Origin of the sequence: Anaerozeibacter quisquiliarum (assembly GCF_051162045.1) — a bacterium.
GTDB classification, from domain to species: domain Bacteria; phylum Bacillota; class Clostridia; order Christensenellales; family Aristaeellaceae; genus Anaerozeibacter; species Anaerozeibacter quisquiliarum.
The window spans coordinates 55,842-109,814 of the sequence record NZ_JBISDI010000011.1 but is presented as its reverse complement, the minus strand read 5'-3'; the positions used below and the strand labels follow the sequence as shown (position 1 = coordinate 109,814).

Annotated in this window: 57 protein-coding genes, 1 riboswitch and 1 other annotated feature (1 of these 59 cut by a window edge); of the genes, 22 read left to right on the top strand and 35 right to left on the bottom strand. The window is 63.4% G+C overall.

The genetic code is table 11. The features are described 5' to 3' along the window. Positions 1-118 precede the first annotated feature (118 nt). From ACH6CV_RS06885 to ACH6CV_RS06870, 4 genes are all read right to left on the bottom strand, one after another. On the bottom strand, positions 119-1,873 hold the full coding sequence (locus ACH6CV_RS06885) for an Ig-like domain-containing protein (RefSeq protein WP_456357439.1): 1,755 nt from the start codon (positions 1,871-1,873) through the stop codon (positions 119-121). Positions 1,874-2,064: 191 nt separating this feature from the next. Beyond that, on the bottom strand, positions 2,065-2,517 hold the full coding sequence (gene secG, locus ACH6CV_RS06880) for a preprotein translocase subunit SecG (RefSeq protein ID WP_456357438.1): 453 nt from the start codon (positions 2,515-2,517) through the stop codon (positions 2,065-2,067). Between the two features lie 103 nt (positions 2,518-2,620). Further along, positions 2,621-3,616: a GGGtGRT protein gene (locus tag ACH6CV_RS06875; protein ID WP_456357437.1), complete on the bottom strand. Its 996-nt coding sequence runs from the start codon at positions 3,614-3,616 to the stop codon at positions 2,621-2,623. An 18-nt stretch (positions 3,617-3,634) separates the two neighbouring features. Continuing rightward, complete coding sequence (locus ACH6CV_RS06870) at positions 3,635-4,327, bottom strand: iron-sulfur cluster assembly scaffold protein (RefSeq protein ID WP_456357436.1); 693 nt, start codon at positions 4,325-4,327, stop codon at positions 3,635-3,637. A gap of 264 nt (positions 4,328-4,591) precedes the next feature. Here ACH6CV_RS06870 and ACH6CV_RS06865 point away from each other — a divergent pair, with 264 nt between their 5' ends. The 3 genes from ACH6CV_RS06865 (at position 4,592) to ACH6CV_RS06855 (ending at position 6,341) form a co-directional block, all read left to right on the top strand. Further along, positions 4,592-5,263: a SatD family protein gene (locus ACH6CV_RS06865; RefSeq protein ID WP_456357435.1), complete on the top strand. Its 672-nt coding sequence runs from the start codon at positions 4,592-4,594 to the stop codon at positions 5,261-5,263. Next, positions 5,241-5,993: a DUF3307 domain-containing protein gene (locus ACH6CV_RS06860; protein ID WP_456357434.1), complete on the top strand. Its 753-nt coding sequence runs from the start codon at positions 5,241-5,243 to the stop codon at positions 5,991-5,993. Before ACH6CV_RS06865 ends, ACH6CV_RS06860 begins: the two co-directional genes overlap by 23 nt. A 120-nt stretch (positions 5,994-6,113) precedes the next feature. Next, positions 6,114-6,341 (top strand): hypothetical protein, encoded by a 228-nt coding sequence (locus ACH6CV_RS06855; RefSeq protein WP_456357433.1) that lies wholly within the window; start codon positions 6,114-6,116, stop codon positions 6,339-6,341. Between the two features lie 201 nt (positions 6,342-6,542). On the opposite strand, the gene ACH6CV_RS06850 is transcribed toward ACH6CV_RS06855, so the two are convergent. Beyond that, positions 6,543-7,157 (bottom strand): superoxide dismutase, encoded by a 615-nt coding sequence (locus ACH6CV_RS06850; protein ID WP_456357432.1) that lies wholly within the window; start codon positions 7,155-7,157, stop codon positions 6,543-6,545. 175 nt (positions 7,158-7,332) lie between these two features. Between ACH6CV_RS06850 and ACH6CV_RS06845 the strand changes: the two genes are divergently transcribed. Together ACH6CV_RS06845 and ACH6CV_RS06840 are read left to right on the top strand one after the other, a co-directional pair. After that, entirely contained in the window at positions 7,333-7,584 is a 252-nt protein-coding gene (locus tag ACH6CV_RS06845; RefSeq protein WP_456357431.1) for a hypothetical protein, read from the top strand. Between the two features lie 54 nt (positions 7,585-7,638). After that, positions 7,639-7,857 (top strand) — a binding site (T-box leader). Positions 7,858-7,900: 43 nt separating this feature from the next. Continuing rightward, positions 7,901-10,537 carry a valine--tRNA ligase gene (locus tag ACH6CV_RS06840; protein WP_456357444.1) on the top strand — a complete coding sequence of 879 codons (2,637 nt, stop codon included), beginning with the start codon at positions 7,901-7,903 and terminating at the stop codon, positions 10,535-10,537. A gap of 105 nt (positions 10,538-10,642) precedes the next feature. Here ACH6CV_RS06840 and ACH6CV_RS06835 read toward each other — a convergent pair whose 3' ends face one another. From ACH6CV_RS06835 to ACH6CV_RS06815, 5 genes are all read right to left on the bottom strand, one after another. Then, complete coding sequence (locus tag ACH6CV_RS06835; protein WP_456357430.1) at positions 10,643-11,497, bottom strand: ABC transporter permease; 855 nt, start codon at positions 11,495-11,497, stop codon at positions 10,643-10,645. A 44-nt stretch (positions 11,498-11,541) separates the two neighbouring features. Beyond that, positions 11,542-12,678 (bottom strand): extracellular solute-binding protein, encoded by a 1,137-nt coding sequence (locus ACH6CV_RS06830; protein WP_456357429.1) that lies wholly within the window; start codon positions 12,676-12,678, stop codon positions 11,542-11,544. Positions 12,679-12,742: 64 nt separating this feature from the next. Next, on the bottom strand, positions 12,743-13,675 hold the full coding sequence (locus ACH6CV_RS06825; protein ID WP_456357443.1) for an ABC transporter ATP-binding protein: 933 nt from the start codon (positions 13,673-13,675) through the stop codon (positions 12,743-12,745). A gap of 70 nt (positions 13,676-13,745) precedes the next feature. Next, entirely contained in the window at positions 13,746-14,582 is an 837-nt protein-coding gene (locus tag ACH6CV_RS06820) for an ABC transporter permease (protein ID WP_456357428.1), read from the bottom strand. After that, positions 14,573-15,325 carry a hypothetical protein gene (locus tag ACH6CV_RS06815; RefSeq protein WP_456357427.1) on the bottom strand — a complete coding sequence of 251 codons (753 nt, stop codon included), beginning with the start codon at positions 15,323-15,325 and terminating at the stop codon, positions 14,573-14,575. The genes ACH6CV_RS06820 and ACH6CV_RS06815 overlap by 10 nt, the downstream gene beginning before the upstream one ends. 138 nt (positions 15,326-15,463) lie before the next feature. Here ACH6CV_RS06815 and ACH6CV_RS06810 point away from each other — a divergent pair, with 138 nt between their 5' ends. The 3 genes from ACH6CV_RS06810 to ACH6CV_RS06800 all read left to right on the top strand — a co-directional run bounded on the left by ACH6CV_RS06810 (position 15,464) and on the right by ACH6CV_RS06800 (position 18,497). Beyond that, complete coding sequence (locus ACH6CV_RS06810) at positions 15,464-16,570, top strand: LacI family DNA-binding transcriptional regulator (protein WP_456357426.1); 1,107 nt, start codon at positions 15,464-15,466, stop codon at positions 16,568-16,570. A gap of 21 nt (positions 16,571-16,591) precedes the next feature. Beyond that, positions 16,592-17,479, top strand: coding sequence for a PfkB family carbohydrate kinase (locus ACH6CV_RS06805; RefSeq protein WP_456357425.1), 888 nt, complete (start codon positions 16,592-16,594; stop codon positions 17,477-17,479). 142 nt (positions 17,480-17,621) lie between these two features. Continuing rightward, positions 17,622-18,497, top strand: a complete 876-nt coding sequence (locus ACH6CV_RS06800) for a helix-turn-helix domain-containing protein (RefSeq protein WP_456357424.1) — start codon at positions 17,622-17,624, stop codon at positions 18,495-18,497. A 766-nt stretch (positions 18,498-19,263) separates the two neighbouring features. On the opposite strand, the gene ACH6CV_RS06795 is transcribed toward ACH6CV_RS06800, so the two are convergent. Further along, a complete protein-coding gene (locus ACH6CV_RS06795; protein ID WP_456357423.1) occupies positions 19,264-19,506 on the bottom strand; it encodes a hypothetical protein in 243 nt (80 codons plus the stop codon). Between the two features lie 187 nt (positions 19,507-19,693). Continuing rightward, complete coding sequence (locus tag ACH6CV_RS06790; protein ID WP_456357422.1) at positions 19,694-19,945, bottom strand: hypothetical protein; 252 nt, start codon at positions 19,943-19,945, stop codon at positions 19,694-19,696. A gap of 332 nt (positions 19,946-20,277) precedes the next feature. On the opposite strand from ACH6CV_RS06790, the gene ACH6CV_RS06785 reads away from it, so the two are divergent. The 5 genes from ACH6CV_RS06785 (at position 20,278) to ACH6CV_RS06765 (ending at position 26,144) form a co-directional block, all read left to right on the top strand. Then, positions 20,278-21,879, top strand: a complete 1,602-nt coding sequence (locus tag ACH6CV_RS06785) for a L,D-transpeptidase family protein (protein ID WP_456357421.1) — start codon at positions 20,278-20,280, stop codon at positions 21,877-21,879. A gap of 72 nt (positions 21,880-21,951) precedes the next feature. Next, positions 21,952-23,145: a patatin-like phospholipase family protein gene (locus tag ACH6CV_RS06780; RefSeq protein WP_456357420.1), complete on the top strand. Its 1,194-nt coding sequence runs from the start codon at positions 21,952-21,954 to the stop codon at positions 23,143-23,145. A gap of 343 nt (positions 23,146-23,488) precedes the next feature. After that, a complete protein-coding gene (locus ACH6CV_RS06775; RefSeq protein WP_456357419.1) occupies positions 23,489-23,893 on the top strand; it encodes a hypothetical protein in 405 nt (134 codons plus the stop codon). A 221-nt stretch (positions 23,894-24,114) separates the two neighbouring features. Continuing rightward, the gene (gene rsmH / locus ACH6CV_RS06770) at positions 24,115-25,059 is read left to right on the top strand and encodes a 16S rRNA (cytosine(1402)-N(4))-methyltransferase RsmH (protein ID WP_456357418.1); all 945 of its coding nucleotides are present in this window, start codon (positions 24,115-24,117) and stop codon (positions 25,057-25,059) included. After that, the gene (locus tag ACH6CV_RS06765) at positions 25,056-26,144 is read left to right on the top strand and encodes a tRNA-guanine transglycosylase (RefSeq protein WP_456357417.1); all 1,089 of its coding nucleotides are present in this window, start codon (positions 25,056-25,058) and stop codon (positions 26,142-26,144) included. The genes rsmH and ACH6CV_RS06765 overlap by 4 nt, the downstream gene beginning before the upstream one ends. A gap of 205 nt (positions 26,145-26,349) precedes the next feature. On the opposite strand, the gene ACH6CV_RS06760 is transcribed toward ACH6CV_RS06765, so the two are convergent. Continuing rightward, entirely contained in the window at positions 26,350-26,682 is a 333-nt protein-coding gene (locus ACH6CV_RS06760; protein WP_456357416.1) for a helix-turn-helix domain-containing protein, read from the bottom strand. 106 nt (positions 26,683-26,788) lie between these two features. Between ACH6CV_RS06760 and ACH6CV_RS06755 the strand changes: the two genes are divergently transcribed. Further along, positions 26,789-27,106: a helix-turn-helix domain-containing protein gene (locus tag ACH6CV_RS06755; protein ID WP_456357415.1), complete on the top strand. Its 318-nt coding sequence runs from the start codon at positions 26,789-26,791 to the stop codon at positions 27,104-27,106. 290 nt (positions 27,107-27,396) lie between these two features. Here ACH6CV_RS06755 and ACH6CV_RS06750 read toward each other — a convergent pair whose 3' ends face one another. Genes ACH6CV_RS06750 through ACH6CV_RS06740 form a run of 3 tightly spaced genes read right to left on the bottom strand, consistent with a single transcriptional unit; the run spans position 27,397 to position 29,616 of the window. Continuing rightward, the gene (locus ACH6CV_RS06750) at positions 27,397-28,026 is read right to left on the bottom strand and encodes an ATP-binding cassette domain-containing protein (RefSeq protein WP_456357414.1); all 630 of its coding nucleotides are present in this window, start codon (positions 28,024-28,026) and stop codon (positions 27,397-27,399) included. Then, complete coding sequence (locus ACH6CV_RS06745; protein ID WP_456357413.1) at positions 28,023-28,859, bottom strand: hypothetical protein; 837 nt, start codon at positions 28,857-28,859, stop codon at positions 28,023-28,025. Before ACH6CV_RS06745 ends, ACH6CV_RS06750 begins: the two co-directional genes overlap by 4 nt. Then, positions 28,852-29,616 carry a hypothetical protein gene (locus ACH6CV_RS06740; protein ID WP_456357412.1) on the bottom strand — a complete coding sequence of 255 codons (765 nt, stop codon included), beginning with the start codon at positions 29,614-29,616 and terminating at the stop codon, positions 28,852-28,854. Before ACH6CV_RS06740 ends, ACH6CV_RS06745 begins: the two co-directional genes overlap by 8 nt. A gap of 128 nt (positions 29,617-29,744) precedes the next feature. On the opposite strand from ACH6CV_RS06740, the gene aroQ reads away from it, so the two are divergent. Both aroQ and ACH6CV_RS06730 read left to right on the top strand, forming a co-directional pair. Beyond that, positions 29,745-30,179: a type II 3-dehydroquinate dehydratase gene (gene aroQ, locus ACH6CV_RS06735; protein WP_456357411.1), complete on the top strand. Its 435-nt coding sequence runs from the start codon at positions 29,745-29,747 to the stop codon at positions 30,177-30,179. Between the two features lie 90 nt (positions 30,180-30,269). After that, positions 30,270-31,073, top strand: coding sequence for a hypothetical protein (locus tag ACH6CV_RS06730; RefSeq protein ID WP_456357410.1), 804 nt, complete (start codon positions 30,270-30,272; stop codon positions 31,071-31,073). Here the strand turns inward: ACH6CV_RS06730 and ACH6CV_RS06725 are convergent. From ACH6CV_RS06725 to ACH6CV_RS06710, 4 genes are all read right to left on the bottom strand, one after another. Continuing rightward, a complete protein-coding gene (locus tag ACH6CV_RS06725; protein ID WP_456357409.1) occupies positions 30,992-31,885 on the bottom strand; it encodes a sensor histidine kinase in 894 nt (297 codons plus the stop codon). The genes ACH6CV_RS06730 and ACH6CV_RS06725 overlap by 82 nt on opposite strands. After that, entirely contained in the window at positions 31,882-32,697 is an 816-nt protein-coding gene (locus ACH6CV_RS06720) for an ABC transporter permease subunit (protein ID WP_456357408.1), read from the bottom strand. Before ACH6CV_RS06720 ends, ACH6CV_RS06725 begins: the two co-directional genes overlap by 4 nt. After that, on the bottom strand, positions 32,690-33,604 hold the full coding sequence (locus ACH6CV_RS06715) for an ATP-binding cassette domain-containing protein (RefSeq protein ID WP_456357407.1): 915 nt from the start codon (positions 33,602-33,604) through the stop codon (positions 32,690-32,692). The genes ACH6CV_RS06720 and ACH6CV_RS06715 overlap by 8 nt, the downstream gene beginning before the upstream one ends. A gap of 130 nt (positions 33,605-33,734) precedes the next feature. Further along, positions 33,735-34,403, bottom strand: coding sequence for a response regulator transcription factor (locus tag ACH6CV_RS06710; protein WP_456357406.1), 669 nt, complete (start codon positions 34,401-34,403; stop codon positions 33,735-33,737). Between the two features lie 326 nt (positions 34,404-34,729). On the opposite strand from ACH6CV_RS06710, the gene ACH6CV_RS06705 reads away from it, so the two are divergent. The 4 genes from ACH6CV_RS06705 (at position 34,730) to ACH6CV_RS06690 (ending at position 38,948) form a co-directional block, all read left to right on the top strand. Continuing rightward, a complete protein-coding gene (locus ACH6CV_RS06705; RefSeq protein WP_456357405.1) occupies positions 34,730-34,969 on the top strand; it encodes an amidase domain-containing protein in 240 nt (79 codons plus the stop codon). 98 nt (positions 34,970-35,067) lie between these two features. Then, on the top strand, positions 35,068-35,943 hold the full coding sequence (locus tag ACH6CV_RS06700; RefSeq protein ID WP_456357404.1) for a hypothetical protein: 876 nt from the start codon (positions 35,068-35,070) through the stop codon (positions 35,941-35,943). 376 nt (positions 35,944-36,319) lie between these two features. After that, on the top strand, positions 36,320-37,075 hold the full coding sequence (locus tag ACH6CV_RS06695; RefSeq protein WP_456357403.1) for a hypothetical protein: 756 nt from the start codon (positions 36,320-36,322) through the stop codon (positions 37,073-37,075). A 991-nt stretch (positions 37,076-38,066) separates the two neighbouring features. After that, complete coding sequence (locus tag ACH6CV_RS06690; RefSeq protein WP_456357402.1) at positions 38,067-38,948, top strand: hypothetical protein; 882 nt, start codon at positions 38,067-38,069, stop codon at positions 38,946-38,948. Between the two features lie 105 nt (positions 38,949-39,053). Here the strand turns inward: ACH6CV_RS06690 and ACH6CV_RS06685 are convergent, their stop codons facing one another. From ACH6CV_RS06685 to ACH6CV_RS06670, 4 genes are read right to left on the bottom strand one after another with little or no spacing between them, the layout of a single operon-like run. Beyond that, positions 39,054-39,773 (bottom strand): TatD family hydrolase, encoded by a 720-nt coding sequence (locus ACH6CV_RS06685; RefSeq protein WP_456357401.1) that lies wholly within the window; start codon positions 39,771-39,773, stop codon positions 39,054-39,056. Further along, a complete protein-coding gene (locus ACH6CV_RS06680; protein ID WP_456357400.1) occupies positions 39,770-40,522 on the bottom strand; it encodes an ABC transporter ATP-binding protein in 753 nt (250 codons plus the stop codon). Before ACH6CV_RS06680 ends, ACH6CV_RS06685 begins: the two co-directional genes overlap by 4 nt. Next, positions 40,512-41,474 carry an ABC transporter substrate-binding protein gene (locus tag ACH6CV_RS06675; RefSeq protein WP_456357442.1) on the bottom strand — a complete coding sequence of 321 codons (963 nt, stop codon included), beginning with the start codon at positions 41,472-41,474 and terminating at the stop codon, positions 40,512-40,514. The genes ACH6CV_RS06680 and ACH6CV_RS06675 overlap by 11 nt, the downstream gene beginning before the upstream one ends. A 5-nt stretch (positions 41,475-41,479) precedes the next feature. Next, on the bottom strand, positions 41,480-42,232 hold the full coding sequence (locus tag ACH6CV_RS06670) for an ABC transporter permease (RefSeq protein WP_456357399.1): 753 nt from the start codon (positions 42,230-42,232) through the stop codon (positions 41,480-41,482). Between the two features lie 56 nt (positions 42,233-42,288). Next, a riboswitch (TPP riboswitch) is annotated at positions 42,289-42,419 on the bottom strand. 282 nt (positions 42,420-42,701) lie between these two features. Between ACH6CV_RS06670 and ACH6CV_RS06665 the strand changes: the two genes are divergently transcribed. Both ACH6CV_RS06665 and ACH6CV_RS06660 read left to right on the top strand, forming a co-directional pair. Continuing rightward, positions 42,702-43,673: a DUF2156 domain-containing protein gene (locus ACH6CV_RS06665; RefSeq protein WP_456357398.1), complete on the top strand. Its 972-nt coding sequence runs from the start codon at positions 42,702-42,704 to the stop codon at positions 43,671-43,673. Then, positions 43,670-44,521 (top strand): GNAT family N-acetyltransferase, encoded by an 852-nt coding sequence (locus ACH6CV_RS06660; protein ID WP_456357397.1) that lies wholly within the window; start codon positions 43,670-43,672, stop codon positions 44,519-44,521. The genes ACH6CV_RS06665 and ACH6CV_RS06660 overlap by 4 nt, the downstream gene beginning before the upstream one ends. 2 nt (positions 44,522-44,523) lie before the next feature. Here the strand turns inward: ACH6CV_RS06660 and ACH6CV_RS06655 are convergent, their stop codons facing one another. From ACH6CV_RS06655 to ACH6CV_RS06605, 11 genes are all read right to left on the bottom strand, one after another. Beyond that, entirely contained in the window at positions 44,524-45,078 is a 555-nt protein-coding gene (locus ACH6CV_RS06655) for a helix-turn-helix domain-containing protein (protein ID WP_456357396.1), read from the bottom strand. 18 nt (positions 45,079-45,096) lie between these two features. Further along, positions 45,097-46,365 (bottom strand): L-cysteine desulfidase family protein, encoded by a 1,269-nt coding sequence (locus ACH6CV_RS06650; RefSeq protein ID WP_456357395.1) that lies wholly within the window; start codon positions 46,363-46,365, stop codon positions 45,097-45,099. A gap of 26 nt (positions 46,366-46,391) precedes the next feature. Beyond that, positions 46,392-47,009 (bottom strand): dihydroxyacetone kinase subunit L, encoded by a 618-nt coding sequence (locus ACH6CV_RS06645; protein ID WP_456357394.1) that lies wholly within the window; start codon positions 47,007-47,009, stop codon positions 46,392-46,394. Between the two features lie 9 nt (positions 47,010-47,018). Continuing rightward, complete coding sequence (locus tag ACH6CV_RS06640; RefSeq protein ID WP_456357393.1) at positions 47,019-48,026, bottom strand: dihydroxyacetone kinase subunit DhaK; 1,008 nt, start codon at positions 48,024-48,026, stop codon at positions 47,019-47,021. Between the two features lie 26 nt (positions 48,027-48,052). Continuing rightward, positions 48,053-48,763: an ABC transporter ATP-binding protein gene (locus tag ACH6CV_RS06635; protein ID WP_456357392.1), complete on the bottom strand. Its 711-nt coding sequence runs from the start codon at positions 48,761-48,763 to the stop codon at positions 48,053-48,055. After that, the gene (locus ACH6CV_RS06630; RefSeq protein WP_456357391.1) at positions 48,756-49,550 is read right to left on the bottom strand and encodes an ABC transporter ATP-binding protein; all 795 of its coding nucleotides are present in this window, start codon (positions 49,548-49,550) and stop codon (positions 48,756-48,758) included. Before ACH6CV_RS06630 ends, ACH6CV_RS06635 begins: the two co-directional genes overlap by 8 nt. Beyond that, on the bottom strand, positions 49,547-50,557 hold the full coding sequence (locus ACH6CV_RS06625; protein WP_456357390.1) for a branched-chain amino acid ABC transporter permease: 1,011 nt from the start codon (positions 50,555-50,557) through the stop codon (positions 49,547-49,549). The genes ACH6CV_RS06630 and ACH6CV_RS06625 overlap by 4 nt, the downstream gene beginning before the upstream one ends. Continuing rightward, the gene (locus ACH6CV_RS06620) at positions 50,554-51,441 is read right to left on the bottom strand and encodes a branched-chain amino acid ABC transporter permease (RefSeq protein ID WP_456357389.1); all 888 of its coding nucleotides are present in this window, start codon (positions 51,439-51,441) and stop codon (positions 50,554-50,556) included. The genes ACH6CV_RS06625 and ACH6CV_RS06620 overlap by 4 nt, the downstream gene beginning before the upstream one ends. 121 nt (positions 51,442-51,562) lie before the next feature. Beyond that, a complete protein-coding gene (locus ACH6CV_RS06615) occupies positions 51,563-52,699 on the bottom strand; it encodes an ABC transporter substrate-binding protein (RefSeq protein WP_456357388.1) in 1,137 nt (378 codons plus the stop codon). Positions 52,700-52,782: 83 nt separating this feature from the next. Beyond that, entirely contained in the window at positions 52,783-53,277 is a 495-nt protein-coding gene (locus ACH6CV_RS06610) for an L-2-amino-thiazoline-4-carboxylic acid hydrolase (RefSeq protein WP_456357387.1), read from the bottom strand. Positions 53,278-53,542: 265 nt separating this feature from the next. Beyond that, positions 53,543-53,973, bottom strand: the 3' portion of a protein-coding gene (locus ACH6CV_RS06605; RefSeq protein ID WP_456357386.1) for an SDR family NAD(P)-dependent oxidoreductase. The gene runs 364 nt beyond the window's last position; the window shows 431 of its 795 coding nt (coding positions 365-795); the start codon falls outside the window, past its right edge; the stop codon is at positions 53,543-53,545.

The window sequence follows — 53,973 nt, the reverse complement described above, 5'->3', positions numbered from 1 at the left end:
AGCAGGCGGCCCCGTTCCCCCGTAACCCAAACGGCCTCGAAAGCTTTCCGCCCGGCCGCCCGGAGCCCGCGAAGCGGGCGAACGGGCAACCGGGCGGAAAGCTTTCGAGGCCCTCGCGTCAGCGAGCCGTAAACCACGCCAGCGACTTCGTTCCCGTCAGCCGGTTCACGTCTACCCGGCCCGGGAAGCCCTCTACCCGGCCCATGCTCGAGTATTGGTGCAGATCGCAGGGGAACTTGGGCTTGGACATCGGCCAGCCCTCGTTCTTGCCATAGTGGGGGATCCAGACAAAGTCCAGCAGCTTTAGGTCTACCTTGTATTGGTTGTAGCGGTGGTGCGCGATGTAGGCGCCGACCTTCTTCGCGCCCAGATCTCTCAGCTCTGCGATGTAGGTCTCGATGATCGCCTTGGTCAGGCGCGCCTCCTCCGCGTCGTACACGTAGAACAGCGGATCGTAGGGGGCGGCGGTCTCCCAGGTGATCTTGGCCTCGGCCTTGGCGGTCTCGACGTCCGAGCACATGCCGTAGTAATATACCCCGAACGGAATGCCGTATTGTTTGCACTTCTTGGCGTAGTCGTCGAATTTCACATCGATGCTTGGGCCGACGGGCTGGGTCTTTTCGCGCGTCACGCCGCAGCGAAGAATCAGCAGATCGACGTTCTGCTTGATCTTTTTCCAGTCCCAGCCAGCGGTGCTGATGTAGTTGTGCGAGGAGATGTCGACGATCATCGGCTCGCGGTTGATTACCACCAGCTTGCAGGAAGCCGTCAGGCCATTCGCGGTCTTGGCCGTAATGGTCGCCTGGCCCGCGCCCACCGCCTGCACGGTGCCGTTTGAATCCACCAGTGCGATCGATCGGTTGCCGCTCGACCAGGAAACGGCGCCCTGCACGCCCTTGGGCTGAACCGTGGCCGTGAGCGTGTGGCTTGAGCCCTTGACCAGCGTCAACGTCTTCAGGCCCAGCTTGATGCCGGTGATCTTGGCCCCGGTGACCGTCACCTGGCACGACGCCTTCGCGCCGCCGGCGGCCTCGGCATAGATCGTCGCCGTTCCCTGCGCGTGCGCGGTCACCACCCCGCCCGCGACCGTCGCGACCGCATCATGAGAAGAGCTCCACTTGAGCGCGGCCGCCGCCGTGGCGGGGGAAACGGTCGCCTTGAGCGTCAGCTTATCGCCCACGCCCAGCGCAGCCTGGGTCTTCGGCAGGCCGACGCGCTTGGCCGTGGAGAAGGAGACAAACCGCTTGATCAGCGTGTTTGCCCGGCTGGCGCGCGACTTTGCGCTGGCGGTCGCGCTGAACGCGGCGGACGGCAGGTTGCCCACCTTCTTGTACGCGGCCTCAAACGCCTTCTGCCCCTTGAGCAGTTGGGCTTCGCTCACGGACTTTCCGTCCAATTGGTGCTGGCCGTTTGAGGCCCGGCGCGCGGCGTGCACGACGCCCGCGCCCGTCAGGCCCAGCCGCATGTTTACAGTCTGTCCCTTTACCGAGGCTGTCAGCCCCACCGCCAGGCACGCTTGCCCGGACGCGCCCATGCGCAGCTGCATGCCGGCCGTACGCGTGCCCGGCAGCTTGAATGTATCGAGGCCCAGCCCCTTGCCCTCGACGCTCATGGGCGTTGCCGCGCCGCCTGAGACCGTGTACAGCTGGATCGACGCCACGCCTGACCGGTCGGTCGACACCACGGCCAGCTCGGGCACGCCGTCGCCGGTCAGGTCGACCGGCGCGGCCAGTTGTTTCGTACCCCGTCCCCGTTCCAGCACCTGCCGGTACAGCGTGCGCCAATCGGTTTCGGCCGCCGCCGGTACCGCAGAGGCGAGCAGCAGCGCAGCGAGCAGCATGAGCGCCAACGCGCGCGCAGTGTTCCTCATCATTCAACACACCTCTGTATCAAAATATTCATCATTGTCATTGTACTGTAATATTTTGCCAATGTCAAGCGGGCAAATGGTAGAAATAGGGGAGCAAACGAAAGAAATAAGGGAGCAGATGAAAGAAAAAGGGGGCAAATGAAAAAGCCCGGCCTGTCGGCCGGGCTTCTATTGCGTGGGATAACGCGCCTCGCTTACGCGGCGGGCGTGGCTTCCGGTTGGGTCTCGGGGGCCGTCGTGACCGCGGGGGCCTCGGTCGCCGCGGGAGCCTCGGTCGCCGCGGGGGCCTCGGTGGCTTCCGGCGCGGCGGTCTGCTCCGGCTGGGCGGCTTCCGCTTCGGCGGTCGCCTCGGGGGCTACTTCCACAGCCTCTTCGGGCACAACGGCGGGCGTCTGCGGCGCGCTCTGGCGCGCGGTCAGCAGCGTGGCCACGATGGCGAGCACGATAAACGCGCCGGCGCCGATCTTGGTAATCAGCTGCAGCTTGCCCTGCACGCCCTTGGCCTTGGACTTGCCAAAGAAGGTCTCCGCGCCGCCGCTGATGGCGCCCAGGCCCGCGCGGTTGCCCTCCTGCATCAATACCGACACGACCAGCACAATCGCCAGCAGGATCAACAGGATATAGATGAAAATCAGCAGGCCGCTCATGCGCTAAAAACCCCCTCAAACGCTTCGCATCAATTACACAGTAAAATGAATTATAGCACACCAGGCCCCACTTGGCAACCGTTTGTCAAAAAATTACACGGATTTACGCGTTTTGCTCGATCGCCACGGCGACGGCCACGGTCGCGCCGACCATGGGGTTGTTGCCCATGCCAATGAGACCCATCATCTCGACATGCGCCGGCACCGACGAGCTGCCCGCGAACTGGGCGTCGGAGTGCATGCGGCCCATGGTGTCGGTCATGCCGTAGGAGGCGGGGCCGGCGGCCATGTTGTCGGGGTGGAGCGTGCGGCCGGTGCCGCCGCCGGATGCCACAGAGAAGTACTTCTTGCCGAGGTCGGTGCACTCCTTTTTATAGGTGCCGGCGACCGGGTGCTGGAAGCGGGTGGGGTTGGTCGAGTTGCCGGTGATCGACACGTCAACCTTCTCCATGTGCATGATGGCCACGCCCTCGCGCACGTCGTCCGCGCCGAAGCAGCGCACCTTGGCGCGCTCGCCGTCGGAGTATGCCTTCTCGCGCACGACCTTGAGGTCGCTCGAGGCGTAGTCGAACTTGGTCTCGACGTAGGTGAAGCCGTTGATGCGGCTGATAATCATGGCGGCGTCCTTGCCCAGGCCGTTCAGGATCACGCGCAGCGGGGCCTTGCGCACCTTGTTGGCGTTGCGCGCGATGCCGATCGCGCCCTCGGCGGCGGCAAACGACTCGTGCCCGGCCAGGAAGCAGAAGCACTGCGTCTCTTCGCGCAGCAGCATCGCGGCCAGGTTGCCGTGGCCCAGGCCCACCTTGCGCTGGTCGGCCACCGAGCCCGGTACGCAGAAGGCCTGCAGGCCCTCGCCGATCGCCTCGGCGGCGGCGGCGGCGTTCTTCGCGCCTTTCTTCATGGCGATCGCCGCGCCCAGCGTGTAGGCCCACACCGCGTTGTCGAACGCGATGGGCTGGATGCCGCGCACGATCGCGTCCACATCGACGCCCTTGCCGAGGGTGTACTCGCGCGTCGCCTCGAAATCCTTGAAGCCGTACTGTTCGAGCACCGGCTGAACCTTATGGATACGCCTCTCGTAGCCTTCAAAACGGATCATTGATTTCACCTCTATTCCTTACTGCTTGCGCGGGTCGATGTGCTTGGCCGCGCCCTCGTAGCGGCCGTAGGTGCCGATGTTCTTCTCATACGCCTCGTTCGGGGACACGCCCTTCTTGATTTGGTCCATCATCTTGCCGAGGGAGAGGAACTTGTAGCCGCACACCTGATCGTCCTCGTCCAGCGCGATGGAAATGACATAGCCCTCGGCCATTTCGAGGTAGCGCGGGCCCTTTAAGCGGGTGCCGTACATGGTGCCCACCTGAGAACGAAGGCCCTTGCCCAGATCCTCGAGCCCGGCGCCGATGGGCAGCCCGTCCTCGGAAAAAGCGCTCTGGGTGCGCCCGTACACGATCTGCAGGAACAGCTCGCGCATCGCGGTGTTGATGGCGTCGCACACGAGGTCCGTGTTGAGCGCCTCGAGGATGGTCTTGCCCGGCAGGATCTCGCTGGCCATCGCGGCGGAGTGGGTCATGCCCGAGCATCCGATGGTCTCCACCAGCGCCTCTTCGATGACGCCCTCCTTTACGTTGAGCGTCAGCTTGCAGGCGCCCTGCTGCGGCGCGCACCAGCCCACGCCATGCGTCAGGCCCGAAATATCCTTGACTTCCCTGGCCTGTACCCAGCGGCCCTCCTCGGGGATCGGCGCGGCCCCATGGTTGGGACCCTTCGCCACGCAGATCATCTGCTCGATCTCATGTGAGTACTGCATCATTCGTCCTCCCTTTTGCCTATGCGGGTAAATCCGTCACCGATCATTATACCACATACGCGCGCGCTTGTGAATCATTGCGCAAAGATTTCACCGGCAGGCAGCGAAGGCGACGGAGATCCACCCTCCGAAAATACCGAATTAGTTTCCCGAATTCGTGCAACACGGACCAAATCAGCCCAAAAAGGCGAATTTGTTGACAGGTGGTGCTTTGGGGTGTATGATGCTCACGGAAAGTCAAGCGGACGGTGGGAGAAGATGGGCATGTACTGCGTCATCGCCGGGGATATGATCGCGTCACGAACCAAGGACGCGGCGACGCGCGACGCGATCTTGAGCGCGGCGCACGCGGCGTTTGAACGGATCAACAGAGAATACGCAAGCGAGGTGCTTGTGCGCTTCGGAATGGTGCGCGGCGACGCGTTTGAAGGCGCGCTGCGCGCGCCGCGTCGCGCGCCCGAAATCGTGCAGCGGATCATCAAGGCGTTCAGCGCGGCGGACGATGCGCGCGTGCGAATCGCCGCGGCGTGCGGCGAGCTGACCGTGGTGAGCGCCGATCGCAACGAGGCCGACGGCCCGGCATTCCAGGACGCCTTCGCGCTCATCGAGCAATTGAAAAAGAACAAGAGCTCGCATTGGCTGCAAGTGGCGATTCAGGCGGACGGCGCGGCGCAGCCATTGCTGGACGGCATGCTGGGCTTGCTGTCGGCACTGACCGAGGGTTGGACGGGGCGGCAGCGTCAAATGGCCTGGGCCATGGACAAGGCGTCCGGGCAGCAGAAGCAGGTGGCCCAGCTGCTTGGCGTCTCCCGCTCCACGGTATCAAAACAGCTGAAATCAGCGCACTACATCGCATACCGTGAGGCGTGGAACCGGTTGACGGAATACTTGACGACATACGAGGGGATGCAGGATGAGCAGATCTGCCGCAAATGACGTGCTGCTGCTGATGATGCTCGCGCACGTGCTGGGCGATTTCTATTTGCAGTCCGCCGCGATGGCCGGGCGCAAGGGCTTCGACCGGGCATCGTTGCTCGGGCACGGGTTGATCTACGGCGTGTGCATGGTCACCGTGATGCGTTGCTGCGTAGACGGAGGGTTTCGGGTCCTGTGGCTCGCGCTGCTTGGCGGGGCTGCGCACCTGGCGATTGACGCGCTCAAGCCGCGCATCGCACGGCACGGGTTCGTCAAGCGCCATTCGTTCCTCCTGGATCAGGGTATGCACATCGCCTCGCTGCTGCTTTTGTGGCTGTGGCTGGGCGGAAGCCTTAAGCCGCATGAATTCCCGGCCGGATCGCCGGACGGCTTGCCGGTTCGCGTGCTGCCGCTGCTGGTGGCATTGTTGGCGGTGCTCAAACCCGTGGGCTGCCTGATCGAGAGCGGAGAGATATGGGATTTAGGCATTGCCGAGAAGGCAAACGATTCCGGGAAAAGGGCGCATTCAGGCCGCATGATCGGCTACCTGGAGCGGCTCATCATCCTGTTCCTGCTAATCAACGGCCAATACGGATCGATCGCGTTTGTGTTGACGGCAAAGTCGGTGGCCCGGTTCAAAGACCTGGAGAAGCAGATCAACGCGGAATACTACCTGATCGGCACGCTGCTGAGCGTCGTGTCGGTGTTCGCCGTGGTGCTGCTTGTGGGGCTGGGCGGAAAGGCCCCATAGATGATCAGGTGCGCGCCCGGTCGCGCCAAGTTTACAGAAAACGGGTTGCCTGACGCAGGCGAACGCGCTATTATAAGAATCTCGCGGCCGCGCGCCGCAAACAAATCGCAGGAGGCCAATATGTCTGACAACATCCGCAATCCCCAGACGCTTGAGGAAGCGATCAACCCCGAAGGCGAGAAGCGCGTGAACTGGGCCGGTTTCGTCGAGGGCGACGTGGTGGCGTTTTTCGACGCGCACGAGCTCGAGAAGCTGTCGCTCGAGGACGGCAACGGCAACAAGGCCAAGCTCCAGCGCACCAAGGGCAATTCCATCAAGATCGAGTACACCTCGTCGGTGGTGCTGTAAAGCCCGTTGTACAGAAGGGGCTGTCGCGCTCAGCGACAGCCCCTTCCCTATTCCCCTCGTTGGAGGGGCGCCCGCAGGCGGGGTGGTTCCCGTGTGCAAAACCATCAGCCGAGGTAAGCGCCGATCAAATCCCATGCGCGCAGGCGGCTGCCTTCGCGCAATCTGACGAAAATTCAGCGCGCCACCGCACGTGTGCTTGAATCAGCGCTTACCTTGATAATTCCGCGCGACCTTTGCCCAGTCCACCACCTCGAACAGCGCCTTGATGTAGTCGCCGCGCAGGTTCTTGTACTTGAGGTAGTAGGCGTGCTCCCACACGTCGATGCCGAAGATCGGCCGCCACGCGCCGCCGGTCTCGGTCAGCGGGTTATCCTGGTTGGGGGTGGCCATGATCTTGAGCGCGCCCGCGCCGTCCGCCGCCAGCCACGCCCAGCCCGAGCCGAACTGCCCGAGCGCCGCCTTGCCGATCTGCTCCTTGAAGTCGGCAAAGCCGCCGAAGGTGGCCTCGATCCGCTCGAGCAGCGCTCCGGTCGGCCGCAAGTCCGAGGCCGGAGCCAGGTGGTCGAAGTACAAGTTGTGGTTGTAGAAACCGCCGCCGTTGTTGCGCACGACCGTGCGCACCGCCTGCGGGATATCCGCAAGGCGCGAGAGCACCTCCTCGATGGGACGGCCGGAGATGCCCGCCTGCTCGGCGGCGTCGTTCAGGTTCTTGGTGTAGGCCGCGTGGTGCTTCAAGTAATGGGTCTGCATCGTCAGCGTGTCGATGTGCGGCTCCAACGCCTCAAATCCATAGGGCAACGTGATCTGCTTATACATAATGCTTCTCCTTCTTATCGTGGGCCGGTCGTCCGTACCCGCCCATCGTCGATTAGCACTGGCTAACTGCCTATATGATACCCTCTCCCATTGCGTTTCAATCAGCGCGCGGGCATCGATATCGCCTAACTTGGGTATACTGAGCGCATCATCATCGTGACGGAGTGAGGCATTCATGGAGCACAATCAACCGTTCATCGGTACCGGTCCCAACCCCGAAGGCCCCGACCTGCCGCTGGGCCTCGGGATGCTGCTGGCACAGGAGCCGGCGGCGATCGACAACTTCGGCAAGCTGGACGTCGCCGGCAAGGAGGCGGTGGTGCGCTACGTGCAATCGGGCGCGACCGGCGAGGACGCGCAAAACCGCATCGCGGAGGCCGTCGTGCGCCTGCGGGAGGGCGACACCGGGTTCTTTGGCCCTCGTTAAATCATCGGCCCTTTGTTGACGCGGCCCGCGCGATCGGGTATAATGGCGTATCGAAATAGGCCAACGACAAAGAGGAGTAGGCGTCCCTGTCCCCTTCAGAGAGCGCGGTTCATCGGCTGAAAGGCCGCGCGGCGGGCAGGCGTCGAAGGTCGCTTTGGAGGCCGTCGGGCGAACGCGCACGTCATTAGCCCGGCGAGGGTGCGCCCTTTACAGCGCGCGAGGCGGGCATGACCCGCGAAATAAGGTGGTACCACGGAGCGATTCGTCCTTTGAGGATGGGTCGCTCTTTTGATTTGAGGGAGTGAGCGCGATGGACATGGACAAGGTGTTTTCACCCCAGGCGGTGGAGGCGCGGCTGTACGCCGACTGGGAATCGAAGGGGTATTTCACGCCCGAGCGCGTGCCGGGTAAAAAGCCGTTCGTCATCATGATGCCGCCGCCCAACATCACCGGCCAGCTGCACATGGGCCACGCGATGGACGAACTGCCGCAGGACGTGCTGGCGCGCTACCACCGCATGAAGGGCGAGCCGACGCTGTGGCTGCCGGGCACCGACCACGCCTCGATCGCCACCGAGGTCAAGATCATCGACGCGCTCAAGGCCGAGGGTGTGACCAAGCAGATGCTCGGGCGCGAGAAATTTCTCGAGCGCGCCTGGCAATGGCGCGACCAGTACGGCGGGCGCATCGTCAAGCAGCTCAGGCAGCTCGGCGCGTCCTGCGACTGGACGCGCGAGCGCTTCACCATGGACGAGGGGCTCAACAAGGCGGTCGTCGAGGTGTTCGTGCGGCTGTACGAAAAGGGCCTGATCTACCGCGGCAACCGCATCATCAACTGGTGCACCACCTGCAAGACCGCGCTGTCGGACGCCGAGGTGGAGTATGAGGAGCAGGATTCCAGCCTGTGGTACATCCGCTATCCGGGCGCAAAGGGCGACGTGGTGGTGGCCACCACCCGGCCCGAGACCATGCTGGGCGACACCGGCGTGGCCGTAAACCCGAACGACGAGCGCTACCGGCACCTTGCGGGCGCGACCGTGACGCTGCCGATCGTCGGGCGCGAGATCCCGGTGGTGCTTGACGACTACGTGGACCTCGAGTTCGGCACCGGCGCGGTCAAGATGACCCCGGCGCACGACCCGAACGACTTCGAGGTGGGCCGTCGGCACCACCTGCCCGTGCTGCGCGTGATCAACGACGACGGCACGATGAACGAGCATGCGGGCGCGTTCGCCGGCATGACGCGCCTCGAATGCCGCAAAAAGCTGCTCGAGCTGCTCGAGGCCGGCGGGTACCTGGTCAAGGTGGAGCCGCTCAAGCACAACGTGGGCGCGTGCTACCGCTGCCACGACACCGTGGAGCCGCTTACCAGCGACCAGTGGTTCGTGAAGATGGCCCCGCTCGCGAAGCCCGCCGCCGACGCCGCGCGCACGGGCGAGCTGAAATTCATCCCCGAGCGCTTCACCAAGACCTATCTCAGCTGGATGGACAACATCCGCGATTGGTGCATATCGCGCCAGCTGTGGTGGGGCCACCGCATCCCGGCCTACTACTGCGATTGCGGCGAGATGGTCGTCGCGCGCACCGCGCCCGATTGCTGCCCCAAGTGCGCTTCTCAGATGCGCCAGGACGAGGACGTGCTCGACACCTGGTTCTCGTCGGCGCTGTGGCCGTTCTCGACGCTGGGCTGGCCCGACGACACCGAAGACCTCAAGTACTTCTTCCCCACCTCGGTCATGTGCTCGGGCTACGACATCCTGTTTTTCTGGGACGCGCGCATGATCTTCTCCGGGCTTGAGCAGATGGGCCGGCTGCCTTTTGACACGGTGCTGCTGCACGGGCTGGTGCGCGACGCGCAGGGCCGCAAGATGTCGAAGTCCCTGGGCAACGGCATCGATCCGCTCGAGGTGATCGAGAAGTACGGCTGCGACGCGCTGCGCTTCTCGCTCGCGATGGGCGTCTCGCCCGGCAGCGACGTGCGCTTCTCGGACGAGAAGGTCGAGGGCTTCCGCAACTTCGCCAACAAGGTCTGGAACGCCTCGCGCTTCGCGCTGATGAACCTCACCGGCACGCCCGCTGAGGTCGAATCGATCGATCCCGCGCGCTTCGACCTGAGCGACCGCTGGATTCTGACCCGCTACCAGCAGGCGGTGCGCGAGGTGAGCGCAAACCTCGACGGCTACGAGCTGGGCCTCGCCGCCGGCAAGATCTACGACTTCGCGTGGAGCTCGCTGTGCGACTGGTACATCGAGCTGATCAAGCAGCGCCTAAACGGCGAGGATCTGGAGGCGCGCGCCGTGGCGCAGGCGGTGCTCTATCACGTGCTGATGGGCGTCTTGAAGCTGCTGCACCCGTTCATGCCGTTTTTGACCGACGAGGTGTACAGGCACCTGCCGCATGGCGAGGGCGCGCCCGAGTCGATCATGATCGCCCCCTGGCCCGAGGCGTGCGCGGCGCTCGACTTTGAGGACGACGCCGTAAAGATGGAAGGCATCATGGAGGTCGTGCGCGCGGTGCGCAACCTGCGCGCCGAGATGAACGTCTCGCCCGGCAAGCGCGCGACGCTGATCCTGCGAGCGCGCGAGGGTTGGGCGGAGGCGCTCTCGGGCGCGGAAATCTGGTTCAAGCGCCTGGCCGGTGCCAGTGAGCTGCGCCTGATCGCAGCGAACGACGCAAGCCCCGACAAGGCCGCCTCCGCGGCCACCGCCGCCTGCGAGCTGTTCGTGCCGCTGGGCGAGCTGGTCGACCTGGACAAGGAGCTCGCGCGGCTGGCGAAGGACCTCGCGGCCATGGAAAAGGAAATCGCCCGCGCCACCGGCATGCTGGCGAATGAGGGTTTCTTAAAGAAGGCCCCCCCGGCGCTGGTCGAAACCGAGCGCGAAAAATTGGAAGCCAACCGTCACGTACTGGAATCGCTGAAGGCGAGGATGGACGAGCTGGAAGGCATGCGATAAAGGGCATGTCGGATGCGGGCGCAGGGGCGGCCAAAGGTCGCCCCTGCGATCATCAAGGGGCTGCAGCGCCGGACGCCGCAGCCCCTTCCCTTGCAAAACCTCTTCCTACAGCCCCGTCTTCTCCCACTCTTTTTGCTTCAAATTCGTATACAGGTAAACGATCGCGGAGATCGACGAGAACAGGAAGATCACCACCGACAGCGCGGCGGACAGCTCGTAGTTCATGTTGCTCTGGAACTGGCGGCGCAGGTACACGCCCAGCATCATCGGGTGGTTCGGGCCGATCAGGTAGGGCGTGGTGAACGACGAGATGTTGCTCATGAAGATGAAGGTCATGGCGATCATCACGTCCTTGACCGACAGCGGCAGGATCATCTTGAAGAACACCTTCACCTTGCCCGCGCCCACATCGCGCGCGCTTTCGATGATGCTGTCGGGTATCGAGGACAGCGCGGCGACGATAATCATCGTGGCGAACGCGATGTTGAACCACAGGTTCATCATGACGATGCCCTTGGCGTTGTACAGGAGGCCCGGCTTGAAGCTTAAGCCGAACAGCTGCGAGACGCGGTTCAGGAAGCCGGAGTCGCGCACCACCGTCATCATCGCGTAGATGGCGACCAGCTCCGGCACGAAGCGCGGCAGCAGATACAGCGCGGAGATGACCTTGCGGATCCGGGAGTTCGAAAAGCGCAGGTACATCGCCAGCAGGTAGGAGATCGCAATCGCCAGCAGCACCGTGACCACCGTGATCCAGAACGTGTACCAGATGTTGGCAAGCGCCACGCGGTCGGTGAACAGGAATTGATAGTGCTCCAGCGTGAAGCCGCCTTCCGCCTTCTGGAAGCTGCGCCAGACCGTGTTCAGCATGGGGTACGCGATGATGCCCAGCGCCGCCGTCAACGCGGGGAGCAGCATCAGCGCGATGAACAGGTTGGTCTTCCAAGTCCGAGGTTTCATAAGGCATCCCTTCCCTTCACGCCGGAGCATAAGTCAGATTGCTACTATCCGAGCGTCCCGATATCGTTGTCCCACTTGTCGTTGAGCTCCTTGTCCAAGCCGCCAATGGACATGATCGCAAACTTCGACACATCCAGCGCCGCGACCAGGTCCTTCTTGTCGCTGTCGAGCGCGCTCGGGTCGATGACCGGGATGGCGTACATGGTCTCCAGGCAGATCTTCTGCGCCTCGGGGCTGATCATGAAGTTGATGAAATCGTAGCAGGCCTCGGCGTTCGAGCCGATGGAGGGCACGGCCAGCACCACGTCGGTGCCGCTGAGCGACTGATCGAGCTGCATCATCTTCACGGTCTCGGGCAGCGTGCCGCTGGCGAGGTTGGAGAGCACCTGGTCGGCCCAGGCGGGGATGATGTCTACTTCCTTGTTAATCAAAAGATCCAGCGTGCCCTGGTTCTTGTTGGGATACAGCGTGCCGCCGCCCGACTGATACAGCGAGGGATGGATTTCCTTGAGGTAGTCGAACCCCGCTTCCCAGAAGGCCTTGTTGGCCGGGTCGGAGGAGACCCAGGTTTCCACGGGCTGGTCCTTGTACAGCACAGTCCGCACGAAGCTGGCACCCGCGCCGCCGGTCGCCGGCGGATTGTAGGCAAAACGGCCGGGGTTGTCCTTGATCCACTGCGTAAGCTCCGCCCAGGTCTTGGGCGGCTCCTTAACGCGCGCGCTGTCGTAGGCGAACACGACCGTGGTGCCGCGGTAGGGCACGACCTTGGCATTGTCAAACGCCGACTTGATCTTTACATTGGCGTAGTTCGGGATCTTGTCAAAATCCAGGTTGGCGAACAGGTCCGGGCTGCCGGCGGCGGCCACGTACTGGGCGAGGGACGTGCTGTTCTCGGCGACGATGTCAAAGCCCGAGTCCTGCTGGCCGGTCTTGTACGCGGCCCCGAGCCTGTCATACAGCGCGGTATCGCCCGCGCCGCTCAGGATGAACTGCAGCGTGACCTCGGCCTTGGCGTCGGGCAACTGGTTGTAGGCCGCGATGCAGGCGGTGAACATGTCCGAAACGTTCTGAGAGCCGGTCGTCCACAGGTTGACCTTGGCCTTCTCCGCCGATGCGACACCCGCAAGCGAGAGCACCATCGTCAGGATCAGCAACAGGGAAAGCGCGCGTTTCGACTTCATTCCGGAATCCCTCCTATGAAAGATATTGTGGGTTGCCCCTATCGTTAAGCTTTTCAGCTTAAACTCATGCAAACTCGCGTTTCTCGCCGAACGTCAGCGCGACCTGGTCGCCCTTCTTGAACCGGGCGGCCTCCTCCGCCGACACGAACAGCTTCACGATGCCCCCGTCGGTATCGACCGTCATCTCGAGGTAGTGGCCCAGCATCATGATGTTGCGGACATAGCCGTCGAGGTCGCCGCCGGCGCCCGCGCTCGCCGTGATGTTCTCGGGGCGGACGGCCAGGGTGCCGCTTGCCGTCTCGATGAAGTTCATCTCGCCGATGAAGTCGGCCACATAGCGGCTGGCCGGGCGGTTGTAGATGTCCTGGGGCGCGCCGATCTGCTCGAACACGCCCTTGTTCATGACCACGATGCGGTCGCTCAGGGCCATCGCCTCTTCCTGATCGTGGGTCACGAACACGACGGTGATGTTCAGGTCGGTCTGGATCTTGCGCAGTTCCTCGCGCATCTGGGAGCGAATCTTGGCGTCCAGCGCGGAAAAAGGCTCGTCGAGCAGCAGCACGTCGGGCTTGAGCAGCAGCGACCGCCCGATCGCGATGCGCTGTTGCTGGCCGCCGGACATCTGGGTCGGATACTTCTTTTCAAAGCCCAGCATCTTGATGAGCTCGAGCATTTCGGTGATGCGCTTTTTCTGCTCGGCCCTGGGCACCTTGCGCAGCTTGAGCCCGAAGGCCATGTTCTCATAGACCGTCATGTGCGGCCACAGGTTGTAGCTTTGAAACACCATCGCCGTCGGGCGCTTTTCGGGCGGCAGGCCCGCCACGTCCACGCCGTCGATCAGCACCTGCCCCTCCTGATTTTGGATGAAGCCGCCGATCGTCCTGAGGATCGTGGTCTTGCCGCAGCCGCTGGGCCCGAGCAGCGTCACCAGCTCCCCCTTTTCGACGGACAGGTTGATGCCCCTGACCCCGTCGCCGTTCTTGTACAGCATGGTCATGTCGCGGATTTCGAGTTTAGCGGTGGCCAATGTGAGCCCTCCTTCATACCAATCGAAGTGATTATTGGTATTACATCTTGAAGCCTTTGGACAGCGTCTCCGGTCCCACGTACCGGCGCATCAGCGTCAGCAGCAGGATGTTGGGGATCAAGAGGATCAGCGCGAACACCGCGCCCGCCGTAGCCGGGTAGTCCAATATGACGCCGTACATCTCCACGGGCATGGTGCGGTACTTGGGCAGTCCGACCAGCAGCGTGCCCTGGTTCTCGCCCAGCGAGCCGATGAAGGCGAACATGGCCGCCACCGCGATCCCCGGCCAGGCCATGGGCAGCGTCACCGAGAAGAAGGTGCGGATCGGCCCCGCGCCCGCGTCGCGCGCGGCCTCCTCCTGCTGCCGGGGCACCGAGCGGAACGCGTTGGTGGGCAGCCAGATCATCATCATCATGCCGCCCAGCAGGTGGATAATCAGGACGCCCGGGAAGGTGCCCATCAGCCCGATCCGGTAGAAGATGATGCCGATCGAGGTGTAGATGCCGATCTTGGGGAACGCGTTGCCCAGCAGGAACGAGAACATGACCGCCCTGCGCCCGGGGAAGTCGTAACGCGCCAGCACGTAGGCGGCCGGCAGGCAGATCAGCATCGACAGCGCCGTCGTGATCGCCGCGATCACAAACGACAGCGAAATCGAACTGACCAGCGTGGGCTGGCTGAGCACGTAGGCCCACCACTTGAACCCGAACGCCTGTGGCAAAACGCCGGGCGCTTCGTACTTATCGGCGAACGCCAGCATGAACATGTGCAAAAGCGGCCCGTAGAAAAACAGCAGGAACGCGACCAGCAGCAAGTACTCCCAATACCGCCTGCGGCCCATTGTATGGTACATGCGCCTGGGCGACATCACGACCATCGATCCTTCCCCCTCATCGCTTGCCTTATATCGAGCGCCAGCCGCGCGCGCCGGGTGGTCAGGTTTATGATATACGGCGCGGCCATGAATCCGCGCATGGCCTCCGACTCGTCGATCGTCCAGACCGAGCAGCGCGCGCCCGCCTCGCCCAGCCGCTGAAGCCAGGGCCCGAACGGCTGAGGGGGCAGGTTGAGCGCGCGGATGGGCAGGCTCGAACAAAGATCGACCAACGGCTCGATCCATGATTCGAAGTCCTCCATCACACGCCCCCGCACGGTGTCCCACGCGTGTTCGTCCGCGGGCGCGGCTTCCGGATGGCGCGCGCGATACAGCTCGGCGAGCGCTTCTTCAATGTTCAGGTATACCCCCGCGCGCCGGGCGATCGCGGGGTTCGCGCGCAGCTCGCTCGGTCTCAGGCTGCCCGAGAACGCCAGCTGCCCCTTGGCAAGCGCGCAATCGTCCGCGAGCGCGAGCACGTCCTCCGCGAGGCCGTAGACCTTCAAGTCGCAGTTGATGCCCACGCCCGGATGCTTTTTGAGTTGCGCGAACGCCGCCTCGAGCGTCACGAGACCGGCGGGGCCGCTCACCGCGTCGTGCGAAAGCACGAACCCCAGGCCGGGTACGCGGCGCACGTCCACCTCCACGATGTCCGCGCCCAGTTCGATGCCGGTCACAATGGCCGCCATGGAGCCGCTTGCCGTGCCCTCGCAGCCCGAGTGCGCGGTGATGGTCGGTCGAATCATTCGCCCTCCACGAAAAATAGAATTGACAAATGCGCCGGGATGGTTTACAATATCGATGGAATGAAACCGGTTGTATCTGTCATCAACGCCAGTATAAACGAATTTTCTCGAGAATGCAAGGGGTTTGAGCAAAAATTTATGAGCGCACAAACCAAGTTGAGCGATGTCGCCAAGCTGGCCGGCGTTTCGAAGGCCACGGCCTCGCGGGCGCTCGCGGGTTCGCCGCTGGTGGCGGCCGAGACGCGGCTGCACATCGAGCGCATCGCCAAGGGGCTGGGCTACGTACCCAACGCGCTGGCCCGGGCCGTGGCCACAAAGCGCTCGGGCATTTTGGGGCTGTGCATCTACCGCAAGCAGTTGCCCTATTTCGCGCACACCTTTTTTGGCCCCTTGCTCGACGGGGCGATGGTCGAAGCCAAGCAGTCGGGCTATCACATCGTAGTCACCTCCAGCGACCAGGACGACGATACTTTTGAGGAACACTTCATTCAGGACAGCATCGACGGCGCAATCCTGACCTCGTTCACGCCGCTTCCGGCCGTTAATGAGTTCAGGCGGCGGCGCATTCCGCTGGTGCTGGTCAACGACGTGCTGTCCACGCAGCACAACGCGTTCATCGTCCAGGACGACTACGGCGGGGCGACGGCCATGATGGACCACCTGTTCGAGCGGGGCCATCGGCAAATCGCCTTTTTGAGCGACCGTCTCAGCCACGTCAGCTACCATCTGCGCTACCTCGCCTACCTGAACGCCCATCACCGCCGCGGCCTGCCCGTATACGCCAACCCGAACCTCAAGCCCGCGTGCGATCCGTGGGGGGGCTACCCGCGCCCGGACGCGGAGAAGCTCGCTCTGTTCGGCCTCGAGCCGCACGCCGTGGAGGGCACGCCGTTGGTCGTCACGGACAACACGCCCGCCTCCGGCGCCCGCGCCATGGCCGCGCTGCTGCGCTCGGGCCATCGGCCCACGGCGCTGTTCGCCGCGGCCGACAGCCTGGCCATCGGCGCGCTGCGCGCCTTGCACGAGGCCGGATTATCGGTGCCGGGCGACATGGCGGTGGCCGGCTTCGACGACATCGCACTGGCCGACAGCGTCTGGCCGCCGCTGACCACCGTCAAGGCCGGGCCGTTTGAGATGGGGACAATTGCCGTGCGCGAGCTGATAGCGCAGATCGAAGACCCCGATCTTGCCAGCCGCGTGCGCAGGGTCGCCACCCACCTGGTCGTTCGAAAAAGCACGATGTAAAACGAGGAGGGGTAATTTTTCATGCGCGATTACGACTTGCTGATCCTGGGCCAGGTATCACTGGACATCAATGTGGACCACAATGGGCGCGAGGTGCGCGAGCTCGGCGGCGCGGTGGTGGCCTCGGGCTTCGCCGCCTCGGCGCTCGGACACCGAACCTGCGTGCTGCCCAAGGCGAACTTGGGCGAGGTGGACGTCGCGGCGCGCTTTGCGGGCGCGGCCCATGTGGACGTGCGTCCGCTTGAAAGCCCCGCCTGCACATCGATTGAAAACGTATACCATACGGCGGACAAGGAGCGGCGCACCTGCCGCGCGATCAGCCGGATCGAGCCTTACCGCACGGACGAGCTGCCCGACGTGGACGCGTCGATCGTCCATATCGCCGGGCTGATGTACGGCGACTTCGACGGATCGATCATCGAGTGGGCGGCGGGCCGGGCGCTGTGCGCGCTGGACGTGCAGTGCATGCTGCGCCGTGCCGAGGGCCCGGAGGGAATCATGGCCTTTGGCGATTGGCCGGAGAAGCGAACGTACCTTCCGATGATCCGATTTTTGAAGACCGACGCCGCGGAGGCCGAGATCATGACCGGCCTGTCCGACCGCTACGAGGCCGCGAAGCTGCTGCACGGCTGGGGTGCGCGGGAGGTCATGATTACCCACAACACCGAGGCGATCGTCTATGACGGCGAGCGCTTTTACGCAGAGCCGCTCGTGCCGCGCAACCTGTCCGGGCGCACGGGCCGGGGCGACACCTGCTTCGCCGCCTACATCACCGAGCGGCTTAACCAGCCGATCGACCGGGCGCTGCTGACCGCCGCCGCGCTGGTATCGCTGAAGATGGAAACCCCCGGCCCGTTCACCGGGACGAGGGCGGATGTGGAGGCCTATATCCAAATGTTCTATCGTTGATTAACGCCCGGACGCCATAGGACTGACCTCCCGCGTCCCGCAAAATCGCCCCCTGCAACCAAAAGTTGCGCAGCTGTAGCCCAGAGTGTATGGCGCAACCGGACCTGTCTGTGGTAAACTGTCCGCATAAAGGGGGATTCACATGAACATTGAAATCGCAAACCGGCTGGCGGCGCTGCGCAAGCAGAGCGGGCTCAGCCAGGAGCAACTGGCCGACCGGCTGGGCATCAGCCGCCAGGCCATATCGAAGTGGGAGCGGGCGGAATCTTCGCCCGACACCGACAACCTGATCGCGCTGGCGAAGCTGTATCAGGTGTCGCTTGACGAGCTGCTCAAGATGGACCCGGAGGCCGAGGACGACGCGCTGTTCGCGCGGCTCGCCCGGCAGGCGGACAACGCGCCCGCGGCGGAACAAGGCGCGAGCGCGCCGGACGCCCAGGCGTCCCGGCGGCTGCGCATCTCGCTCCGGCGACGCCCGCGCGGCAAGGGTCGCGCGGCGGCGCCCGACGCAAAGGCCGCGCGAAACAAGGCCGGCGCGCCCGACGGCCCGGTGTGGCGGTTCCAGGGGGCTGACGGACGGGTCAACCTCAAGCTGTTCCCCTATCCGATCATCGTGTTCTCGGTCTATATGCTGATCGGGTTTCTGTTCGACCTGTGGCACCCGGGCTGGATGCTGTATCTGACGATTCCGGTGTACTATACCGCGCTCAGTCCCGATGGTGGGTTCGACCTCGACCGCATCCCCTATCCGCTGCTGGTGGCCATCCTCTATCTGGTGGTCGGGTTCGCCTGGGACTTCTGGCATCCCGGTTGGATGCTGTTTTTCACGATCCCGCTGTACTACACGGCGGCGGGGCGGCTGATTCGCGCGAAGGCGAACCAGGCGATCATCGCCGTGATGCTGCTGGGCGCGTTCTATCTGATGGGCGCGTCGTTCGGGCACTGGTTCCAGCTGTGGTTGGTCGGCCCGGCGCTGGCGCTGATCGTGCTGGCGACGATGCGAGAGCGGGCGCACTGACGCGCGGGGCCTCCCTTGGCCGCAATCGCATTCGCGCCCCCGGCACATGCCCGTGGGCGCTTGCTACGGGGACTTCTGCCCCCCCTTCCCCCGGGGCGAGGCGCTTCGCGCTCGCCGTAGAGGCTCTTTGCAACCGTGCCCTCCCCCATTCCCCTCCCTGGAGGGGTGTCCGCAGGCGGGGTGGTAGCCCCCGCAGGGCGTAACCCAAGCCTCCGTACCTGCTTTTCGAGCCCTGCCGACAGGCTCACCACCCCGTCGCTCCGCGCCACCCCTCCGAGGAGGGGAATGGCCACCTATTCCCCTCCCAGGAGGGGTGTCCGCAGGCGGGGTGGTAGCCCCCGCAGGGCGTAACCCCCAAGCCTCCGTACCTGCTTTTTCGAGCCCTGCCGACAGGCTCACCACCCCGTCGCTCCGCGCCACCCCTCCGAGGAGGGGAATGGCCACCTATTCCCCTCCCTGGAGGGGTGCCCGCAGGCGGGGTGGTAGCCCCCGCAGGGCGTAACCCCAAGCCTCCGTACCCGCTTTTCGAGCCCTGCCGACGCTTCGTCTACCGCGCAATCGGGCGGGCATCACCCTGCCGCAGGAGAATTATGGGTACCGGCCCTACGAATATAGCGTCGTGCCGTAGGCGTAAAGATGCCAAATCCAACGCAATCGCCCGTTTTCCCGGGAGCCCGGGGCATGTTGGACAGCACGAAGCCCGTCCGCGTTTCGCGGACGGGCTTCTACTAAAGCGACGTTTGGGGCGAATGCCCCGCGCCGCGCATCAGGCGCAGTTGCCGCGCATCAGAAAGTCGATGACGTTCAGCGCGTCGCGGCCCTTTTCGAGCTTGAGCTCCATGTTGGTCAGATGCTTGTCGGGCATGGTCTTCCACAGCGCCTTGACCAGTTCGCCGTCCTTGGCCCACTCGGACTTCTGCCCGTCCGGCAGCACGATGTCCACCTTGCCCTCGCAGGCGTCGAGCTTCGCAAACAACTTCTCGGGCTTCTGAATGTTATAAATTTTCATTTTTTAGTCTCCTTTCACGAATCAGACTACGTCTCACACTCTCTTCTCACGCACCTGCCCCTTGCAGGCGCGCCGTATGGCGAACCAGAGCCCGCGCCTGCCGCGTGGACCGCTTTCATGGGGCGCTTGGGTACGCCCGGGTTTTCACGCGGCGGAGGGGATGGTCGCCCTATGCCGAGCCGATGGACTACTCCTCGGCCGGCACCACGAAATCGGACAGCTTCTCCGAAAAGTCCATGATGACTTCGTCCGGCATATCGCCGGTGTCGATCACCAGATTGGTCTTATCGGCGTACATCATCGCCAGCACGCCCAGCGTCGACTTCGGGTCGGCGGCGAACTTGTTCACGCGCAGGAACATTTCGTAGGGGAACTGATTGCAGATGTTGCTCAGACGCTCGGCTTCCCTCATGTTGTCTACTTGAATCCGGATATTCACGGTATCCCTCCTTTGCCATTGATATTTGCCCCGGTTCCTTGGAACCATCTGTATTATATGGCAAAAACCTCATTCTGTCATTATGAAATGATGCACCCCACGTCAAATTCTGATTAAGTCATGTTATTTCGCTTGATATTTTCGATGCATATTGTATTCTTTGCACAACCCACCCAGACCGTAGTGCATGTTGCACAATTATATTCCTATCAATTTGCTGGGTTTTTGACTTGCCGATAAAGTTCATGCGGAGCATCGCACTAATGACACAATATGCCAGTATAATGGGTGGCATCATGCGTCAGTACGGGGGGATCGGGTTGAGGCGGCTGATGATTTTTGCGGCCTGTATTTTGCTGCTGGCGGCCATACCGGTGCGGGCGAACGGCGCGCTGGGCGCGGGCGCGCGGGGCGAGGCGGTCAAGCGGATGCAGGCGAGGCTCAACGAATTGAACTACCTCGCGGATGCCGCCGACGGCATCTTTGGCGAGCGCACCGGCGCGGCGCTGGCCGCGTTTCAGCGGGCGCACGCGCTGCCCCCGACCGGCACCGCCGACGGGGATACCTTGGAAGCACTCTACATGCCGGACGCCGCGCCCGCGCCGCGCGCGCTTAAGAAGGGCGACAAGGGCGACGACGTGGCCGCGCTGCAAGGCAGGCTGCGCCATTACGGCTTCCTGACCGGCGCGGTGGACGGCATGTACGGCAGTTCCACCCAGCGCGCGGTCAAGGACTTCCAGCGCCATCTGGCTGAGCAGGGCCAGGCGGTGGAGGCGACCGGTGCGGCCGACCTCGGCACGATGGCCTTGCTGAACGACCCCAATTATCAGCCCTACCTGTCGGATCTGGCGCGCTTCGCCACGGGCGAGGCGGTTCGGCGCCTGCAGGCGCGGCTGATTGCGCTGGGTTACATGGAGGGCGAGCCGAGCGGCATCTTCGACGAGTATACCGAGGCGGCGGCGACGGCGTTTGAGGGTGCGTGCGGCTTGCCGCTGACCGGCGTCGCCGGCCGCGAGTTCCATGCGCTCCTCTACCGCGAGGACGCGCCGCGCTCGCCCTACCCTGTGCCGCGCACGCTGACCAAGGGCGACAACGGCGCGTCGGTTCAGCGCATCCAGCAGCGGTTGATCGACCTGGGCATGCTGTACGGGGTGGCGGGCAAGCAATATGACGACGCCATGGAACAGGCGCTTGAACGGCTGGCCGAGCACCTCACCGCGCTCGAGGTCAACTGGGCCGGTGAATTCACCGATTTGCGCACGCTGAGCGTAGCGACGCAGCAGCGCCTGCTGGACGGCGCGCTGCCGGCCTACCGCGCGGACGTGGGCCTGGGCAGCAAGGGCGCGCAGGCGCTGCGCGTGCAAAGGCGGCTGAACGCGCTCGGGTACCTGCTGCACCGCATGGTGGACGGCCGGTTCGGCAAGAGCTCGGTCGCCGCGCTCAAGGCGTTCCAGCAGGCGAACGGCCTCAAGGACGACGGCAAAGCGGGCGCACTGACGCAGAACCTCCTGTTCGGGCCAGACGCTGTCGAGAACAAAACCCCGTGGCGGCTGCGCGTCAGCCTGGAGGACCAGAAGACCTATGCCTACCGCCTGGGCGAGGACGGCGAATACAGGCTCGAGCGCACGATGATCTGCTCGACCGGCCTGCTCGACGAGTGGACGCCGCGCGGCGTGTTTCTCAAGACCGGCCAGCAGGAAAAGTGGCACTACTTCTCGAAATACTACGTATGGGGGCGCTACACCTACTACATCGACGGCGACATCATGTTCCATTCGGTGCTGTTCTCCAGCCGCGACGAGGCCTCGGTCAACCCCACCTCGGTCGCGCTGCTCGGCCGGCGCGCCTCGCACGGCTGTGTGCGCCTATCGGTCGAGGACGCCAAATGGCTCTACGAAACCTGCCCGAAGGGCACGATCGTGATTGTGGAGTGATCGGGATTAAGTGACCGCGCACCGCGGTATAATGTTCCCTGTCCCTATGAAAGCGAAAGGAGAGGTCGCGGCATGGTCGGCGTGGCATTGGAGGGCGGCGGGGCGCGCGGCGCCTACCATGTGGGCGCGATAAAGGCGCTCTACGAAGCGGGCTACGCGTTCGACGGCTACGTGGGCACCTCGATCGGCGCGATCAACGCCGCCGTGCTGGCCCAGGGCGATTTTGACCCATTGGAGCGGATGTGGCGCTCGGTCACGCCCGAGATGCTGTTCAGCGACCCGCTGGTCAAGCTGCTGAAGCTGGGCGAGCGCTCGTTTGGGGGCGACTTCGTCGCGGATGTCAGAGGGCTGATCGGCGAGCTTCGCCAAACGGGGCTGCACAAGGGCGTGGACACGACGCGCATGAAGGCGAAGATCGGCGAGCTGATCGACGAGGCGCGGCTGCGCGCCTCGGGCAAGGTGTACGGCCTGGTGACCGTGTCGGTGACCGAGTTCAAGCCCTATCAGCTGCTCCTCCAGGACATCCCCGAGGGGGCGCTGCTCGACTACGTGATGGCCAGCGCCTCGTTTCCGGGGTTCCAGCCACAAGTCATCGGCGAGCATACGTTCCTGGACGGCGGGCTGTTCAACAACTGCCCGATCAACCTGCTGACCGACCTGGGTTTCGACGAGGTGATCGCCATCCGAACGGGCGGCCCCGGGCTGTTCTTCCCGCCCAAGACCGACGCCAAGATCACCATCATCTCGCCCTCGCGCGACCTTGGCAACGTGATGTCGTTCGACAACGAGCAGGCGCTGCGCAACCTTTCGATCGGCTACCTGGACGCGCTCAAGATGCTGCGCGCTCTCAAGGGCCGCAGCTACTACGTCGAGCCATGGCAAGGGTCGGATGCGGTGCAGCGCTTCCTTAAACTGCCGGACAGCCTGATCGCGGACATGCGGGGAGCCTTCATGCTGCCCGACCTGCCGCCCAAGCGCCTGTTGTTCGAGCGCATCCTGCCCGAACTCGGCACGCATTTGAAACTTGAGCACAACTACGGCTACGAGGATTTGATGCTCGCGCTGATCGAGGCCGCGGCCGCCGATGCCGGCGTCGATCCGCTCAGGGTGTTCAGCCTATCCGCACTTTCAAAAGCCATCCTGGACGCCGGCGAGCAAGCCCCCGGGAAGGAGGGCCCGCTCGCCATCCTGAGCCACCTGCTGGACCGCCGCCAACCGTTCATCCGGCAGCTGGGCCGCTTCCTGGCGCAAAGCGTGCTCGGATAGGTCGTGCGATCGCAATTTGAAGGCGTAGCGGCGCTACGTCGAGGATTTTGCAGGCGCAAGATGGCGCATAGAGCCGCCTGCGCGCGGGATTACGCGGCCTGGACGCCGGCCTCGTCCGACACGTCGCAGTTCCGGACTCCGCTCCCCTTGTTTTCCATAAGAATAATAGGATAAACGCATGTCCAACAAGCCGGCGTTAACCTATTGTGCGTCGGTGTTAACTTTCCGATGCTTCCGCCGATATATAATGATAGGTTACAGACATTTGTAATTTATGATGAATCAGGTGAAACCGGCGCTCGGGCCCCCCTTGACCGAGCGCCGGGGGAAAGTGGTGTTGGTTATGGACAGCGTACTCATGGTGGCCATCTGCCCGCAATGCGGGCGGCATTCCTACGTGAAAGGCGGCGGGGCATGCACCTTCTGCGGCGCCGAGGTGGTGCTCACGCGGGTCACGCGGCAGCAATACATGCAATCGCGGCCGTCCGACCGCACGATCCTGCTCAAAAAGATGGTCGAGACCTACGCCTCTTCCGGCCCCGGCTTCCGCGCCGACATGTACTATGAGCAGCTCAAGAGCCTGGACGAGGAAAAGATGAACGCGCTCGGCGAATCCGCGCAGTCGGGCCCCTCGTGCCCGCGTTGCGGCGGCGCGCAGGTGGAGGAAGCCCCCAAAAAGCGGGGGTTCCTCGGCATGTTCTCCGACAAAGCCGACTGGGTATGCCCGGATTGCGGCAATCGCTGGTGATGCGCGTATGCGGTTTCCCCCTTTGGAGGGATGCCCGGAGGACGGGGTGGCGACCTGATTGCAGTATTCGGCGTTCCCGTTGCGGGGCGTCGAGTTCAGACCATCGCATCCGCGCGTTTCCCTCGTATACCTACGCGCGAACCGGAGGCTCGAAGCCGCCCCGGTTCGCGCTTTTCTTTTCCCGCACGCTGTGGTATGATAAATCCATGGACGAGAATCGCATGGGCTTTCATCATCTGCCGGTGTTGCTCGCCGAATGCGTGGGCGGCCTCGCAATCCGCCCGGACGGCACCTACCTCGACGGCACGCTGGGCGGCGGCGGGCACAGCGCCGAAATCCTGAAACGGCTGGGCGCAAACGGGCGGCTTTACGGCATAGACCGCGACGAGGACGCGCTCGCGGCGGCTTCCGCGCGCCTCAAGGACGCCCGGTTTGCCGCGCTGCGCGGCAACTTCCACGATGCGCGCGCGCTGCTCGGTGCCCGCGGGGTGGACGCGCTCGATGGGGCGCTGCTCGACCTCGGCGTGTCGTCGCACCAGCTGGACGCGCGCGAGCGCGGGTTCTCCTACCACGACGACGCGCCGCTCGACATGCGCATGGACCGGCGGCAGGCGCTGACCGCGCGCACAATCATCAATGAATGGAGCGAGGGCGAGATCGCGCGCGTGCTCCGGGATTTCGGCGAAGAAAGCTGGGCGGCGCAGATCGCGCGCGTGCTCGTCGACCGCCGCGCACGCTCTCCGATCGAGACCACGGCGCAACTGGTCGCCGTGATCGACGCGGCGGTGCCCAAGAAGGTGCGCGCGAAGGACGGCTCGCACCCGGCGCGGCGCACATTCCAGGCGCTGCGCATCGCGGTCAACGACGAACTGGGCCCGTTGGACCGTGCGCTGCGCGAGCTTGTCGACCTGCTCAATCCGGGCGGTCGGTTGTGCGTGATCGCGTTCCATTCGCTCGAAGACCGCATCGTGAAGAACGCGCTGCGCGGCATGGCCGACCCCTGTACCTGCCCCAAGCACATGCCGCTGTGCGTGTGCGGCAAGAAGCCGACCGTTCGGCTGGTTACGCGCAAGCCGATCACGGCGGGCGAGGCGGAACTTGCCGCCAATCCCCGCGCGCGCAGCGCGACGCTTCGGGTATGCGAAAAACTGGAGGTGGGAAAATGACGCTTTTGGTCACGCGGCGCGGCGAGGTACCGCTTCCGGCGTTTTTCCCCGACGCGACCCACGGCGCGGTGCGCGCGACCGGGTTCGAGGACATGGAGCGGTCGGGCCTGCACGGCCTCGTCATGAACAGTTACCACCTGTACAACCGGCCGGGCGCGCGGCTGATTAAGCGCCTGGGCGGGCTGCACCGATTCACCGGCTACGGCGGCACGATCCTGACCGATTCTGGCGGGTTCCAACTGTTCTCGCTGATCCGCGAGAACCCGGCCTACGGCGAGATCCGCGACGGCGAGATCATCTTCCGGCCCGACCAGGGCCGGGAGAAGGTCATCTTCACGCCCGAGAAGTGCATCCAGGCGCAGCTTCAATACGGCAGCGACATCGCGATGGCGCTCGACCTGTGCACCCACCCCGACGACCCGCCCGAGGCGCAGCGGCGCTCGGTGGAGCTGACGGTCAAGTGGGGCGCGCGCTGCCGCGCGGAGTTCGACAAGCTGACGCGGGGAATGACGGACGAAAAGCCGCTGCTGTTCGGCATCGTGCAGGGCGGCGGCGACCGCGCGCTGCGGCTGGAATGTGGGCGGCGGCTCGCCGAGATCGGCTTCGACGGCTATGGCTTTGGCGGCTGGCCGCTGGATTCGGCGGGGCAGCTGCGCGATGACATCCTGCAAGCGGCGGCGGACGCGATGCCGGACGAACTGCCCAAGTACGCGATGGGGCTGGGCCGGCCGGAGGAGATCGTGCGCTGTGTCCGGATGGGGTATGGGCTGTTCGACTGCGTGATTCCGACGCGCGAAGCGCGCCACCAGCGGCTTTATATGTTCAGGGAGAACTGCGCGACGCCCGAGGGCGTGCGGCGCGCCGACGGAAAGTTTTACGGGTTTTACTATGCGCTGGACGACAAGCATGTTGCCGACGGGCGGCCGATCGAGGAGGGTTGCGACTGCGCGCTGTGTAAGCGGCATTCGCGCGCGTACCTGCACCACCTGTTCAAGGTGGGCGACGCGCAGGCGCTGCGCCTGGCGACCGCGCACAATCTCAGGTTTTACGGCCGGGTGATGGAGCTGCTGCGGGCGGAAGAATAGCGGGTTCCCGCTTGAGCGGTGAAGGGATTCTTAAGGGTAAAGCCCTTGAGCGGGGCCTGGGCGGCGTCCCTGATGTCCTGAAGTACATAGGCGTTGCCGGCAGGCAGCGTCTATGTACTTCAGGACGAGTTCTCCGCCTCGCAAAACCGCGCACCCTTCGTAAGGCGACCTGTGGTCGCCCGCGCCCCCGACTGCTGAAGGAAGCCTATCTGGAAAACCGCTTGTTAATCAGCTTCACAATCTCCACCATATCGTCTCTTTCGGCCGGCGTCAAGGCGGTCGCGTAGGCAATCATGCGATTGATCGAAGGATCGTACATGATCGCCGGCTCATCGTCGCCCAAAATCTCACCCAGCGTAAGGCCAAGGCCGTCTGCAATCTTGTTCATCGTCGTGATCGTCGGCGCTTTCTTGCCCTGCTCGATGAACCCGATATAGGACGCGGACAATTCGTCGCACCGCAGCGATAGCTCAAGCTGGGATAGTCCCGCCTTTTCCCGAAGCTGCCTTATCCGCTTCCCAAACGCTTGCGCGGTCATTCGCCTCACTCCTTACCAATTTATGATAGGAGTACAATCAACGCATGACAACATCGATAGATATGATGTATAATCCTATCTATAGATATTCTTTAGAGTGGAGGAAATGCCTATGAGCGGTTCACTCGACTACAGGGGGCTTGGGAAGGAGATACGACGCCGTAGGAAGCGATTGCGAATGACCCAGCGGACGTTGGCCTCGCAGGCGGGCATTTCCTTGTCGTTTCTTGGACACATCGAAAGGGGAAGCCGAAAGGCCAGTGTCGAAACACTGGTAGGCATTGCGATTGCTTTAGACGCCTCCATGAGCGACTTGCTGTGCGATTCTTTGCCGGTCAAGGGCAGGGTAAATGATTTCCCATCGTTAGAGGAAGACGTCGAGGTCATTCGCAAGGCGTTGGACAGGATTGTGGGGAAAGCATAGCGCATAAGGCGCGTATCCAGGGGGACGGGCGAAGCCGGTTTTGCGGAACAGGGACGGACTCGTCCCGAAATGTCGGGTGTCGCCCTGTGGGCGACACCCGACATTTTGGGACATCGGGAACGCCGCGCCGCCGCAGCTCGAAACCAGCCGCGCGGTTCTTGTGTTCTGAGGGCGGATACGGCGGCGCGGGGAGCCAAGAACGGGGGTTTGGTGGCTCCGCCCCCAAACCCCCGCCAAAGGGCTTCGCCCTCTGGACACCCTTCACGCCGCGGCGGGAAGGGCCCCTCCCCTCACAGCGCCACCAGCTTCCCTTTGTCCATCTCGCTGACCGTGTCGCACAGCCGGTCGATGTCCAGCGGATTGTGGCTCGCCAGCAGGATCGTGCGGCCCTCCTTTTGCAGCCGCCTGAACAGAGCGCGCATTTGCCGCACGCCGTCGTTGTCCAGGCCGTTCATCGGCTCGTCCAGGATCAACAAATCCGGGTCCTCCATGATCGCCTGCGCGATGCCCAGCCGCTGGCGCATGCCCAGGCTGTAGCGCGACACCCACTTGCGGCTGCCCGGATCCAGCCCCACGCGCTCCATCGCCGCGCAAATCTCCTCGCGCCCCACCGCCCGCCGGATGTCGGCCAGGAACTTCAAATTCCGGTAGCCCGAGTAGTTGGGCAGGAACCCCGGCGTCTCGATGATCGCGCCCATGCGCGGCGGCATCTCGATCTCCACGCCCACGCGCTTGCCGTCCACTTTGACCACCCCGGCGTCCGCGCGCGTCAGCCCCGCGATGCACTTGAGCAGCACCGTCTTGCCCGAGCCGTTGCGCCCCACCAGCCCGTGGATCAGCCCGGTCTCGAACCGCGCGCTGACAGATCTGAGCACTTCCTCCCGGCCAAACGACTTGCATACCCCCTTGAGCACGATCACAACAACATCTCCCTTCGCTTGGTCAGGCGCGCGCACCAAAACACAAGCCCCGCCGTCAGCCCCGTCAGCACGACAAACGCATACCACACCGGCGGCCGGCCCATGCCGTCGCCGTAGTCGAGCGTGGTCAGCCGCGACAGCGTGACCGGCGAGAAATAAAACGCCTCTGTCCCGAAAAATTCCTCGATCACCGCGTCGAACAGCAGCGGCGCGGACGCGGCCAGGAAACCCAGCCGCGAAGCGAAGCGCACATTCACCGCGAACTGCGTGAGCGCCAGCGAAGCGTAGGCCAGCGCGTGCAGCGCGAGCGTCAGCCCCATCGCCTGGATCGGCGCGTAGGCGTCCATCACCCAGGGGTCGTAGTCGAGCATCGTGTCGTATTGCTCGTACAGCCCGTTTTTGACCAACCCCTCGAGCCCGCCCGACCACCCGGACGACCACTCGGCCCACGGCAGCTGGAACAGAAGCAGCGCAAGCGCCACGACAGCCAAGTAGAGCGCGCTCATCGCAACCGTATACAGCACCTGCCCGCGGCCCCATGCGCCGCGCCCGGTGCGCGCGATGATGTAGCGCTGCGTCTCGTCGGTCAGCGGCACGTCAAACAGCAGCATCAACCCCATCAGCCCCGCCATCATCGTGATCTGCGCGTCGCTGAAGAAATAGGCGGTCATGCCCGGCCAGCCGAGCTTCAGGTTTTCCACTTGCAGCATCAGCCGGATCGGCGCGAACTGGTTCTCCACGTACAGCAAGGTCAAAATCAGCACCGCCCACGCGCGCGGCGTGGCGATCAGCCGCCGCAGGTTATGGCGCGCGCAGGCCCGGGCGTTACGCATTGCGCAGCCTCCTCCCCGCGCGCAGCGCGAAGGTCAGCCACAGCGCGGCGCACAATACCCCGAACACGATGGCGCCCGCCGCCAGGGTCAACGGCGGCGGCAACCCCGCCGCGCCGGTCTCGAGCAGCGTCACGTCGAGGAAGGGCGGCAGCAGCAGCGCCTGCCCCAGCTCCTGCAGCAGCCGGTGCAGCACCAGCGGCGCGCACAGCGTCAGCGGCACGTTGGGGTAAAAGGCGGAGAACGCCAGCGCGGACAGCGCCCAGAACGCGCCCGAGCAAGACGCCAACAGCAGCCGCGCGCCGTAATACTTGAGGTACGCGCCCGCGCCGCCGCCCAAGAGCAGCGTCTCAAGCCCCTCGATGTCGCCGATGAACGGCTCGCGCGACCAGTCGGGCGGGAACCACAGGTTCAGGAACACGACAAAGGCCAGCATGCCGAGCGCCGACGCGAGCGCCCCCGACAGCGCGCAGGCGGCGGCCTTCGAATGCAGGTACCGGCGCTTGCCCGAGCGGGACACCGCGGCGGCCGCAAAGCCGCTCCTCCAATCGGCGCAAAACCCGGTCGCAAACGGCAGCGCCGAAAGCAGCGGCATCACGGGCGCGACGAAGCCCATCGACGAACTGAAGAAAAAGGCCATCAGCGCCTCACCCTCCCGGCCTGTGAGCAGGTATGACACGCTGTGCAATTGCAGCAGCAGGCCGAAAAGCGCCGCCCCCCACAGGTACGGCCCCAGCGCGCGCCGCCGGTCGAGCGACAACAGAGCAAATCCCTCCCAAATCGGTATACATTGATTATGTCACGGAACCCCATTCAATGGTAGGGGCTTTGCGTAAAGGATTTGATTGGTGTATAATGATGGTCATACGGACGGAGGCGACGACGGATATGAAGATACTGGTCCTCAACGGGCCCAACCTGAACCTGCTGGGGCTGCGCGAGCCCGATCTGTACGGGCATCGCGACTACGCCGCGCTGTGTAAGCTGATCGAGCGCGAGGCGGCGGCGCAAAACGTCGAAGTAGAGATTTACCAATCCAATCACGAGGGCGCGCTGGTGGACAGGATTCAAGCAGCCTATGGGCGCTTCGACGGCATCGTAATCAACCCGGCCGCCTACACCCACACCAGCGTCGCGCTACTGGACGCGCTCAAGGCGGTGAGCCTGCCCGCGATCGAGGTGCACATCTCGGACGTCAGCCGCCGCGAGGACTTCCGGCAGGTATCCTATGTGCGGATGGCCTGCATCGATACCATTCAGGGGCAAGGCTTTGAGGGCTACGTCGAGGCCATCCGGCGGTTGAAGCAACACGCGGGCGCGTGATGCGGAACCCATTCCCCTCGCGAGAAAGCAATGGGGGCCCCGCGCGCCGCAACCGGATCAAACGAGCAATCCAAAGGAGGCAGACATCCCATGAAGAAGCTGCTTTGCGCGCTGTTCATTCTGCTGCTGGCCCGGACCCCCGCGCTGGCCGAGCCGGCGCAGGCATATGACGCGCCGGTATCCGTCGAACCGGAGTCCTTCGAGCCCGAGGATCCCATACCCAGCCCCGTCAAACCCGACGCCCCCGAACCCGGCATCGCCGAACCCGACATCGCCGAACCCGAGTACGGCGAATACCAAAACGAGCGGGACGGCTACCGGATCGGCTTCCCGGCCGCGTGGACCTTGCTGCCTTCGCAGAGCATCGATCACTTCCTGGACGCGCTGGCCAGCGGTGAGGTGGCGATCGAGGGCATGGACGCATCCAAGCTCGCCGCCTACAAGCGGCAAATCGTAGACGCCGACATGATGCTGTGCATCGCGCCCGACGCCTCGATCAATGTAAACGTGACCTACCAGCAACTGCCGACCCACCAGTCCACCGCGACGGTCAAGGCAATGGTGCCGGACATGCGCGCGCAGTATGCGCGCCTGTTTCCCGGCTACGCGCCCGACGGCGCGCCGAGCGTGGCCGTGATGGGCGAGCGCGCGTTCGTGCTCGCGGGCGGCAGCTATACGCTGATGGACGCGGACATATTGATGGAGCAGGCGCTTTTGTGCGAAGGCACGACGCTCTACGCGATCACCTTCACCGTCAACCGTTCGCTCGCCCCCGACATGGATGCCTTCTATGCCATGAAGGACGCGATGCTTCAGTCGTTCGAGCCGGGAAAGCAGATTTCCACCGACAGCACGCCGTCCGCGGCGGACGCGTCGATCGTGCCGCCCAGCTGATCGGTAAGCGCCCGCGCGATCGACAGCCCCAGCCCGGTGCCGCCGCCGCGACCGGTCTCGATCGTATAAAAACGTTCGAAAAGCCGCCTGACGCTCACCTCGTCCAGCCCTTCCGCACGGTTGGAAAACAGGATCACGCCGTCCTTCGACAGCGCGATCCGCAAATCGCCGCCCGAATATTTCACGGCATTTCCCATGACGTTGCCCAGTACGCGCGCGAGCGCCGCACGGCTCATCATACGTTCGACCGGCGTTTCGGGCAGCGAAATCACCGGCTCCATGTTCCGCCCGCGCAGCGCGTGATAATGGTCGGCGACGCATTCCTCAATCGCCTGGTTCAGGCTCACGCGCTCCCGCTCGCCCGAGAAATCGGTCGAGCGCACCACCGAGTAGCGGAACAGCTCCTCGGTCAACGCCTTGAGCGCCTCCGCCCGGTTTTCGATGATGTTCAGCTGCGCCCGCACTTCCTCCGGCAGCTCTGCCCGGCGCAGTAGCTCCAGATGGCCGCAAATCGCGGCCAACGGCGTGCGCAGGTCGTGCGATATGTTGGTCACCGCCTCGGTGAGCCCGCGGTCGCCCGCCTCGTAGCGCAGCCGCGCCTTGCGCAAATCCTTCAGCGCCCGGTCGATGTCCCGCGCCAGCGCGCGCAGCTTGCGGTCGGCGGTCGAGATGTCGATGCCGACGTTGGTATCGTCTTTCAGCCTTGCGGCGAACGCAGCGCTCAGTTCATCCGCCGCCCGGCGCATGGAAGCAATCTTGCCCGACAGCAGGCAAATGATCAGCGTGCAAACGCCGCAAAGCAGGTACATCATTTCAAATCCTTCTCCTTAAAGAGGAACGCGCCAAAGCCGTTGCACAGCAGAATGTATAAGCCTGCGATCAGCGCCACGCGCCCCGGATTCGGTATCTCCCGCCGCGCCAGCTGCAGCATTTGCCCGGTCGGCAGGATGTCCAGCGCCTGTTGCCAGGCCGGTCGCTTATGCTCGTCCAGGTAGAGCGGATTGGGCGTTTCTGCGCTTTTCTGCACGCCGTTTTCCGTAATCGTAAAACCGCTGTTGAACTTGGGCTCGTCCAGGCGCGCGCCGATCCGCCCCGCGACGGTCATGAGCGCCAGCATGCCCAGCAGGCAGACTACGACGACCGCCGTCCGGTTGGCCGTCAGCATGGCAATCAGCGTAAAGATGGCCGCAAACGCCACCAGCACCAGCCAGCCGAGCGCGATCCACAGCAAAAGCTGTGCCACCGGCATCCGAAAGCCGCCCAGCAGCGCAAGCCCGACCGTCAACGATACGGCGGCATACGCCAGATGTATCATCAGCCCCGCCGCGGCGCAGGTGACGAAGCCCGACAGGTATACGCCCGCGCGGGTACCGCCGGTGATCAGCTTGTTGCGAATGGTGCCGTCCGCGTATTCGGTCCCGAGGAATGCGCCGCAAAACGCGGCGAGCGCGAAGCCGACAAAAACATAGGAAGGGAAGAACCCGTCGTCCAGCGGCCCCGTTTGCTCGTGCAGGGCCTGCTCCCCGTAGGCGTAAACCCCGATCAACGCCACGGCGGCCACGCACATCCAAAAACTTGTGCTCTTAAAGAGCCGCGCGAAATCCGCGCGCAACAGCTTACGCATGAGCGCCACCCCCGATCAGGTTAATGTAGTAGCTCTCCAGGCTCTCGTTGCGCTCGGCGATCGCGCGCACCTCGCAGCCCTCCCGGGCGAGCGCCAGCGTCACCTGCGTGACGTTCCACGCCCCGAACACATCGGCCTCATGATCGGAAATGATCGCGTACTCGACGCCCAGCGCGTCCAGCACGCGCGAAAGCGCCCGTACGTCGCTGACCGTCAGCCGCGCGCACTTGCGGCAGGCAGTCTCCATCTCCTTCGCGCCGACCTCCCTGACCAGCCGTCCCCGGTCGATGAAGCCGTAGTGGGTGGCGAGCCGGGAGAGCTCGTCCAGGATGTGGCTGGAGATCAGCACGGTGATTTGCCGCTCGCGGTTCAGCCGCAGGATCAGCTCGCGCAACTCCACGATGCCCTGCGGGTCGAGCCCGCCCGTCGGCTCGTCCAGCATGAGAAAGTCGGGATCGCCCGCCAGCGCCACCGCGATGCCCAGCCGCTTAAGCATGCCCAGCGAAAAGTCCTTCGCCTTCTTCTTGCCGGTATCGCCAAGGCCCACCAATTCCAGCAGCTCGCCGATGCCGCCTTCCGAGGGCCGCCCGAGCACCCGGTACTGCGCGCGCAGGTTCTCCTCCGCCGTCATGTCGCGGTAGACCGCCGGCGTCTCGATGATCGCGCCCATCCGCCGGCGCGATCGCGCGATATCGCGGTCTGTGCGCGTGCGCCCGTACAGCCGGTATTCGCCCGACGTAGGATTTTGCAGAGCGCAGACGACGCGGATCAGCGTCGTCTTGCCCGCGCCATTCTTACCCACAAAGCCGTAGATGGCCCCCTTGGGAACGCGCATCGACAGGTCGTCGAGCGCCTTGAAGTGCTTGTACTGCTTGGTCAGATGATCGACTTGAAGGACGTATTCCATGCACTGCCTCCTGTTGGTTGATGGATCTATCGTAGCACCGCATGGTCAAGCCCCCGGTAAAGGAAACAGTAAATAAAACGGAAAGATATGCCCATTCCCCGCCTCGGAGGGGAATGGGCAAGGCCCGACGCTACGCCCCCGCCTCCCGCATCTTAAACCCGATCCCCCACACCGCCTCGATGTAGTCCTCGCCGGTCGCGGCGCGCAGCTTGCCGCGCAGGTTGCTCACGTGCACCTTGAGCGAGCTCTCCACGCAGTCCGGCGTGTCCAGGCTGATCCCGTCCAGCATACGCGACTTGGGGATCACCTGCGCGCTGTTTTGCATCAGCAGCCTGAGGATGGCGAATTCGGTCTTGGTCAGATGCACGCTCGCGCCGCCCGCCGTCACCTCGCGCGTGTCCGCGTCCAGCATAAGATCCCGGTACGCGAGGCGCGCGCCCGCGTCATGTTGGCCCGCGCGCAGCCGCGCCTCGATGCGCGCCAGCAGCTCCCGTACCTCAAAGGGCTTGGTGACATAGTCCGCCGCCCCGCAGATCAGCAGGTTCACCTTGTCGTCCACGGAAGCCTTCGCGCTTATGACGATGACCGGAATGCCGGCGAGCTTCGGCAGCACTTGCTCGCCCGGCAGGCCCGGCAGCATCAGGTCGAGCAGCACGAGGTCGGGCCGGGTGCGCCCCAGCAGCAGCAGCGCCTCCGTGCCCGAAAACGCGCGCAGCACCCGGTAGCCTTCCGCCTCAAGCGCCCGTTCGAGCATGTCCCCGATGTATACGTCGTCGTCCACGATGGCGATCGTCTTCATGGCGCACCTCCGCGCCCATTATAGCAAACCCGCCCGCGCCGGGCAAGCGGGGCAATCGTTTGAACAGGGTGGGCCGAATTTTGCGGCAATCCGCCGGCATCAAACGGCGCGGCGGCCGTCAGGGAGAGACAATGTTATGTTAAATTTTGTTTTTAATGATACATCTGGATCGGTTTGCCTGTCTTTATAGATGGTGTGACCAATGCAAAAGCATTTCACGAATACAGGCGCTTGTCATACGAAATGTTTCGAGGACGACCGAAGTGGGCGCTGTTACGAAAAATCCCGGTAACGATTCGCCCCGCGCAGGAATTCGCGCGGGTTGATTGAGAAAACAGCGGAGCGAGGCGATTGGCGTATACGCGGGAAGAGATAACTTTGTATCTCAGTGTTTGCAAGCGGGAGGCATGCCTAATGATGATGGCCCGCTCTATTGGAGGTGCAACCGGCAGACTAGACAAATTTCCAGAACATTCCGATATGGGGGTGATTTTTATACTTACGGGTCTAAACATCAAAAAGTAGGGCCAGATATGGCGGGACTTTTGATAAAAAAGTGGGCTTAAAGCAGAGCTGGAAAAATTCGATTAATCACCTGGCTTTTCGGCGCGGTTGAGATTTGCGAGCCGCTTCACATCCTGTAATATAATGGAAGGAGCAATGCATGAAATCCTTCATCTCGAAACTTACCTTGGCTGTTTTGCTGATGCTGTTCATCATGCACTTGCGGCCCGCCGCCTCCGCTGAGGCGGTGCGGAGGTATGCGCCGTATGCCGAAGACGTGTTGCTCGTCGAGACATGCAGGGATTATGCCTCCGCGCTCACCTGCTACACATTGTCCGGCTACGACCTGGTGCCGGTATGGGATTTCCGCGAGGACAATTTCGCGATCCTCGCCATGATCCCGCTGCCGGGCATCGATCGGATTGCGCTGGTCGGGCCGAAGAAGCTGATTTTGCTCGACGGCTCGGGCGGGGTCGTGTCCCGCGAGGATCACGATCTGCCCGTCAAGCGTGCTCCGGTCATCCGCTCGCCGCAAAAGCAGGCGGCCCTGATGATCCTGCCCTACGGTAAGGGATACCTGGTGGTCACGGCGCAGGGCTTTGCCCTACATGCGCGCGAATCGATTCGGCAGGATGGAAAGCCGGCCAAACATCCGCTGATTGAACAGTTTTCCATCGACGATCAGGGCCTGATTTCGATATCCGATGACGACGAGCAGTTCTCGATGGGGGAACTTGGGTTGGACGAAGCCTATGTGCTGTCGGAGAACAGGCTATACGGCTTTTCAGAGGCGTATTGGGGCGATGACCAGCCGGGCTGCAAGGTATGGTCCCGGCAAGGCGGTGAGAAACCGGTGCCGACGGCCTTGATCCCCGAACCGGATGACCCATCCAATCACAGCTACAGCGTGACCAACGACGGCGGCGTGATCTTTTGCGGACACCCGACGGGCGAAGCGGGCGCGCCCCGGTTCTGGCGATTGGATATCGAGCGCATTACGTGCGAGCCGTTGGTCGTGAGGGAGATGGCGCCGTGATGATTTGCACCATGTGACCGAAGGGGATTGCTTGATGAAGAGGCTGACCATCCTGCTTTGCTTGTTACTCCTGTGGTGCGCGGCGGCGTATGCGCAGACGCATCCGGCGGCGTTCGACGTCGCGTTGCCGCCCAAGGTTCTGGTGTCCTATGCGATGTACCAGGGGGATTGCGATGTTGCGGACGACGAATCGCATTTGCCATGCGTGGGTGCCGGCGCTGAGAGAGCCGCTCTTCGAGCGCCACAATCCTCCGCTTCATGGGGATCAAGCCTAACTTGCGTGCCATGTCGTTGGATTTGTCTATTCAGGGGAGGGATGACAGTGAGAAAATGGGAGGATACCGGTGGTTCGGATGCGTAATGGAGAACTGTAGGTATGAGCAAAGATGCGCTTGGAAAGGAGATAAGCATGAAAAGGAAGATGTTTGTCACTATGGGCTGTGCGCTGGCGCTATGCCTTTTCGTCCCCGCGTTTACTTTTGCCGCCGAGGTCTCCTTGGGGGATATCGTTCCGTCTATGAAGCGGGTCGTGCGCACATCAGAAGGGAAAGACGTGCAAGTCTATGTGGAAGGCAGGGCGATCGGCAAGGTAACCGGCGATGATCTGCAAGAACTGGTCGATGACTTTGACGAAGATGGCGTCGGGCGTATCACGGTACACGATGTCGTCTATGCCGACGACGCAAAAGATGCGGTATCTGCCCGCGCCGGGGAAGCACAGGGGCCGCCGTATGTTGTGTCTGAAAAAGAGCACAACAAAAAAAAGGGCAAAAAGAAGGAATCCAAAGCGAAGGACGAGTTTGTGATTTCCGTCGCAAAAGGGCAAATGGTGGAACTAGGCTACCGATTTTCAGCGAGCCTTTCAGCCTCGTTAAGCGGTGGGTATCACGATTATGTCAGGCTCAATTTGGCGGGGAAAATAACCTGTGCCATCAGTGCATCCTCGATTTACAAAGGGCCACCCGAGCGCAGCAGCGAAAACACGCGACTATATTACATAAGATTTATGGAATATTCCGGCAAGTACGTACAATATAAGAAATGGCCCGACGGTTCAACGACCGAAACGAGGAGCGGCACCTTCAAAGAGCCCAGCAGGTATTTCAGCGTTTCTGTCGACAAGAAAATTTGAGACAACGCCGCATGAAGCGGGCGCATGCGGGCGAGGTGATTTACGTCAGATTGGGCTTGCAGGATCCGTAATCCTTTCAATGCCGGAAGAAGGATCCACGGATCCTCCTTCCGGCCCGTGCTTCGTACTCAACAATTTGCACAGCGATTTAGCATAGCGCAATTCGTACTATGTGAGCAAAGGAGCCCACAATGCCCCCAATCATTGTAACGCTGCTCACCCTGATCCCCGCTTGTATCCCGTTGTTTTTTCGGGGTTTCGATCCTGCGAAAGTCCAAGCGCGCCGTCCGCTTCAAGGACGCGCGCGTCAGGCGGGTTGCCGCCGGGTGCTGCTTTGTGGAGACGCGATCCTCCTCGTCATGGGCAGGCTGAACGGCATGCGTTGATGCACGAGGATGCGTTCGTCATCGTGTCCGCCTCGGCGCTTGCGATTCCAATCCTTTTGGTGCTCGTGCTCATCGTCAAGTACCGTGTGCGCGAAGAAGCGTGAGGGCTGCCGGAATCCCCTTCGCGGCCTGTCGGCAGAGGCGTGTGATATACGGAAAGGCGATGAACGTGCGCATCGGGTTGATCGTGATGACTTCGCCCGTGCGGCCCGCCGGGAGCGGGCGGATGCCATCCGCCCCTACGGAGGCGGGGTGAGCTCCTCGGCGTGCCTCCCATTCCCCTCCTGGGAGGGGGCCCTCAGGCGGGGTGGTAGCCCCCGCGGGGCGTGGCCTCGTATTTCCCCCGGCGCGGCCCGGCACCGCCCTGGCGTCCTCCGTCCTGCCAACAGGTTACCACCCCGTCGCTTCGCGCCACCCCTCCTGGGAGGGGAATGGAACGGGGCGTGCGGCCCGGCGGGAGCGGTCGGATGCTATCCACCCCTACGGCGGCTCTGCGCGGCGGACGGCGAGAAATGTTCACGGATTGGTCATTCACGCGTTGTCTGTGGCCACCCGCGCATCCTGGCCGACGCAAACGGGAATCAAGTGACAGGAGGAGCGATTTCATGGACCATCTGCTCAGGTGTATGCCGGCGCGGCTGTATGCCACGTCCGCGTGCTCGATTTGGAACTTCCCCTGGCATGTGATGCCGGGCCAATTCCTCATGCGCGCGTTTCGGCGCGTGCGCGATACCGCGAAACGCAATTCGTTTATCGTAGATGAGGATTTCATCTTCTTCCTGTCAAGGTCGCTGTCGGAGGGCGACAGGTACGTCCTCACGGATCACGTCGAGTATCTGTACGCCATGAGGGAGCGAGGCTATACCGACCTCAATATGCGGCTCGTATCCAGGAACAATCCCGGACAGGCCATGCTGGATCGGCTCGAAACCCTTCAGGACGCGGTCGCAAAGAACCATCTGCTTGAGCTGGTCGACAGGCAAGCGTCCCGCCTCGGGCAATGCGCCTTCGCGGGACATACGGATTGGCCGGACGATACGCTGCTGCCCGCGCTTCTTTTGAACGCGCCGGGCATGGAGATGTGGTCGCTTCGAGGCGACCGTTGGATTGAACTGGATCAGCATGTGCGCATCGCGATCTACTACAGGCGCAGGGACGGCGGCGCCCCTTGCGCCGAGGTGTTTTCGTCCGAATACCTGGACGACCTTGCCCAGGGCAGTATCCGATACGTCGTTGACCACGCGCTGGTGCCGGTCGCGCTCGATCTGCCCGAAATGGAGGTGCGCTTTTTGATGCCGCCGGCCGGCGGCAGGTACGCGGACTCAAAATACTACAAGATGGTGACGGACCGCGTCGGCGCGCATGTGATCGACAACGACGACGGTTTCATCCAGAAGCAGTTGGATCATAAACATCCGCGCCGCGAAAGCGCGCGGCTTTATCGGCAAATGTTCGACAAAACGCGGAAGTTATGGGAACTTTCGTGATCGCACGCCGTTAAAGGTGCGGCCCGCCCGATAGACGGTCGCGGCGCGCAAATACCCGTTATCGGGCCAAGCGGGCGTCGACTTGCGGGGGTATGAGCTTGCGCCTCATCCCGCGCCGCCCAGGAAACGGTCGTAATTGCGCTCGAGCGCGGCCTCCGCTGCCTCGGCCGCAATGCCGCGGATCTCGGCGATGGCGCGCGCCTCATCGCGGAGCACCTCCGGCAGCGCCTCGGCGGGCGCGGGGGCGCTTCGCGCCCAGCGCACGGCTTCCATGCCGTCGGATTCAATCAGCAGCCTCTCCAGCGGCGCGAGCGCGGCCACACGGCGCACGGCGGGGTTGGTCCGCACGTCCGGCCCGATCGTGAAATAGCAATCCTGTTCGAGGAAGCCTAAGGGCGGCCGGTCGCAGGAATACCAGTGCACCAGCTTGCGCACGGTATAGGGCCTGAGGATCCGGGCGACTTCTTGCTCCGCGCCCTTGGTGTGCAGCACGACCGGCTTTAAGGTGCGCTGCGCGTAGTCGAGGTTAAAGATCAGCGCCTCGATCTGCGCGCGCATGGGCGTATCGCACCAAGCGGCATCCAACCCGGTCTCGCCCACGACCGGGCATTGATCGAGCCATGGCAGCATATCCTCGGCCGCGTATGCCCCCGCCTTCCATGGATGCAGCGCGCAGCAGGGCGTGAACAGCTTGCGCTGCGCGCAAACCGCCAGCACCGAGCGCGCCGAATCCGGATCGGTGCCGCACATAAGGGTGCGCACGCCGCCGCGAATGCGCGCGTCGATTTCCCATTCATCCCCCAAGTGGGCGTGGGCGTCGATCATGTCCCGGCTTCCCCCTTGATGCTTGCGTATAACGCCCGCCGCAGCGCCCCTTGGTCGTACAGCCAATCGCGCGTGCGCTCCTGCTCGCGCACTTCGACCTCCCGCACGACGCGCGTAGGCGTGCCGCCCAGCACGTAGATTCGATCGCTCAAATAGATCGCCTCGTCCACATCATGCGTCACCAAGAGCGCGGTGCGATTGAGATTCTCCTTCATCGCGGACAGCCAATCCTGCATGTCGCCGCGCGAGATCACGTCCAGCGCCCCGAACGGCTCGTCCAGCAGCAACACATCCGCGCCGCAGAGCGCGGTGCGCAAAAACGCGGCGCGCTGGCGCATGCCGCCCGACAGCTGATTCGGGTAGACGCGCTCGTACCCGGCCAGCCCGAAGGCCGGGAACAACGCCGACGCCCGCTCGCGCGCACGCTTGCTGTCGCCGTGAATCCAGCCGTACAGGCAGGTGTTTTCGAGGATGTTCTTCCACGGCAACAGCAAATCGTTCTGCGGCATGTAGGCCAATCGCCCGCTGCCGCCGTCGATCGGCTGCCCGTCCACCAGCACTCTGCCCGCGTCCGGACGGACGTACCCGGCCAGCAGGTTCAGGATCGTCGACTTGCCGCAGCCCGACGCGCCCAGGAGACTTACGAATTCCCCCTCGGCCACTTGCAAGGAAATATCCTTGAGCAACGGCTTGCGCTCGTAGCGAAAGCACACAGCGCGCAATTCGACCTTCGGTATGTTACGGCTCATGCGCTTCGGGCAGGAACTCGTTGGTGAAAAGCTGATCGGCGGCGATCGTCCGAGCGATCACGCCGTATTCCAGGCAAAACCCGGTATATGCGTCCCACACGCCTTGCTTCATCTCGCCGAAGCGCGGCGCGTCGTCAATGTACTTGTCCGCCAGGTACCGCTGCGACTGGGTGAGCATCTCGATGTCGTAATCGGGCGCGTACTTCGCAAGGATCTTCGCCGCCTCGTCCGGATGCGCCGCCGCGTACGCATAACCCCTCGTCGTCGCGCGCAGGAAGGCGCGCAGCGCGTCCGGGCGGTTCGCAATCATGTCCTCGCTGGTAATCACGACCGGGGTATAGTAGTCGAGCCGGGGATCGAGGTCCTTGATCGGCATGTAGTCGATCGGAAAGCCGTTGACAGAGCATTTGACATTGTCCCAGGCCTCGTAAAACCACATGATATCCGCGCGGTCCTTGAGCGCAGCGAAGCCCGTGCCGTCGGAAATGACCCGATTCAACTTGTTGAAATCCGCGCCTGCGCGCTCCATCACCGCGCGCAACACCGCTTCCTCGCCCGGCCCGCCCCAACCGGCGTAGGTCTTGCCCTCGAAATCCTTGGGCGAGGCGATGCCCCGGCCCGCAAAGCTGGCAAAGCCCGATGTGTTGTGCTGAATGATCGCGGCGATCGCGCGAATCGGCAACGGCTCCTCGGCGGCGCGCGCGACGGTCACGTCCTCCTGATAGCTGATGCCGATCTGACCCGCACCCACGGCGATCAGCGTGCCGGTCGCGCCCCCGGTCGGCTCGACGATATGAATGTCCAGCCCTTCGTCTTTATACCAGAGCTGATCGAGCGCCACATACAGGCCGGTGTGGTTGGTGTTGGCGACATAATCGAGGATGACGGTCAAATCCTCCTGCGCCAGCGCGGGCACGCACAGCGCCAGCGTCAGCACGGCAAGCAAAACAATTTTCTTCACGACAAGACCTTCTTTCTTCTTAAGTGTGGCATCGCGGCCCTGCCCAGCAGTTCCACGACGCCGTTCATCAGGATGGACAGCGCGACGATAATCAGCACGCACGCGAACATCTTGTCCAGCGCATAGCTGTTCTTTACGCGCAACAGGTAGTACCCCAACCCCTGTTGCGAGGCGACCCACTCGCCCACCACCGCGCCGGTGATCGAGTAGGTGGCCGCCACCTTGAGCCCGGAAACCAGCGACGGCAGCGCATAGGGAATCTTCACCAACCCATACACCTGCAGCCGGGACGCGCCGTAGGAGCGCACCAGGTTCACATAATCCGCGCCTGTGCCGCGCATCCCGTCCGCGAAGCCGACGGCGATCGGGAAGAAGCACATCAGCGTGACGGTCAGGATTTTCGGCGCGAGTCCGAACCCCAGGTAGATGATGAGAATCGGGGCCAGCACGATCATCGGCACGGTCTGCGTCACCACGAGGATCGGGTATACCGCTTGGCGAAAGCTGGGAAACGCGTCCATCAATATGCCCAGCGCCAGCGCCAGCACCAGCGCAATCAGCATACCGGAAGCGGCCTCCGCCACGGTCACCCCGGCGTGCCCCGCGAGCGCATATGCGTCGGCCATCAGCGCCCGAATCATACCCGACGGCGTCGGCAGCACGTACGCCGGCACGCGCATCAGCCGCACAAGCGCCTCCCACAGCGCGGCGAGCGCCAGGCACACCCCGGCCGGAAGCAGTTTTTTCACGTGCAATCTCCCCCCTTTCCCCAAAAAACACCGCGACGGTGCACATACCGTCGCGGCAAAAAACGTCATATGTTTCCTGCGTTGGCATTATCCAAATCAGGTAATGCGGGTCGAAACCTTTGGGGCTGTCGTCATGAGCCCCCTGGTTTCCTCTCAGCCTGTCACACAAGCTCCCCGGTATGCCCCATTATTATAATCCCCGATCCGTCCGCCGTCAAGCCCAGAAAACCGCACGGTCGCGGCCAACGCATGTATATGGCGGCGATACGGAATGACCGCCGCCGAAGGGAGGATGCGCCATGCAGCTCACCGCCGCGAAGTTTGGCCGCCGTGAATGAGGCCCCGTTCCCGGTCAAGGCCATCACGCCCGACGCTCTTCTAAAACTGTAGGACTTGCGTGCTTTACAAAGACGTGCTATAGTTCAGGTAGGTACTGAACAAAACCATGAAAAGAGGTTCCGGGTATCTGATGCCAGATTGTAAACAGATCGAATTGGCGGACAGGCAACTTACGGGCGAGGTTCTGTCCGCCGACGACCAATTGCGTTACAAAGAGGTCGAGCTGACCGACAAGCCCTGGATGGACGAGCTGTTCGCCATGGGCGAACGGGGGTCGCTCGAATACAACTTCACCAGCTGCTTCGTGTGGCGGCACGTCTACAAATACCGTATCGCGCGCGTCGGCGACCGGCTGCTGCTGATGTCGGACCCCGAAAATCCGACGTTCCTGTTCCCCGCGGGGCGCGGGCCGATTGAGCCGGCGATTGAGCGCATGGCGCTGTACGCGCGCGCCGCGTCCGTCCCGCTCAAGTTCCATACGGTGCTTAAGAAGGACAAGGACTGGCTCGAGGCGGCCTACCCCGGCCGGTTCGCGTTCGAGGACTTCCGGGATGGGTCCGACTACGTTTACGAGCGGGAACGCCTGGCGACGCTCAAGGGCTCGAAGCTGTCCGCCAAGCGCAACCACATCAACCGCTTCCTCGAAAACCATCCCGATTGGACCTATGAGCCGTTGTCGGCCGCCAACATCGAGGAGACGCGGCGGATGAACATGGCTTGGTGCGTCGAGGCCAGCCGCCGCCAGGCGGCCGATCTCAGCGACGAATACTGCGCCGTGGAGCAGGCGCTGCGCAACTACGACGCGCTTAGGCTATCCGGCGGCTTGATCCGCACCGGCGGCCAGGTCGTGGCATTTTCGATCGGCGATCCGCTGAACGACGACACCTTTTTGGTGCACTTTGAGAAGGCTTTCTCCGACATGCAGGGCGCGTACCCGATGATAAACAAGCAGTTCGTATTGGAAAACTGCATGAATTACACCTACGTAAACCGCGAGGACGACACCGGCGCGCCCGGCCTGCGCAAGGCCAAGCTGTCCTACGACCCGCACCACCTGGTCGAGAAATACACGGCGATCCTCGTGGGCAACCTGAACCCGTGATCCGCCTGGCGCAGCCCCGGGATTACGCGCAGCTTAAACCGCTGTGGTCGCGGGTGTTCGGCGACAGCGCGCAAGCGGTGGATGCTCATTTCGCGCTGCGCCACCGCGACGAGGACATGCTGGTCTGGGCCGAGGACGAGCGGATCTGCGGGATGCTGACGATGCTGCCGTTGACGATCATGCAAAATGATGCGGCCTACCCCGCGCGCTACATCTACGCCGTGGCCACCGCGCCCGAGCGGCGCGGCCGGGGCATCGCCGGCGAATTGCTCGAGCGCGCGGGCGAGTTGATCCTCGCGCGCGGCGAAGCCGCGGCCGTACTGGTACCCGCGTCGAAGAGCCTGTTTGATTATTATGAGAAGCGCGGCTACCGCACCGCCTTTGCGCTGAACGTGGTCGACGCCGACGCCGGTGCGCTGCCGCCCTGTTCCGATGCGGGGACGCTCTCGCCCTGCGCAAGCGCCGACTACACGCGCATCCGCGACCGCGCCTTCGCCCAAGCCGGGCTGTACGCGCGCTGGGACGAGCGCGCGGTCGACTACGCGCTGGGCATCTTGGGCGAGGGCGGCGGGGCTGCTCGCCTGACATTGGGCGGCGGAGAGGGCGTCGCCGCCTGGTCGCGCGAGGATGATTGTGTGCTGGTGCGCGAGCTGGCGCTCCTCGGCATCGACGTGCCCGCCGCGCTCGCGCTGCTGCACCGCGCGGTAGGCGCTCCTTCTTACCGCGTCCGTCTGCCCGCAGGCGCCCAGCCGAACGCCGAAGCGACCCCCTTCGGCATGATCCGCTGGTTCATCCCCGAGCCCGCGCCAATGGACGCGCCGGGCTATCTGTCGCTGGCGCTCGATTAGGTCTACTGGTACGCGTTGATAAGCATCACCACCAGCGGCCGGTCGGTCTCGTTGATGTAGGCGTGGGGCACGTCGGGGATGAAACTGAACACCTCGCCCTCCGCCACGTGATGGCGCTCATCCTTCACCTGCATCACCAGGTCGCCTTGAACCGGAAAACAATGCTCCCAGAGGTTGCTGCCAAAGTGGGGCGCGCTGTCCCAACTGGTATGGGGCGCCAGTTCCTGGCGAATCACCTCGAAGCGGTTGGCCGGGTCATATTCGAGCATCACCAGCAGTTGACAGCCCTTCTTAAACCGGAGCAGTCGCATCTCGCGCTTGTGGATGACCCGGCGCACCTCGCGTTCGGGCGACGCGAACAACTCGGACAGTGAAATCTTCATTCCGCTGTTGATCTTGTTCAAAATGGTCAGCGTGGGACTCTTGCGGCCGCGTTCGATGGCGCTGAGCATGCTCACGCTGACACCCGTCAGCTTCGAGAGCTGCTCGAGCGTCAGTTGGCGCTGCATGCGCAGCTCGCGGATGCGCAGCCCGGTGGGCTTGTTGATGTCTTCCATTCCATTCCCCCGTATCGTTCAGTGTTTGCCCAGCATGATGTTGAGTATTTCCACATCGGTGGCGCGCATGCCCTCGCACCCGAGCCGGCCGATGTTGCGGATCGTGCCCTCGACGCCGCCCTCGACCAGGCCCTCGCCCTCCTTGAGCGCGCGGCCTTCCTTCGCCATATCGTAGCCCATGAGCGCGGTGCTGACGGCGCTGGCGACCTTGGACGCGCAAGAGGACTTCGCGCCGTCGCACACCATGCCGCCGATCGTGCCGATCGAGTTGATGATCGTGTTGCCGATCACTTCGTAGCTCGCGCCGTCCAGGTAGGCGATGCCGGCCGCCGAGGCCGTGGCCGCGCTGACCGCGCCGCAGTAGGCCGACAGGTTGCCGATGAAGCGCTTCTCGTGGATCGAGATCAGGTTCGCCAGCGCCAGCGCCCGGTACAGCCTGTCCCGGGGCACTTTTCTTTCCATCGCGTATTCATAGAGCGGTATGGTGACCGCGATGCCCTGGTTGCCGCTGCCCGAGTTGATTACCACCGGCATCGAGCTGCCGCCCATGCGCGCGTCGCTGCCCGCGGCCGCCTTGGCCGCCGCGCGGCTCGCAAAGTTCTCGCCCGCCGACAGCAGCGTGCGCCCCACCTGCGCGCCCCATGCGTTTTTCAGCCCCTCCTCCGAGATGGCGGCGTTGTACTCGATCTGGCGGTCGAGCAGACCGCGCACGTCGTCCGGATCGAGCTGATCGGCGAACTCGATGATGTCGCGTACGTTGAGCCGCTCCTTATCCACCGGCGCGGCCGCGGCCGCCAGCTCGCCTTGTTCGAGCAGCACCTGCCCGTTCAGGCTGATGTGGTCGAACTGGTTGTGGCGCGTACGGATCGTAACGCGCGCAACATCCGCCCCCCGCGCGGCCTCCACGCGGATGTACAGGCTGCCCTCGTTTTCGGCCAGGTGGCAGTCGCACATGCCTTCGGCGACCAACCGGCGCGTCTCTTCAATGGCTGCGGGGCCCGCACCCTCGATCACCTCGAGCCCCAATGTGTAGTCGCCGCCCACCGCGCCCAGCACCGCCGCCGCCGCGATGCCCATCTGGCCGCCGGAGTTGGGCACCACCACGCCCTTGACGTTCTTGACGATGTTGCCGCTGCAATACACGTCCATGTGATCGGGCACCCCGCCGAGCACATAAGCCGCCCTCGCGCCCGCGAGCGCCACCGCGATGGGCTCGGTACAGCCCATCGCGGGGATCAGTTCGCTTGCGAGGATGGCGATGTAGTTGTCATACGCCGCTCTGTCCATGCATTTCGCTTCTCCTGCGTCTGTGTTTATTCCTGAAATGCCCGTTCGATGCCCTTGACGATCAGCATGCCCGCGACGGAGCCGCCGTCCAGCACGCCGATCGACTTGTCGCCGTAGTACGCGGCGCGCCCGTGCACGGCGCGCATGCCGCGCGTCAACTCGCTGCCGGCCTCGGCGGCGCGCGCCGCCGCCGCCCGCGCGGCCGCCGGGTCGTCCGCGCGGGCAAGGTAGGCCTCGGCCGCCGGGTACAGCGCGTCGAGCACCGTCTTTTCGCCGGGCTTCGAATGCGCGCGCTCCATGATCTTTTCGACGCCCGCCATGAACGAGCGCGCGAACGCCTCAAACGGGGCCTCCGCCTGCCCCTTGAGCGCCTTGGCCATGCCCATGAAGCCAAAGGACAAAATGGTGCCCAGCGACGAGGGCGCGGCTTCGTTAAACGCCGCGCCGCACTTCATGAGCAGCTTGCCCATGTCCTGCTCGTCGGTCGCCGCGAGGAAGTCCCTTACGGCGCAGAAGCCGCCCTCCATCGACAGTCCCAGGTCGCCGTCGCCGTTCTGCTGGTCGAGCGAGATCAGGTAGTCCTTGTTTTCCTCCATCATGCCGCACACCGAATCGACGGCGCGCCGGATCGAGTCGCGGTTCATAAATGCCTCCTACTTGTTCGCGTTTGTGTAAAATGGGGTGTTCGCCGGCGCGCGCAGCAATTCCTTCATCTGCGCGTCCAATTTGAACATGGTCACCGACAGCCCGGCCATCTCCATCGAGGTGGCGAATTCGCCGATGTGCGGCATGAACACGCTGACGAGCTTGGCTGACAGGATTTGATGGATGCGGCGGTAGACGATCAACTGCTCCTCGAGCGGCGTCGCGCCCAGGCCGTTGACCATGATCGACACCTCGTCGCCCGCCTCGAGGTGAAGCTCGGTGAACAGCTTCTCCATGATGGCGTCGGCGATCTCGTCGGCCGTCATCATCTTGCGCACCTCGATGCCGGCCTCGCCGTGGATGCCCATGCCCACCTCGATCTCGTCGTCCGCGATCGAGAACGTGGGCTTGCCCACCATCGGCACGATGCAGGGCGTGAGCGCGACGCCCATGGTGCGGATGTTGGAAAGCGCCCTGCTCGCCACGTCCGCGACTTCATCGAGCGACATCAGCCGCTCGGCGGCCGCGCCCGCCACCTTGAACGCATACACCATGCCGGCCACGCCGCGGCGCTTGTCCTTTTGCGCCTCGGGGCTCGAGCAGATGTCGTCGGCGACCAGCACGGTGCGGGTCTCGACGTCGTCCATCTCGACCATCTCGCAGGCCATGTCGAAGTTGAGCCGGTCGCCGCCGTAGTTGCCGTACAGGCACACGACGCCATTCCCGCGGTCGCAGGCCTTGATGACATCGGCCATCTTCTGCGCCGACGGCGAGGCGAACACATTGCCTACGACGCAGCCGTCCAGCATGCCCTGCCCGACGTAGCCCAGGAACACCGGCAAATGCCCCGAGCCGCCCGCGGTCACGATGCCCACCTTGCCCTCGGGCGCTTCGTAGTTCGACAGGTACATCTGCGGATCGCCGCCTAACAGCTTGACCCGGTCGCCATAGGCCGCGATGATGCCCTCCACCGTCTGAACCGCAAACTGGTCGGGCGCGTTGATGATCTTCTTCATACGATAATCACTCCTATAGAATTATATTAGCCGCCCAGGTATACGCGTTTGACCTCTTCGTTGCGCAGAAGTTCCCGCCCCTTGCCGGTCATTGCAATGCTTCCGGTCTCCATCACATAGCCGCGGTCGGCGATCGACAGCGCCATCGACGCGTTTTGCTCGATCAACAGGATGGTCTTGCCGCCCTTGTTGATGCGGATCAGCAGTTCAAAGATCTCCTCCACCACGATCGGGGCCAGCCCCAGCGACGGCTCGTCCAGCATCAGCAGCTCCGGGTCCATCATCAGCCCCCGCGCAATCGCCAGCATCTGCTGTTCGCCGCCGGACAGCGAGCCGCCCGCCTGATTCTGCCGCTCCTTGAGGCGCGGGAACATCGCGTACACCTCGTCGTAGAGCGCTTGGACGCGCGCCTTCGTCAACGACCGGTTTCCGAGCGACCCGGCCAGCAGGTTATCGCGCACGGACAGCGCGGGGAATATCTTGCGCCCCTCGGGCACATGCGATATGCCCATGTACACGATCTTGTTCGGCGCTGTGCGCGTGATATCGACGCCCTTGAACGACACCCGGCCGCCCGCCTTGGGCACGAGCCCCGACACCGCCATCAGCGCCGTGGTCTTGCCCGCGCCGTTGGCGCCGATCAGTGTGATGATCTCGCCCCGGTTCACCTCGACGCTGATTCCCTTGAGCGCGTTGACGTAGCCGTAGTACACCTGCAAGTCCTCAATCTTAAGCACGCTCGCCCACCCCCTCCACGATCAGGCCCTTGCCGAAGTAGGCCTCGCGCACCGCCTGATCGGCGCGAATCTCCTCGGGCGTGCCCTCGGCGATCTTCTGGCCGAAGTTGAGCACCAAGATGCGATTGCAGGCGTTCATGACGAACTTCATGTCGTGCTCAATTACCAAGATGGTATACCCCTTCCGGCCCAACATCTTGATGAACTCCATGAGCGACTTTGTCTCGAGCGGGTTCATGCCGGCCGCCGGCTCGTCCAGCAGCAGGATCCTCGGGCCCAGCGCCAGCGCGCGCGCGATTTCAACCTTGCGCTGCATGCCGTAGGGCAGCGTGCCCGCCATCACGTCGCCGACCTCATACATGCCGATCTCGCGGAGCACCTCGATGCTCTTCTCAACCGCATACCGCTCGTCTTCGCGGTAGCGGCGGGTGTGCAGCAGCGCGTCGAGCAGGCCTGTGCGGGTGCCCGTGTGGCAGCCGATCTTGACGTTGTCGAGCACACTCATAAACTTGAACAGCTGGATGTTCTGGAACGTGCGCGTCACCCCACGGCAGGCGATCTGCTCGGGCGTCATCCGCGAAATCCGCTCGCCCTCGAGGTACACCTCGCCCTTGGTGGGCGGATAGATACCGGTGCAGCAGTTAAAAAAGGTGGTCTTGCCCGCGCCGTTGGGGCCGATGATGCCGTAGATATCGCCCTCCCTGACCTCCATGTTGACCATCTCGACCGCCTTGAGCCCGGCAAAGTACTTGCACACGTCCACGGCTTTCAAAAGCGTCTCGCTCATTTGAGGGCACCCCCTTGGGCGACTTCCCTGCGGCGCAGCTGCCCGCCGGCCAGCATCGACCGGCTGGTGCCGACCAACCCCTGAGGCCGCAGCCACATCATGCCGATGATGATTAACGCGTAGATCACGTAGCGCCAATAACCCAGGATGCGCAGCGCTTCGGTCAACAGCGTCACGATCATCGCGCCCACGATCGGGCCCACCAGCGTGCCCTGCCCGCCGATAACCACCATGGCCAACACGTCGAATCCGGTGTCCAGCGAGAATTGCGAAGCATCGATGAAGTTGACGAACGGGGCGTAGGCCGCGCCGACAACCGCCGCCCAAAACGCGCCGTACACGAAGTTGAGCGATTTATAGGCCTTGACCGTAACGCCAAGCGACCGCGCCGCGATCTGATCCTCGCGGATGGCCATCCACGCCCGGCCCAACCGCGACTTCAGCACACGCGCCGTCAGGAATAAAAACAGCGCGCCCAGCAGCAGGAAAATATAGAAATAGTCCTTGGGCTTGAAGATCTGCATGCCGAAGAAGTCGGGCTTGGGGATCGACTTGATGCCCATCGAGCCGCCGGTGACGTCCGTCCAGGTCTGGGCGATGATGCGGATGATCTCGGACGCGCCCAGCGTCACGATCGACAGGTAGATGCCCTGAAGCCTCAGCGTGGGCAGGCTGACCACGTAGCCCACCAACGCGCCCAGCAGCCCGGCCAGCGGCAGGCACAGCCAAAAGCTGATGCCGTACCTCACGCCCAATATCGCGCAGGTGTACGCGCCCACGGCGAAAAACCCGGCCTGCCCGAGGCACATCTGCCCCGAGTAGCCGTTGATGACGTTGAGCGAGCCGGCGAGCGTGGCGTACATCAGGATGTTGCAGCCGTAGCGCACATAGACCGTCTGGGAAACGACGCGCGGGAACAGCGCGAGCGCGATGAAGATCAGGCTGAGCATCGTGATTTGCGCGGGCTTCTTCCACTCGCCCCGAAGCTTCGCCATCACATTTGTCATACTCTGCTTCCTTTCTTCGATGCGAAGCCCTGCGGACGCACGATCAACATGAGGATGAGAAAGCCGAATGCGAAGATGTCGCGGAAGGAGGCGGAGCTGAACGTGATGCCCAGATTCTCAATGACCCCCAGGCACAGCCCGCCCAGCGCCGAAAAACGCAGGTCGACGAGCCCGCCCAGCACCGAGGACGAAAACGCCTTGATCGAGTAGATGCCGCCCATGGTGGAGTAGACGGTGTAGTAGTAGACCGCGAGCAGGATGCCCGCGATGCCGCCGAAGCCGCAGCCGATCGAGTTGCCCATCATGGTCACGCGCTTGACGTCTATACCCACCAAATAGGAAGCGTCGCGATTTTGACTGACCGCGCGGAGCATGACGCCCCACCTGGTCTTGTTAAAGAACAGCGTGAGCAGGATCGCCAGCGCGACGACCAGCGCGATGATGACGATTTGGAGTAGCTTGACGTTGACGACCGCGCCGAACAGCCGCAAGGTGAACACCTGGTTGTCGATGACGCCCTGAATCGGCTTGGTGTCCGGCCCGAACACGATCTGCGCCAGGTTTTTGAGCAAGGTGCTGATGCCGATGGTGCACAACAGCGAGATGTGCCGCGGCGCGCTGAAGAAGCGCTCATAGCACACCTTGTAGACCACGATGCCAATTAAGAAGGAACCGAGGAAGGCGGCGGGAATGGCGACCCACAGACTCTTCCCCACGAGCAGGAAGATGTAGTAGGCGCTGAACGCGCCGATCATCATGATTTCGCCGTACGTAAAGGTGACCATGCCCGCCACGCCGACGATGACCGAGTAGCCGATGGCCATCAACGCGTAGATCGCCCCCTGGCACAAGCCGTTCATGAGCTGGCTGAGTATGTAGTCCATAGAAGTCCCCTCCGGGCAACCTCCAATCGCGCGGCGTGCCGCGCCCCGGGGCGAAGGGCGGCTCCGCCGCCCTTCGCCCATCGGTTACGCCTTGGAAGTTGCTTCCAATTTGCGCCGGGTGCTAAATCCCCTCCGCGCCGTACTCGAAGCCCTCGAGGATGACCCAGGTCTTGTCCTTGACGCCGCAGATCATGTAGTCGCGGCGGATGTCGCCGTCGGGGGTGAACCGGATGTTGCCGGTCAGGCCCGTGTAGTCGACTGCCTGCAGCCCATCGCGAATCGCCTGGCGGGTGACCTCGCCGTCGCCGATCGCGCGAACCGCCTCGGCGATCAGGTACACGGTGTCATACGCGCAGGCGGGATGGATCGTGGGCGCAAAGCCCGACTTCGCCATGAAGGCGTCGCGCCAGGCCATCAGCTTGGCATCCTCGGCATTAAAGAAGAACGGGGAGGTCACGATCAGGTTGTCGGGGTTGAGCATCTGATCGACCAACTGCTGCGAGGTGCCCGGCCCCAACGCGACGTGGCGTATGTCCCAACCGTCGGAATCGGCCTGATTGAAGATCGCGGCTACCGAGTTGCCCTGGTCGAGCACGATCAGCACGTCAGGGTCCGTCGCGCGCACCTTGGTCACGATCGAGGAAAAGTCGGTCTCGCCGGTCTGATAGGTCTCATGCGCCACGATCTCGAGGCCCTCTTCGAGCGCCTTCTTCTCAAAGTTGCCATAGCTGGCCAGGCCCCAGTCGGAGTCCACGCGAATCACGGCCACGCGCTGGGCGCCCAGGTATCTCTTGATGATGTACTTGGCGAGGAAGGGTGCTTCCACGTCCTGGCGGCCCATGATCGAGAAGCAGAACGGGCTCATCGACGCGTAGTCGGGCGCGGATGCGGTCGGAGACAGTTGGGTGATGCCGTACAAGTCGCAGATTTCCGCGTTGGCCTTGCACGCGCCCGAGGTGAAGTCGCCCAGCAGCGCCATGACCTCGTCGTTCTCGGCGAACTGGGTGGCCAGCGTGGTGCTGGTGACCGGCTCGCCCTCGGAGTCCTGCACGTCGATCTCGAACGTGTGACCGTTCACGCCGCCGGCCGCGTTGATCTCGTCAACCGCCATCTGGAAGGCGATCTTGAAACCCTTACCGTACTCGGAGTAGGTGCCGGTCAGAGGCGCGAGGCCGCCCAGCTTGATGACGTCGGCCAGGGCTACGGAAGCGCTCATCGCGAGCGTCAGGGCCAGGACGATGGCAAGCAGTTTTTTCATGATGCGAATCCTCCTTTTATTCCTCCAAGCGGGATGACGCCCATCGCCGCTCAAATTCCCCTTGCAGATGGAAGTGCCGACTTCTATTTGTGGAAATGCAGCTTGCAGGTCGCGCAGCCCTTGGCGATGGTGTCGGTCAGATCGAGCGTGTAACCCATGGCTTCAGCGATGCCGCGGTCGCCGTCCATGGCGATGTCGCACAGCTTGGCACAGGTCTCATCGTCAAAACCCAGCTTCTTCCACGCGTTGACCAGCGCGCAGTAGTGAAAATCGATGTGCAGGTTGGCCTCGTCGCAGCCGGTGACTTCCATCTCGAAGGTGTTCAGGCCCAGCTCCGGCAAGAACGCCGTGCGGAACTGGCGCACATCCGCCGGGTTGTCGCACATGGCCTTGAAGCCCGCGCCGTGGATGTTGCCGCAGCGCTTGATCGCCGCGCGGCAGATGGCCTCCGCGTCGGCACCCGCCTTCAGCGCCTCCTGGTAGATCAGGCCCATCCAAGTGGCACGGTGCTCAATGGCGTTTCGGTTGATGTTGACGCCCGGGTTGTTCGTGATCTTCGCAGTGTTCTCAATGGCCATGTGAAAACCTCGCTTTCGCGTCCTGTATTGCAGCCACCCATGGCGGCCGTATATACCAATTATACGATCGTCACAATTTTCTGTCAATTAGCAAAATACAAAATCGTCTGATTTTTATTTTATTGGATTTTATAAATTGTCCATTTTGTGCCGAACCCCGGTAAATGTTGTGTTTTTCCGGATTCTCCCCGCCCCATTCTCCTGCGGACGTCCTCAATCTGGGGGACCGTGTTTTGCACTATGGGAGAATCGCGCCCGCCGCGCCTTATGACCCTTCCCCAGCCTTGCGTTCGAGCGAGTAGGCGGGATTCAGCGTAACCGCACGCCCGCCCGACACCTCGACAATCGCCGCAGTCATGTAGGAAGACGCGCTGCCGGCAAGGAACAGCACTGGCCGCGCGATCTCCTCGGGCCGGGCCGGGCGGCCAAGCAGCGTGGCGCGCACATTGCGGTCGAGCTCATCCGCCGCAATACTGTCCTCGACCGCCGGGGTTAGCGTGAATCCGGGCATGATGCAGTTGACCCGCACGCCATAGGCGGCGTATTCGCCTGCCAGGGTCACGGTCAGGTTGTTGACAGCCGCCTTCATTGGGCCGTACAGCGTACTGCGCCCGGCGGTGGGACAGCGGGCCGCGAGGGAGCTGATGTTGACGATCGCGCCGCCCGAACCGCGCATGTGGCGGAAGGCGGCCTGCG

Coding starts and splice junctions, on each gene's coding strand:
- ACH6CV_RS06885 (WP_456357439.1), bottom strand. CDS start 1,873: ATGATGAGGAACACTGCGCGCGCGTTGGCGCTCATGCTGCTCGCTGCG.
- secG (WP_456357438.1), bottom strand. CDS start 2,517: ATGAGCGGCCTGCTGATTTTCATCTATATCCTGTTGATCCTGCTGGCG.
- ACH6CV_RS06875 (WP_456357437.1), bottom strand. CDS start 3,616: ATGATCCGTTTTGAAGGCTACGAGAGGCGTATCCATAAGGTTCAGCCG.
- ACH6CV_RS06870 (WP_456357436.1), bottom strand. CDS start 4,327: ATGCAGTACTCACATGAGATCGAGCAGATGATCTGCGTGGCGAAGGGT.
- ACH6CV_RS06865 (WP_456357435.1), top strand. CDS start 4,592: ATGTACTGCGTCATCGCCGGGGATATGATCGCGTCACGAACCAAGGAC.
- ACH6CV_RS06860 (WP_456357434.1), top strand. CDS start 5,241: ATGAGCAGATCTGCCGCAAATGACGTGCTGCTGCTGATGATGCTCGCG.
- ACH6CV_RS06855 (WP_456357433.1), top strand. CDS start 6,114: ATGTCTGACAACATCCGCAATCCCCAGACGCTTGAGGAAGCGATCAAC.
- ACH6CV_RS06850 (WP_456357432.1), bottom strand. CDS start 7,157: ATGTATAAGCAGATCACGTTGCCCTATGGATTTGAGGCGTTGGAGCCG.
- ACH6CV_RS06845 (WP_456357431.1), top strand. CDS start 7,333: ATGGAGCACAATCAACCGTTCATCGGTACCGGTCCCAACCCCGAAGGC.
- ACH6CV_RS06840 (WP_456357444.1), top strand. CDS start 7,901: ATGGACAAGGTGTTTTCACCCCAGGCGGTGGAGGCGCGGCTGTACGCC.
- ACH6CV_RS06835 (WP_456357430.1), bottom strand. CDS start 11,497: ATGAAACCTCGGACTTGGAAGACCAACCTGTTCATCGCGCTGATGCTG.
- ACH6CV_RS06830 (WP_456357429.1), bottom strand. CDS start 12,678: ATGAAGTCGAAACGCGCGCTTTCCCTGTTGCTGATCCTGACGATGGTG.
- ACH6CV_RS06825 (WP_456357443.1), bottom strand. CDS start 13,675: ATGACCATGCTGTACAAGAACGGCGACGGGGTCAGGGGCATCAACCTG.
- ACH6CV_RS06820 (WP_456357428.1), bottom strand. CDS start 14,582: ATGGTCGTGATGTCGCCCAGGCGCATGTACCATACAATGGGCCGCAGG.
- ACH6CV_RS06815 (WP_456357427.1), bottom strand. CDS start 15,325: ATGATTCGACCGACCATCACCGCGCACTCGGGCTGCGAGGGCACGGCA.
- ACH6CV_RS06810 (WP_456357426.1), top strand. CDS start 15,464: ATGAGCGCACAAACCAAGTTGAGCGATGTCGCCAAGCTGGCCGGCGTT.
- ACH6CV_RS06805 (WP_456357425.1), top strand. CDS start 16,592: ATGCGCGATTACGACTTGCTGATCCTGGGCCAGGTATCACTGGACATC.
- ACH6CV_RS06800 (WP_456357424.1), top strand. CDS start 17,622: ATGAACATTGAAATCGCAAACCGGCTGGCGGCGCTGCGCAAGCAGAGC.
- ACH6CV_RS06795 (WP_456357423.1), bottom strand. CDS start 19,506: ATGAAAATTTATAACATTCAGAAGCCCGAGAAGTTGTTTGCGAAGCTC.
- ACH6CV_RS06785 (WP_456357421.1), top strand. CDS start 20,278: ATGATTTTTGCGGCCTGTATTTTGCTGCTGGCGGCCATACCGGTGCGG.
- ACH6CV_RS06780 (WP_456357420.1), top strand. CDS start 21,952: ATGGTCGGCGTGGCATTGGAGGGCGGCGGGGCGCGCGGCGCCTACCAT.
- ACH6CV_RS06775 (WP_456357419.1), top strand. CDS start 23,489: ATGGACAGCGTACTCATGGTGGCCATCTGCCCGCAATGCGGGCGGCAT.
- rsmH (WP_456357418.1), top strand. CDS start 24,115: ATGGGCTTTCATCATCTGCCGGTGTTGCTCGCCGAATGCGTGGGCGGC.
- ACH6CV_RS06765 (WP_456357417.1), top strand. CDS start 25,056: ATGACGCTTTTGGTCACGCGGCGCGGCGAGGTACCGCTTCCGGCGTTT.
- ACH6CV_RS06760 (WP_456357416.1), bottom strand. CDS start 26,682: ATGACCGCGCAAGCGTTTGGGAAGCGGATAAGGCAGCTTCGGGAAAAG.
- ACH6CV_RS06755 (WP_456357415.1), top strand. CDS start 26,789: ATGCCTATGAGCGGTTCACTCGACTACAGGGGGCTTGGGAAGGAGATA.
- ACH6CV_RS06745 (WP_456357413.1), bottom strand. CDS start 28,859: ATGCGTAACGCCCGGGCCTGCGCGCGCCATAACCTGCGGCGGCTGATC.
- aroQ (WP_456357411.1), top strand. CDS start 29,745: ATGAAGATACTGGTCCTCAACGGGCCCAACCTGAACCTGCTGGGGCTG.
- ACH6CV_RS06730 (WP_456357410.1), top strand. CDS start 30,270: ATGAAGAAGCTGCTTTGCGCGCTGTTCATTCTGCTGCTGGCCCGGACC.
- ACH6CV_RS06725 (WP_456357409.1), bottom strand. CDS start 31,885: ATGATGTACCTGCTTTGCGGCGTTTGCACGCTGATCATTTGCCTGCTG.
- ACH6CV_RS06720 (WP_456357408.1), bottom strand. CDS start 32,697: ATGCGTAAGCTGTTGCGCGCGGATTTCGCGCGGCTCTTTAAGAGCACA.
- ACH6CV_RS06715 (WP_456357407.1), bottom strand. CDS start 33,604: ATGGAATACGTCCTTCAAGTCGATCATCTGACCAAGCAGTACAAGCAC.
- ACH6CV_RS06710 (WP_456357406.1), bottom strand. CDS start 34,403: ATGAAGACGATCGCCATCGTGGACGACGACGTATACATCGGGGACATG.
- ACH6CV_RS06700 (WP_456357404.1), top strand. CDS start 35,068: ATGAAATCCTTCATCTCGAAACTTACCTTGGCTGTTTTGCTGATGCTG.
- ACH6CV_RS06695 (WP_456357403.1), top strand. CDS start 36,320: ATGAGCAAAGATGCGCTTGGAAAGGAGATAAGCATGAAAAGGAAGATG.
- ACH6CV_RS06690 (WP_456357402.1), top strand. CDS start 38,067: ATGGACCATCTGCTCAGGTGTATGCCGGCGCGGCTGTATGCCACGTCC.
- ACH6CV_RS06685 (WP_456357401.1), bottom strand. CDS start 39,773: ATGATCGACGCCCACGCCCACTTGGGGGATGAATGGGAAATCGACGCG.
- ACH6CV_RS06680 (WP_456357400.1), bottom strand. CDS start 40,522: ATGAGCCGTAACATACCGAAGGTCGAATTGCGCGCTGTGTGCTTTCGC.
- ACH6CV_RS06665 (WP_456357398.1), top strand. CDS start 42,702: ATGCCAGATTGTAAACAGATCGAATTGGCGGACAGGCAACTTACGGGC.
- ACH6CV_RS06655 (WP_456357396.1), bottom strand. CDS start 45,078: ATGGAAGACATCAACAAGCCCACCGGGCTGCGCATCCGCGAGCTGCGC.
- ACH6CV_RS06650 (WP_456357395.1), bottom strand. CDS start 46,365: ATGGACAGAGCGGCGTATGACAACTACATCGCCATCCTCGCAAGCGAA.
- ACH6CV_RS06645 (WP_456357394.1), bottom strand. CDS start 47,009: ATGAACCGCGACTCGATCCGGCGCGCCGTCGATTCGGTGTGCGGCATG.
- ACH6CV_RS06640 (WP_456357393.1), bottom strand. CDS start 48,026: ATGAAGAAGATCATCAACGCGCCCGACCAGTTTGCGGTTCAGACGGTG.
- ACH6CV_RS06630 (WP_456357391.1), bottom strand. CDS start 49,550: ATGAGCGAGACGCTTTTGAAAGCCGTGGACGTGTGCAAGTACTTTGCC.
- ACH6CV_RS06625 (WP_456357390.1), bottom strand. CDS start 50,557: ATGACAAATGTGATGGCGAAGCTTCGGGGCGAGTGGAAGAAGCCCGCG.
- ACH6CV_RS06620 (WP_456357389.1), bottom strand. CDS start 51,441: ATGGACTACATACTCAGCCAGCTCATGAACGGCTTGTGCCAGGGGGCG.
- ACH6CV_RS06615 (WP_456357388.1), bottom strand. CDS start 52,699: ATGAAAAAACTGCTTGCCATCGTCCTGGCCCTGACGCTCGCGATGAGC.
- ACH6CV_RS06610 (WP_456357387.1), bottom strand. CDS start 53,277: ATGGCCATTGAGAACACTGCGAAGATCACGAACAACCCGGGCGTCAAC.